This window comes from Arthrobacter sp. TRD_SC_6, assembly GCF_055361185.1.
Genome location: NZ_CM143953.1, coordinates 1 through 54,383 on the forward strand (window position 1 = coordinate 1; position 54,383 = coordinate 54,383).

Annotated in this window: 59 protein-coding genes (1 of these 59 running past the window's edge); 18 read left to right on the plus strand and 41 right to left on the minus strand. The window is 64.1% G+C overall.

Annotation, left to right across the window (positions count from 1 at the left end; all coding sequences use genetic code 11):
• Window positions 1-442: 442 nt before the first annotated feature.
• The 8 genes from ACWA1U_RS00005 to ACWA1U_RS00040 form a co-directional block, all read right to left on the minus strand.
• Window positions 443-1,222, minus strand: coding sequence for an enoyl-CoA hydratase/isomerase family protein (locus tag ACWA1U_RS00005; RefSeq protein WP_463723309.1), 780 nt, complete (start codon window positions 1,220-1,222; stop codon window positions 443-445).
• A 91-nt stretch (window positions 1,223-1,313) separates the two neighbouring features.
• A complete protein-coding gene (gene paaE, locus ACWA1U_RS00010) occupies window positions 1,314-2,489 on the minus strand; it encodes a 1,2-phenylacetyl-CoA epoxidase subunit PaaE (protein WP_463723310.1) in 1,176 nt (391 codons plus the stop codon).
• Window positions 2,489-2,989, minus strand: coding sequence for a 1,2-phenylacetyl-CoA epoxidase subunit PaaD (gene paaD / locus ACWA1U_RS00015; protein ID WP_463723311.1), 501 nt, complete (start codon window positions 2,987-2,989; stop codon window positions 2,489-2,491). The genes paaE and paaD overlap by 1 nt, the downstream gene beginning before the upstream one ends.
• 5 nt (window positions 2,990-2,994) lie before the next feature.
• Window positions 2,995-3,819: a 1,2-phenylacetyl-CoA epoxidase subunit PaaC gene (paaC, locus tag ACWA1U_RS00020; protein WP_463723312.1), complete on the minus strand. Its 825-nt coding sequence runs from the start codon at window positions 3,817-3,819 to the stop codon at window positions 2,995-2,997.
• The gene (gene paaB, locus ACWA1U_RS00025) at window positions 3,816-4,169 is read right to left on the minus strand and encodes a 1,2-phenylacetyl-CoA epoxidase subunit PaaB (protein WP_463723313.1); all 354 of its coding nucleotides are present in this window, start codon (window positions 4,167-4,169) and stop codon (window positions 3,816-3,818) included. The genes paaC and paaB overlap by 4 nt, the downstream gene beginning before the upstream one ends.
• Window positions 4,170-5,147: a 1,2-phenylacetyl-CoA epoxidase subunit PaaA gene (gene paaA / locus ACWA1U_RS00030; protein ID WP_463723314.1), complete on the minus strand. Its 978-nt coding sequence runs from the start codon at window positions 5,145-5,147 to the stop codon at window positions 4,170-4,172.
• A 127-nt stretch (window positions 5,148-5,274) separates the two neighbouring features.
• Complete coding sequence (locus ACWA1U_RS00035; protein ID WP_463723315.1) at window positions 5,275-6,963, minus strand: flavin monoamine oxidase family protein; 1,689 nt, start codon at window positions 6,961-6,963, stop codon at window positions 5,275-5,277.
• Between the two features lie 45 nt (window positions 6,964-7,008).
• Complete coding sequence (locus tag ACWA1U_RS00040; protein ID WP_463723316.1) at window positions 7,009-8,487, minus strand: amino acid permease; 1,479 nt, start codon at window positions 8,485-8,487, stop codon at window positions 7,009-7,011.
• Window positions 8,488-8,586: 99 nt separating this feature from the next.
• On the opposite strand from ACWA1U_RS00040, the gene ACWA1U_RS00045 reads away from it, so the two are divergent.
• Complete coding sequence (locus ACWA1U_RS00045; protein WP_463723317.1) at window positions 8,587-10,200, plus strand: PucR family transcriptional regulator ligand-binding domain-containing protein; 1,614 nt, start codon at window positions 8,587-8,589, stop codon at window positions 10,198-10,200.
• Here ACWA1U_RS00045 and ACWA1U_RS00050 read toward each other — a convergent pair.
• Together ACWA1U_RS00050 and ACWA1U_RS00055 are read right to left on the minus strand one after the other, a co-directional pair.
• The gene (locus tag ACWA1U_RS00050) at window positions 10,182-11,036 is read right to left on the minus strand and encodes a nitrilase-related carbon-nitrogen hydrolase (RefSeq protein WP_463723318.1); all 855 of its coding nucleotides are present in this window, start codon (window positions 11,034-11,036) and stop codon (window positions 10,182-10,184) included. The two genes, ACWA1U_RS00045 and ACWA1U_RS00050, sit on opposite strands and share 19 nt — an antisense overlap.
• A 39-nt stretch (window positions 11,037-11,075) precedes the next feature.
• On the minus strand, window positions 11,076-11,258 hold the full coding sequence (locus ACWA1U_RS00055) for a hypothetical protein (protein WP_463723319.1): 183 nt from the start codon (window positions 11,256-11,258) through the stop codon (window positions 11,076-11,078).
• Here ACWA1U_RS00055 and ACWA1U_RS00060 point away from each other — a divergent pair.
• Window positions 11,257-13,422, plus strand: a complete 2,166-nt coding sequence (locus ACWA1U_RS00060) for a S9 family peptidase (RefSeq protein ID WP_463723320.1) — start codon at window positions 11,257-11,259, stop codon at window positions 13,420-13,422. The two genes, ACWA1U_RS00055 and ACWA1U_RS00060, sit on opposite strands and share 2 nt — an antisense overlap.
• Here ACWA1U_RS00060 and ACWA1U_RS00065 read toward each other — a convergent pair.
• On the minus strand, window positions 13,402-14,829 hold the full coding sequence (locus tag ACWA1U_RS00065; RefSeq protein ID WP_463723321.1) for a GH1 family beta-glucosidase: 1,428 nt from the start codon (window positions 14,827-14,829) through the stop codon (window positions 13,402-13,404). The genes ACWA1U_RS00060 and ACWA1U_RS00065 overlap by 21 nt on opposite strands.
• Window positions 14,830-14,983: 154 nt before the next feature.
• Here ACWA1U_RS00065 and paaI point away from each other — a divergent pair, with 154 nt between their 5' ends.
• From paaI to ACWA1U_RS00080, 3 genes are read left to right on the plus strand one after another with little or no spacing between them, the layout of a single operon-like run.
• Window positions 14,984-15,460: a hydroxyphenylacetyl-CoA thioesterase PaaI gene (gene paaI, locus ACWA1U_RS00070; RefSeq protein WP_463723322.1), complete on the plus strand. Its 477-nt coding sequence runs from the start codon at window positions 14,984-14,986 to the stop codon at window positions 15,458-15,460.
• Window positions 15,457-16,788 (plus strand): phenylacetate--CoA ligase PaaK, encoded by a 1,332-nt coding sequence (paaK, locus tag ACWA1U_RS00075; protein WP_463723323.1) that lies wholly within the window; start codon window positions 15,457-15,459, stop codon window positions 16,786-16,788. Before paaI ends, paaK begins: the two co-directional genes overlap by 4 nt.
• Before the next feature lie 46 nt (window positions 16,789-16,834).
• The gene (locus tag ACWA1U_RS00080) at window positions 16,835-17,437 is read left to right on the plus strand and encodes a TetR/AcrR family transcriptional regulator (protein ID WP_463723324.1); all 603 of its coding nucleotides are present in this window, start codon (window positions 16,835-16,837) and stop codon (window positions 17,435-17,437) included.
• Between the two features lie 58 nt (window positions 17,438-17,495).
• On the opposite strand, the gene ACWA1U_RS00085 is transcribed toward ACWA1U_RS00080, so the two are convergent.
• From ACWA1U_RS00085 to ACWA1U_RS00095, 3 genes are read right to left on the minus strand one after another with little or no spacing between them, the layout of a single operon-like run.
• The gene (locus ACWA1U_RS00085) at window positions 17,496-18,467 is read right to left on the minus strand and encodes an NAD(P)-dependent alcohol dehydrogenase (RefSeq protein WP_463723325.1); all 972 of its coding nucleotides are present in this window, start codon (window positions 18,465-18,467) and stop codon (window positions 17,496-17,498) included.
• Entirely contained in the window at window positions 18,464-18,700 is a 237-nt protein-coding gene (locus ACWA1U_RS00090; protein WP_463723326.1) for a helix-turn-helix transcriptional regulator, read from the minus strand. Before ACWA1U_RS00090 ends, ACWA1U_RS00085 begins: the two co-directional genes overlap by 4 nt.
• Window positions 18,694-19,128 (minus strand): hypothetical protein, encoded by a 435-nt coding sequence (locus ACWA1U_RS00095; RefSeq protein WP_463723327.1) that lies wholly within the window; start codon window positions 19,126-19,128, stop codon window positions 18,694-18,696. The genes ACWA1U_RS00090 and ACWA1U_RS00095 overlap by 7 nt, the downstream gene beginning before the upstream one ends.
• 158 nt (window positions 19,129-19,286) lie before the next feature.
• On the opposite strand from ACWA1U_RS00095, the gene ACWA1U_RS00100 reads away from it, so the two are divergent.
• Entirely contained in the window at window positions 19,287-20,117 is an 831-nt protein-coding gene (locus ACWA1U_RS00100; protein ID WP_463723328.1) for a DUF427 domain-containing protein, read from the plus strand.
• A gap of 25 nt (window positions 20,118-20,142) precedes the next feature.
• Here ACWA1U_RS00100 and paaZ read toward each other — a convergent pair whose 3' ends face one another.
• Complete coding sequence (gene paaZ, locus ACWA1U_RS00105; protein WP_463723329.1) at window positions 20,143-22,227, minus strand: phenylacetic acid degradation bifunctional protein PaaZ; 2,085 nt, start codon at window positions 22,225-22,227, stop codon at window positions 20,143-20,145.
• A 166-nt stretch (window positions 22,228-22,393) separates the two neighbouring features.
• On the opposite strand from paaZ, the gene ACWA1U_RS00110 reads away from it, so the two are divergent.
• A complete protein-coding gene (locus ACWA1U_RS00110; protein WP_463725081.1) occupies window positions 22,394-22,744 on the plus strand; it encodes a PaaI family thioesterase in 351 nt (116 codons plus the stop codon).
• Between the two features lie 62 nt (window positions 22,745-22,806).
• Here ACWA1U_RS00110 and ACWA1U_RS00115 read toward each other — a convergent pair whose 3' ends face one another.
• Entirely contained in the window at window positions 22,807-23,403 is a 597-nt protein-coding gene (locus ACWA1U_RS00115) for a GNAT family N-acetyltransferase (RefSeq protein ID WP_463723330.1), read from the minus strand.
• Complete coding sequence (locus tag ACWA1U_RS00120) at window positions 23,400-24,140, minus strand: tyrosine-protein phosphatase (protein ID WP_463723331.1); 741 nt, start codon at window positions 24,138-24,140, stop codon at window positions 23,400-23,402. Before ACWA1U_RS00120 ends, ACWA1U_RS00115 begins: the two co-directional genes overlap by 4 nt.
• A gap of 60 nt (window positions 24,141-24,200) precedes the next feature.
• Between ACWA1U_RS00120 and ACWA1U_RS00125 the strand changes: the two genes are divergently transcribed.
• On the plus strand, window positions 24,201-25,025 hold the full coding sequence (locus ACWA1U_RS00125) for an SGNH/GDSL hydrolase family protein (protein WP_463723332.1): 825 nt from the start codon (window positions 24,201-24,203) through the stop codon (window positions 25,023-25,025).
• Here ACWA1U_RS00125 and ACWA1U_RS00130 read toward each other — a convergent pair.
• The 6 genes from ACWA1U_RS00130 to ACWA1U_RS00155 form a co-directional block, all read right to left on the minus strand.
• Window positions 25,022-25,858 carry an endonuclease/exonuclease/phosphatase family protein gene (locus ACWA1U_RS00130; RefSeq protein ID WP_463723333.1) on the minus strand — a complete coding sequence of 279 codons (837 nt, stop codon included), beginning with the start codon at window positions 25,856-25,858 and terminating at the stop codon, window positions 25,022-25,024. The genes ACWA1U_RS00125 and ACWA1U_RS00130 overlap by 4 nt on opposite strands.
• A gap of 36 nt (window positions 25,859-25,894) precedes the next feature.
• Complete coding sequence (locus tag ACWA1U_RS00135) at window positions 25,895-26,746, minus strand: 3-hydroxyacyl-CoA dehydrogenase family protein (protein WP_463723334.1); 852 nt, start codon at window positions 26,744-26,746, stop codon at window positions 25,895-25,897.
• Entirely contained in the window at window positions 26,743-27,495 is a 753-nt protein-coding gene (locus tag ACWA1U_RS00140; protein WP_463723335.1) for an enoyl-CoA hydratase/isomerase family protein, read from the minus strand. Before ACWA1U_RS00140 ends, ACWA1U_RS00135 begins: the two co-directional genes overlap by 4 nt.
• Window positions 27,495-28,691 (minus strand): thiolase family protein, encoded by a 1,197-nt coding sequence (locus tag ACWA1U_RS00145; RefSeq protein WP_463723336.1) that lies wholly within the window; start codon window positions 28,689-28,691, stop codon window positions 27,495-27,497. The genes ACWA1U_RS00140 and ACWA1U_RS00145 overlap by 1 nt, the downstream gene beginning before the upstream one ends.
• A 129-nt stretch (window positions 28,692-28,820) precedes the next feature.
• The gene (locus ACWA1U_RS00150; RefSeq protein WP_463723337.1) at window positions 28,821-30,446 is read right to left on the minus strand and encodes an ABC-F family ATP-binding cassette domain-containing protein; all 1,626 of its coding nucleotides are present in this window, start codon (window positions 30,444-30,446) and stop codon (window positions 28,821-28,823) included.
• A gap of 159 nt (window positions 30,447-30,605) precedes the next feature.
• Window positions 30,606-30,815, minus strand: a complete 210-nt coding sequence (locus ACWA1U_RS00155) for a dodecin (RefSeq protein ID WP_463723338.1) — start codon at window positions 30,813-30,815, stop codon at window positions 30,606-30,608.
• A 145-nt stretch (window positions 30,816-30,960) separates the two neighbouring features.
• Here ACWA1U_RS00155 and ACWA1U_RS00160 point away from each other — a divergent pair, with 145 nt between their 5' ends.
• The gene (locus ACWA1U_RS00160; RefSeq protein WP_463723339.1) at window positions 30,961-31,398 is read left to right on the plus strand and encodes a VOC family protein; all 438 of its coding nucleotides are present in this window, start codon (window positions 30,961-30,963) and stop codon (window positions 31,396-31,398) included.
• A gap of 21 nt (window positions 31,399-31,419) precedes the next feature.
• Here ACWA1U_RS00160 and ACWA1U_RS00165 read toward each other — a convergent pair whose 3' ends face one another.
• A complete protein-coding gene (locus ACWA1U_RS00165; protein WP_463723340.1) occupies window positions 31,420-31,782 on the minus strand; it encodes a DUF952 domain-containing protein in 363 nt (120 codons plus the stop codon).
• A 60-nt stretch (window positions 31,783-31,842) separates the two neighbouring features.
• Here ACWA1U_RS00165 and ACWA1U_RS00170 point away from each other — a divergent pair, with 60 nt between their 5' ends.
• Genes ACWA1U_RS00170 through ACWA1U_RS00180 form a run of 3 tightly spaced genes read left to right on the plus strand, consistent with a single transcriptional unit; the run spans window position 31,843 to window position 34,842 of the window.
• A complete protein-coding gene (locus ACWA1U_RS00170) occupies window positions 31,843-32,787 on the plus strand; it encodes a 1,4-dihydroxy-2-naphthoyl-CoA synthase (RefSeq protein ID WP_463723341.1) in 945 nt (314 codons plus the stop codon).
• 6 nt (window positions 32,788-32,793) lie between these two features.
• A complete protein-coding gene (locus ACWA1U_RS00175; RefSeq protein ID WP_463723342.1) occupies window positions 32,794-33,927 on the plus strand; it encodes an AMP-binding protein in 1,134 nt (377 codons plus the stop codon).
• Window positions 33,928-33,951: 24 nt separating this feature from the next.
• Entirely contained in the window at window positions 33,952-34,842 is an 891-nt protein-coding gene (locus ACWA1U_RS00180) for a 1,4-dihydroxy-2-naphthoate polyprenyltransferase (RefSeq protein ID WP_463723343.1), read from the plus strand.
• 3 nt (window positions 34,843-34,845) lie between these two features.
• Here ACWA1U_RS00180 and ACWA1U_RS00185 read toward each other — a convergent pair whose 3' ends face one another.
• Window positions 34,846-35,139: a DUF4229 domain-containing protein gene (locus ACWA1U_RS00185; RefSeq protein ID WP_463723344.1), complete on the minus strand. Its 294-nt coding sequence runs from the start codon at window positions 35,137-35,139 to the stop codon at window positions 34,846-34,848.
• Between the two features lie 30 nt (window positions 35,140-35,169).
• On the opposite strand from ACWA1U_RS00185, the gene ACWA1U_RS00190 reads away from it, so the two are divergent.
• The gene (locus ACWA1U_RS00190) at window positions 35,170-35,562 is read left to right on the plus strand and encodes a PLD nuclease N-terminal domain-containing protein (RefSeq protein WP_463723345.1); all 393 of its coding nucleotides are present in this window, start codon (window positions 35,170-35,172) and stop codon (window positions 35,560-35,562) included.
• 22 nt (window positions 35,563-35,584) lie between these two features.
• Here the strand turns inward: ACWA1U_RS00190 and ccsB are convergent, their stop codons facing one another.
• From ccsB to ACWA1U_RS00215, 5 genes are all read right to left on the minus strand, one after another.
• On the minus strand, window positions 35,585-36,622 hold the full coding sequence (ccsB, locus tag ACWA1U_RS00195) for a c-type cytochrome biogenesis protein CcsB (protein WP_463723346.1): 1,038 nt from the start codon (window positions 36,620-36,622) through the stop codon (window positions 35,585-35,587).
• Entirely contained in the window at window positions 36,622-38,346 is a 1,725-nt protein-coding gene (gene resB / locus ACWA1U_RS00200) for a cytochrome c biogenesis protein ResB (RefSeq protein ID WP_463725082.1), read from the minus strand. The genes ccsB and resB overlap by 1 nt, the downstream gene beginning before the upstream one ends.
• 47 nt (window positions 38,347-38,393) lie before the next feature.
• A complete protein-coding gene (locus ACWA1U_RS00205) occupies window positions 38,394-39,107 on the minus strand; it encodes a cytochrome c biogenesis CcdA family protein (RefSeq protein WP_463725083.1) in 714 nt (237 codons plus the stop codon).
• Between the two features lie 98 nt (window positions 39,108-39,205).
• Window positions 39,206-39,775, minus strand: a complete 570-nt coding sequence (locus ACWA1U_RS00210) for a TlpA family protein disulfide reductase (protein ID WP_463725084.1) — start codon at window positions 39,773-39,775, stop codon at window positions 39,206-39,208.
• Between the two features lie 92 nt (window positions 39,776-39,867).
• Window positions 39,868-40,533 carry a histidine phosphatase family protein gene (locus tag ACWA1U_RS00215; protein ID WP_463723347.1) on the minus strand — a complete coding sequence of 222 codons (666 nt, stop codon included), beginning with the start codon at window positions 40,531-40,533 and terminating at the stop codon, window positions 39,868-39,870.
• Window positions 40,534-40,718: 185 nt separating this feature from the next.
• On the opposite strand from ACWA1U_RS00215, the gene ACWA1U_RS00220 reads away from it, so the two are divergent.
• Together ACWA1U_RS00220 and ACWA1U_RS00225 are read left to right on the plus strand one after the other, a co-directional pair.
• Window positions 40,719-41,270, plus strand: coding sequence for a YceI family protein (locus ACWA1U_RS00220; RefSeq protein ID WP_463723348.1), 552 nt, complete (start codon window positions 40,719-40,721; stop codon window positions 41,268-41,270).
• Between the two features lie 114 nt (window positions 41,271-41,384).
• Window positions 41,385-42,008, plus strand: a complete 624-nt coding sequence (locus ACWA1U_RS00225; RefSeq protein WP_463723349.1) for a hypothetical protein — start codon at window positions 41,385-41,387, stop codon at window positions 42,006-42,008.
• Between the two features lie 14 nt (window positions 42,009-42,022).
• On the opposite strand, the gene ACWA1U_RS00230 is transcribed toward ACWA1U_RS00225, so the two are convergent.
• A complete protein-coding gene (locus tag ACWA1U_RS00230; protein ID WP_463725085.1) occupies window positions 42,023-42,733 on the minus strand; it encodes a redox-sensing transcriptional repressor Rex in 711 nt (236 codons plus the stop codon).
• A gap of 127 nt (window positions 42,734-42,860) precedes the next feature.
• Window positions 42,861-43,130 (minus strand): glutaredoxin family protein, encoded by a 270-nt coding sequence (locus tag ACWA1U_RS00235; RefSeq protein WP_463723350.1) that lies wholly within the window; start codon window positions 43,128-43,130, stop codon window positions 42,861-42,863.
• A 152-nt stretch (window positions 43,131-43,282) separates the two neighbouring features.
• Between ACWA1U_RS00235 and ACWA1U_RS00240 the strand changes: the two genes are divergently transcribed.
• Entirely contained in the window at window positions 43,283-44,125 is an 843-nt protein-coding gene (locus ACWA1U_RS00240) for an HAD family hydrolase (RefSeq protein ID WP_463723351.1), read from the plus strand.
• Window positions 44,126-44,128: 3 nt separating this feature from the next.
• On the opposite strand, the gene ACWA1U_RS00245 is transcribed toward ACWA1U_RS00240, so the two are convergent.
• The 6 genes from ACWA1U_RS00245 to ACWA1U_RS00270 form a co-directional block, all read right to left on the minus strand.
• On the minus strand, window positions 44,129-44,707 hold the full coding sequence (locus tag ACWA1U_RS00245) for a DinB family protein (RefSeq protein WP_463723352.1): 579 nt from the start codon (window positions 44,705-44,707) through the stop codon (window positions 44,129-44,131).
• A gap of 92 nt (window positions 44,708-44,799) precedes the next feature.
• Window positions 44,800-44,898 carry a 30S ribosomal protein bS22 gene (locus ACWA1U_RS00250; protein WP_003792170.1) on the minus strand — a complete coding sequence of 33 codons (99 nt, stop codon included), beginning with the start codon at window positions 44,896-44,898 and terminating at the stop codon, window positions 44,800-44,802.
• Between the two features lie 187 nt (window positions 44,899-45,085).
• Window positions 45,086-45,298 carry a helix-turn-helix domain-containing protein gene (locus ACWA1U_RS00255; protein ID WP_463723353.1) on the minus strand — a complete coding sequence of 71 codons (213 nt, stop codon included), beginning with the start codon at window positions 45,296-45,298 and terminating at the stop codon, window positions 45,086-45,088.
• A 132-nt stretch (window positions 45,299-45,430) separates the two neighbouring features.
• Window positions 45,431-46,531 (minus strand): 3-deoxy-7-phosphoheptulonate synthase, encoded by a 1,101-nt coding sequence (locus ACWA1U_RS00260; protein WP_463723354.1) that lies wholly within the window; start codon window positions 46,529-46,531, stop codon window positions 45,431-45,433.
• 249 nt (window positions 46,532-46,780) lie between these two features.
• On the minus strand, window positions 46,781-47,227 hold the full coding sequence (locus ACWA1U_RS00265) for an ArsR/SmtB family transcription factor (protein ID WP_463723355.1): 447 nt from the start codon (window positions 47,225-47,227) through the stop codon (window positions 46,781-46,783).
• A gap of 65 nt (window positions 47,228-47,292) precedes the next feature.
• Window positions 47,293-48,441, minus strand: a complete 1,149-nt coding sequence (locus ACWA1U_RS00270; RefSeq protein WP_463725086.1) for an acetoin utilization protein AcuC — start codon at window positions 48,439-48,441, stop codon at window positions 47,293-47,295.
• A 141-nt stretch (window positions 48,442-48,582) separates the two neighbouring features.
• On the opposite strand from ACWA1U_RS00270, the gene ACWA1U_RS00275 reads away from it, so the two are divergent.
• Both ACWA1U_RS00275 and ACWA1U_RS00280 read left to right on the plus strand, forming a co-directional pair.
• Window positions 48,583-50,025, plus strand: coding sequence for a TrkH family potassium uptake protein (locus ACWA1U_RS00275; protein WP_463725087.1), 1,443 nt, complete (start codon window positions 48,583-48,585; stop codon window positions 50,023-50,025).
• Window positions 50,026-50,047: 22 nt separating this feature from the next.
• The gene (locus ACWA1U_RS00280; protein ID WP_463725088.1) at window positions 50,048-50,686 is read left to right on the plus strand and encodes a potassium channel family protein; all 639 of its coding nucleotides are present in this window, start codon (window positions 50,048-50,050) and stop codon (window positions 50,684-50,686) included.
• 27 nt (window positions 50,687-50,713) lie between these two features.
• On the opposite strand, the gene proC is transcribed toward ACWA1U_RS00280, so the two are convergent.
• The 3 genes from proC to topA all read right to left on the minus strand — a co-directional run.
• On the minus strand, window positions 50,714-51,547 hold the full coding sequence (gene proC, locus ACWA1U_RS00285; RefSeq protein ID WP_463725089.1) for a pyrroline-5-carboxylate reductase: 834 nt from the start codon (window positions 51,545-51,547) through the stop codon (window positions 50,714-50,716).
• A 212-nt stretch (window positions 51,548-51,759) separates the two neighbouring features.
• Complete coding sequence (locus ACWA1U_RS00290; RefSeq protein WP_463723356.1) at window positions 51,760-52,746, minus strand: Ppx/GppA family phosphatase; 987 nt, start codon at window positions 52,744-52,746, stop codon at window positions 51,760-51,762.
• A gap of 58 nt (window positions 52,747-52,804) precedes the next feature.
• Window positions 52,805-54,383, minus strand: partial view of a type I DNA topoisomerase gene (topA, locus tag ACWA1U_RS00295; RefSeq protein ID WP_463723357.1) — the 3' portion only. 1,193 nt of this gene lie beyond the right edge of the window; the window shows 1,579 of its 2,772 coding nt (coding positions 1,194-2,772); its start codon lies off the right edge, out of view; its stop codon occupies window positions 52,805-52,807.

Sequence of the window (54,383 nt, forward strand, 5' to 3'; positions counted from 1 at the left end):
GGGTGACTGATTCTGCAAGCGGGCGGGGCGAACTCACGACCCTTGTAAATCAACTAGGTCTACAGGGCAGGCAGGCTCCTGGCACGGGAAGCTCAGGCGGGTGACCGAGGATCCCGTGCAGTGTTCCAGCTCCAGCCGCTACTGGGAGGGCTGCCCGGAAACTGGCTGTCCATGGCGCCGATAACTCTCCGCACTAGACTCGCACCGGGCAGAGGCGTGGCCGGAAGGTTCGTCATTTCCGGAGGTGACACCCCGTTCTGAACGTCACCATCCCCCATCAGGCCCCTAGACGAACCTCCCGGCCACAGGTTCCAGTAAATGCTACAAAAAGACTAACTGAAGCCAATTAGGCCAACCTAAGTGGAAATTGATTCCAAAATGTTGCAATATTCGTTGCCTCTGAGTATCATTTCGAGGCGGAATCGGGCGAAATCGGACTGGATCAGCCCTTGAAGACGGGTGCCCGTTTCTCCTGGAACGCCCTGAAGCCTTCCGCATAGTCGGCGCTTGCGCACAGCTCCCCCTGCGCGGTGTTTTCCTCGGCAACCGCGTCCCACAGCCCTAGCCGCCGGTCGCGAATTGACGCCACCAGGGCCTTCGACGCCGTGAACGCACCGGTCGCTCCGGTCGCAACGCGCTCGACCGTGGAACGGGTGGCGTCGAGCAGTTGCTCAGCGGGAAACGCCCTACTGAAGAGTCCGCTGTTAACTGCATCTGCACCCGACATCAGATCAGCCGTGTAAATAAGGTCAAGGGTCCGGTGCGCGCCGAGCCGCTCGGTGAACAGCCAGTGCCCTCCCGAGTCCAGCGTGGCTCCCAGCTTGGCGAATGGCGAGCCGATCTTCGCCGAATCGGCCACATAGACCACATCGGTGGCGATGAGCAGGCCGAGCCCGACGCCGAGACACGCGCCGTGCGCTGCGGCGAAGGTGGGTGCCGGGAAGTCCGCCATCTTCTTCAGCAGCGGGGTGACGAGCCCGCCAAGGTAGGCAACGGCGTCGTCGGTTTCAGGCGCGACGCCGGCAATGTCCCGTCCGGCGCAGAAGCCGCGTCCTTCTCCCCGCAGCAACAGCGCACGGACGGAGCCGTCAGCGGCGGCCGAGCCGGCGTCGTCGTACGCTGCGGACAGCTCTGTAAGCGCAGCTTCGTTGAGCGCGTTCAGCTTCTCCGGTGCGTTGAGCACGATCTCGGCGACATTGTTCTCGATGGTCAGGTCAATCATGGAAGCTCCTCTTCACTTCAATGAAGTTTTTGTCGCCTAGTTGCTCTCTAATGCCGCTGTGGGCAACAACTAGGCGACAAAAAGTTTGGGATCAGGCGTCGTAGTCCACAGACACTTCGGGGCTGGTGGGCCGGGACTGGCAGGTGAGCACGTAGCCGCCTGCCAGTTCGTCCGGCTCCAGCGCGTAGTTCTCCTCCATGTCCACCGTGCCGCTGACAACCTTCGCGCGGCAGGTTCCACACACACCGCCGGCGCAGGCGAACGGGACGTCAGGCCGGACGCGCAGGGCCGCGTTGAGGATCGATTCGCGGGCATGAGTGGGGCTGGCGACCGTGCCCTGGAGACCGTCGAGGTTGAACGTGATCGAGAAACTTTCGCCGGCGTCATCCTCCCGGACAGGCCGCCCGATCTGCCCTTCGGGGCGGGTGGGCTCGCCGGTGGTGAACAATTCGAACCGCACCTTCTCCGGCGGCACCCCACGCTCAGCGAGGGAGTCCCGGCACAGCTGGACGAGTTCGAACGGGCCGCACAGGAACCACTCGTCGACGTCGTCGGTGCGGATCACGCTGGTCAGCATGGACTGCAGTTTCGCGGCGTCGATCCGCCCGCTCAGCAGCGGCGAGATACGCTGCTCACGGGAGAGGACGTGGTGCAGGGCGAAGCGGGCAGGGTAGCGGTCCTTCAGGTCAGCCAGTTCCTCGAGGAACATCACGTCCATCGCGGCCTTGTTCGCGTAGATGAGGTCAAAGCGCACCGCCGGATCCGCGGCAAGCACGGACCGCGCAATAGCGATGACAGGAGTGATTCCCGAACCCGCAGCAACCGCCACGAACGAGTGCTCCGTATCGGTGTCGATAGAGTCCGGGTTGTTGAGCCCGGACATCGGGTGCTTCGAGATGAACTGGCCCATCGGGCTCATGACCTCAAGCTTGTCCCCGGCTGCGAGGTACTCATTTGCCCAGGTGGAGAAGACTCCGCCAAGGTCCTTCTTGATGGCGACCCGGATTTCGCTGCTGCCGTCCTCGAAGGCCCGCGGCTCGGCGCAGATCGAGTAGCTCCGGCGGAATTCCTTCGCTTCGCCGTCGACGTCGAGCATGGTGCGCAACGCCACGTACTGGCCCGGCACATAGTCGAAACGGCCGGTCAGCTCCTGCGGCACCGCGAAGGTCACCTCGATGGCGTCCTCGGTCAGGCGGCGCACCTCAGCCACGGTGAGCTCATGGAAAGCCGTGCGCCGTTTGTTCGACGGCGCGAGTTTCACTGCCATTACAGGACCTTGAAGTAGTCGAAGGGCTCCCGGCAGTCCTGGCACGCGTAGAGCGCCTTGCAGGACGTACTGCCGAAACGGGTCAGTTCCCGGGTGTTCAGGGACGAGCACTGCGGGCACTTCACGCTGAGCCCCACGCTTACGGCTCCTTGCTTCCGGCCCAGGGCTGCGGCCTTCCCGGTGGGCGGTGCGATCCCGTATTCCTCGAGCTTCGCCTTCCCGGCGTCACTCATCCAGTCGGTAGTCCACGCCGGCGAGAGCACCAGGTTTACGAGCACGCTGGTGTGACCATGCGCTGCGAGGGCGGCAACGACGTCGTCCCGGATTGCGTCCATGGCCGGGCAGCCTGAGTAGGTAGGTGTGATCGTCACGGTTATCCCGCCGTCGTCGTGCACGTCCACCGCGCGGAGGACGCCGAGGTCCTCGATGGTGAGCACGGGAACCTCGGGATCCGCCACCGTCGCTGCGATGTCCCACAGCGTCTCTTCAAGAGTCTGCATGGTCATCACCACGTGGCCCCCGGATGCTCACGTGCCAGCACCTGCATCTCGGCCAACAGATAGCCGAGGTGCTCGCTGTGCCTCCCGTGGCGTCCACCGCCGACGGCGGCAGGAACGTTGGGAACTTCGAGCTCGGCTTCAGCGAAAATCGCCTCAACTTCAGCGTCGAACGGAGCACGCAGCTGCGAAGGCCGCACTGCAACGCCGTCGAGCGCTTCAATCAGAGCGTCATCTTCGAACAACTCGCCCACGTAGGGCCAGGTGAGGGTGAGGCCCTGAATCATGCGCCGCCGGGATTCGTCGGTTCCAAGAGCCAGCCGTAGCACCCACTGGCGAGCGTGATCGCGGTGGTAATCCACTTCCTTCACGGCCTTGGCGGCGATGGCAGCCAGCGTGTGATCAGCGGAGTCCATCAGGCGTGAGTACAACTCGAATTGATAATTGGAGACCACCAGCTGCCGGGCGATGGTGCGGGCAAAATCACCGTTCGGCTGCTCGACGAGGTGCGAGGACTTGAAGCCTTCTTCTCCACGGAAGTACGCAAGGTCATCTTCGGTCTTGCCCCAGCCCCTGCCCGCGTAGGTCAGGAAGGACCGTGCGTGTCCCATCTGATCCAGCGCGATATTACCGAGAGCCACGTCTTCCTCGAGCTCCGGAGCACGCGAAATCCACCAGCCCAGGCGCTGGGCGAGGATCAGCGCATCGTCACCGAGCCGCATCGCGTACTCGGCAACCACCTCGCTGGGCGTTGCGCCGGACGCAGCGATGTCCTCCGGCCGGAGCGCGTTTCCCGGAGTGATGCGGGTGGCGCTCGCATTCGACTCACTCACAGGTGCTTCACTCCCTCACTCTTGGTGTAGTACGTGGCGTGGCGGTAGTCCTTGCCCTGCGGGGATTCGAAGAACTGCCCCTTGGCGTCAGGGTCGCTGGAGATAATCGACGACGCCGGCACCACCCAGAGGCTCACGCCCTCGTTGCGCCGGGTATAAAGGTCGCGGGCGTTGCGGACGGCCATCTCGGCGTCGGCTGCGTGCAGTGAACCGGCATGGACGTGGCTGAGCCCGCGCGAGGACCGCACGAACACTTCCCACAAGGGCCAAGGCTCGGCCTTCGGATGGTCCGGCTGCTCTGCGCTGGGGGCCTTGGAGCCGTCGTCGCCCGTTTGGGATCCGCTGACCATTTAGGCTGCTTCCTGTCGCGAGTTGCGCTTGGCTGCCTGCTTTGAGGCATAAGCCGCGGCCGCCTCGCGGACCCACGCGCCGTCGTCGTGCGCTTCCCGACGCCGCTCAAGGCGCTGGGCGTTGCAGGGGCCGCGCCCGGCGAGTACTTCCTTGAACTCGTTCCAGTCCAGCGGGCCGTGCTCCCATTTGCCTGTCGCCTCGTTGTACTGGATCTGGTCATCGGGCAAGGTGAGCCCCAGGGTTTTGACCTGCTCCACGATCATGCCGACGAAGCGCGAACGCAGCTCGTCATTGGAGAAGCGCTTGATGTTCCAGGCCATGGACTGCTGGGAATTCGGTGAATCCTCATCCGGCGGGCCGAACATCATGAGGCTCGGCGCGTACCAGCGGTCCACGGCGTCCTGGGCCATCTGCTTCTGGGCCTGCGTTCCGTTGGCAAGCTCGAGGAGAATCTCGAAGCCCTGGCGCTGGTGGAATGACTCTTCCTTGCAGATGCGGACCATGGCCCGGCCGTACGGTCCGTAGGAGGCACGGCACAGCGGCACCTGGTTGGCGATAGCGGCGCCGTCGACCAGCCAGCCGATGGCACCCATGTCGGCCCAGGTGCGGGCGGGGTAGTTGAAGATGCTCGAGTAGCGGGCCTTGCCGGCGATGAGGTCGGCCATCATCTGGTCGCGGCTAGTGCCGAGCGTTTCGGCTGCAGAGTAAAGGTAGAGCCCGTGGCCGGCTTCATCCTGCACCTTGGCCATGAGGATGGCCTTGCGCTTCAGGCTGGGGGCGCGGGTGATCCAGTTGGCTTCCGGTTGCATGCCGATGATCTCGGAATGCGCGTGCTGGGAGATCTGGCGCGTGAGGGTTTTACGGTAGGCCTCGGGCATCCAGTCGCGTGGTTCAATGCGGGAGTCCTCGGCAATCAGCCGGTCAAACTGCTCCTGCTCCGCTGACAGGTCCTGCGGGGTATCAGTAGCGGTTGTCATGATGGTCACCTCACTGTGCACGGCTGGCCGATTGCCAGCCCGAAATAATTACCGACCGTTCGTTCAGGATATCGGCGTGGCGCGCGGTGAGTCAAGACACAGGGAGTGCCGGAAGTACTCCCCTCAGTCAGTCGAGGGCGATAGGACCGATCGCTTCCAGCAGGTCGCCAGGACCGGCATTGCCCGGGTGGGACGCCCCGCCCAGGTGGTTCATCACACCCCAGACGGCGTTCAGCCCGGTTGTCACGGCACCCTCCGCCCAGCCGGCAGTGAATGAGATGTCATCACCGGCCAGGAAGATTCCGCGCTGCTCCTCCGGCAGTGCATCCTGCTTGAAATGCGTGAAGAGCCGCTGTTGGTACCGGTAGTGTCCGGGCAGGTTCGCCTTGAACGCCCCCATGAAATTGGGGTCAGCCTCCCAGGACACGGTGATGGGCTCCCCCACGATGTGCGAGGCGATGTCCACTCCGGGGTAGATCTGCGCAAGGGAATGCAGCATCAACCGCACGCGCTCGTCAGCATCGAGAGCCAGCCACTTCAGCGCGTCGTCGTTCCAGGTGTAGGAAAGCAGTATTACGGCGGGCTTGTCCGGACCGTCGTCCAGCAGATAGGTGGCCCGGTTCAGCCGGTCAGTGAGCGTCATGCTCAGGGTCTCCCGGCCCGTTGCCGGATCAATATCCTTCCAGAACGGCCTGTCCACCATGACGAACGTCTTCGAGGACTGCATGTAGTGCGAACGCTCAATCGCGGTCCACATGGGTGCCTCGAAAAGGCTTTCCTGGGTATCGATGCGGGTGGAAAGCAGCCACGACTGGCAGGTTACGACGACGGCGGGGTAGGCACGCTCCCGGCCCCACTTCTCAGTGATCACGACGGAGTTGTCTGCACCTCTGCGGATGCGGGCCACCCCGCCCCGGGGAGCGCCGTCGTGCAGTGTGGCCAGGGAGGTGCCAGCCGGCCAGTGAGCCATGCCCGACGGCGCGTGTTCCCACAGCGCCCTGGGCAGTTCCTGCGCGCCACCGGCGATGCTGCGGTGTCCGTCGTCGGCGTCGGTATACACGACGCGCAGAATCTCGAGGATCGAGTTGGGGAAGTCCGTGTCCCAGCCCCCGGTACCGAACCCGACCTGCCCGAATGCCTCGCGGTGTGCAAAACCGGCCTCCTTGAACGCCTTCGAACCGGCGATGAAGCCATAGAACGTCTGCTCATCCAGTTCAGGCAGGAGGGAGTTCCAAAGCTCCTTGATCCGTGTGGTGTCGCGCTCCCGGATTGCCCGCTGCATGTCGCTGAAGGCAGCGCCGTCGTTGACCGCCGATTTCCAGGCATCGGCGACCTCCTGAAAGAAGTCCGGCAGGTCGGACGTGGTCTCTGCGTAATACCGCTTGCCTCCGAGCTCGATTACCGTGCTTGAGGTCGCCTCCGCCAGGGGGTTGGGGAAGGCACGGGTTTCCAGGCCGAGTTCCTCGATGTAGTGGTAGAGGGCCTTTCCGCTGACTGGGAACCGCATACCCCCGAGATCAGCTGTGACACCCGGGGCGGACGGGAAGCACGCGGTCCGCAGCCGTCCGCCAATCTGGTCGGACTCATAAATGACCGGGCGGAGACCGAGCTTCATCAGTTCGTACGCAGTCACCAGCCCGGATAGGCCCGCTCCGACAACCGCCACCTCGGTCCCGTACATGCTCGACGGCACTGAACCGAGTCCGGCAGGATGTGCAAGGTAGTGGTCATAGCTGAACGGAAAGTCCGGGTTCAACATGGTGATCGGTTCGCTGCCTGCTGGAGTGGGAGCGTGGATTTCGGTGGCGATAGTCATTCGTCTTGCTTTCAGTGAAGTGCTTTTGAAGGCGGGGTGCTGAGGTTATTGGGCGCTGAGTCTTTCGTATTCATCCTGACTCAGCCGCGCAACGCGCGAGTTGCGCCTGCCATAGCCAAGGTAGGCGAGCGCCCCGACGGCCATCCAGGCCGCAAAGACCACCCAGGTGCTCGAGCCGAGGTTGATCATCAGGTAGATGCACATGATGGTGCCGAGGATTGGTGTCACGGGGAACAGCGGCGCCCGGAAGGTGCGTGGCAGGTCGGGGCGGCTGCGGCGCAGATAGATCACCGACAGGTTCACCAGCGCGAAGGCGCAGAGGGTGCCAATGCTCGTAGCGTCCGCAAGCTCTCCGAGCGGAACCAGTCCGGCCGTAAGCGCAACCACGGAGCCAACGATCAGCGTGCCGGCGGCCGGCGTGCCTGTGCGTGGAGACACGCGGCCGAAAATCTTCGGCACCAGGCCATCGCGTGACATCGACATGAGGATGCGGGTCTGTCCGTAGAGAACGGTCAGCACAATGCTTGCGATAGCCACAACAGCTCCAACCGAGAACACCAGCGCCATCCAGGGCTCACCGGTTACCTCCTGCAGAATCTGGACCAGCGCAGCTTCTGTTCCGTCAAACCACGTCCACTCACGCGCGCCAATTGCGGCGACAGCAACGAGGATGTAAATGCCGGTGATGACCACCATGGAAGCAATGATGGCGCGTGGGAGGTCCCGCTGCGGATTCTTTGCCTCCTCGCCCGCCGTGGAAGCGGCGTCGAAACCGATGTAGGAGAAGAAGAGGCGTGACGCTGCGGCCGACATTCCGGCCACACCCATCGGCAGCAGCGGTTCAAAGTTGCGGGCGGAGAACGCCGAGAACGCGACCACGCAGAACAGCAGTAGCACCGCGATCTTGATGACGACCATCACGGTGTTCACCCACGCGCTCTCCTTGGCGCCTCGGACAAGCAGGAACATGGCAAGCACGACGATGGCGATCGCCGGCAGGTTCAACATGCCTCCTTCCGCGCCGGGCGGGGCTGCGATGGCGTCGGGAAGCGCGAGTCCGAAGGTGGCGAGCATCTCGTTGACGTACTCGCCCGCGCCGACGGCGACGGCTGCGACCGAGACTGCATATTCGAGCACCAGGCACCAGCCGCAGATCCAGGCGATTCCCTCGCCCATGGTCGCGTAGCTGTAGGAATAGCTGGAGCCCGAAACCGGCACTGCGCCGGCCATCTCCGCATAGGAAATGGCAGAGAGCAGAGCAGCGAATCCCGCGATCAGGAAGGAGATCCAGATAGCCGGTCCCGCCAGGGGAACCGACGATCCCAGGATCACGAAGATGCCCGTGCCGAGGGTCGCTCCAATGCTGATCATGGTCAGCTGCCATACACCCAGGCTGCGGCGCAGTTTCGGTCCGCCGGAGCCGCTGCCGGCCTCATCGAGCATCTGGCCGATGGGCTTGCGGCGTAGCAGTTGGCTTCCGAGCTTCAGAGCTGACCTTTCAGGGGCCGATGTTGCCTGAGTCATCTTTGACTTCCGATCTGTCTGTCCAGCGATTGCACCTCTTCACGGTGCCATGTGACTCCAATTACAAGGCGGGACGAATCGACCTCTACCCTTGGGTGTGTGAGCCTATCTGCACAATCGCCCGGGCGGGAAGCACTGCCGGGGCTCGGGACCGTCCCCCTGCACCGATTCCTGCAGAAGCTCCCTCCGGAGTTACGCGTCCTCCATGACGCCCAGCCGCCCGGTGATGATGCGGCACCGCTCACTGTCCGCTGGGTGGAACCCAGTGAGTTGGAAGATCCGACGCCGTACCTGCTGGAGGGCGAATTCATCCTTACGGCGGGGTTGCCCTTCACTGGTCGCAAAGGCAGCGAACCGGAGGTGGACCGTTACGTCCAGCGCCTGGTCCAGGCGAACGTATGTGCGTTGGGGTTCGGCATCACTCCCTACTTCGACGACGTCCCTGTGGAACTGCTGGAAGCCTGCCGGCGGCACAATCTCACTCTGGTGGAGCTTCCGGCGTCGGTTCCTTTCGCCGCCGTCGGACTCGAATTCGCCCGCATGCTCGAGGCGGAAACCCTCCAGGCGTTGAGGACCCTGTCTGAGGTCAACCGACAGTTGATGCGATCAGTCCTCGCGGGCCGGCCGGAGCAGGAACTCCTGCAAACCCTGACCCGTTGGATACCGGCCTGGGCGCTGATTGTCGGCTCGGACGGCCGGGTCCGCGTCCGCGTCCGCGGTGGAAACACCGAACTCAGGGGCCAAATCCCCTCGGATGCCGAACTTCAGCCGCTCCTGCGGAAGCTGTTGGCGGGGCGGGGCCCGCGGATCGAGGTGGACAGTTTCGACTCCCCGGGCGCGCGCGCTGTGGTCGGCTATCCGCTGCGAAGCACTCGCGACGCCAACCTGGGTGCGCTTGTGGTTGGCTCCGAAGAGCGTCTGGGACCGCTCGACAGGAACATTGTGGAGGTGGCCGTCGGCTTGCTCGAAGCCCTGGTGCGGCAGCGTACAAGTGGAGCGCTTGCCCCGGGACAGCTCGCCACGGGGTTGCTTCTGCGCCCTTCTCCTGGATCCGCGCGGGAACAGGCGAACCTGGAGGAGCTGCTTGTGCACAGTACTTCCGGAACGCACCCCGAACCAGTGCGCGTTGTGCGGGGAGTCCCCCGCACAACGGGCCAGCACGACGACGACGTTCGCGGCCTGCTGCAGTGGCGCCGCCTCTTCGACACCAAACTGGTGGAAATTTCCGACGACGGGTTCGCGGCGATCACGCGCCTCGCCGCAAGCGATGCCCTCATCGCCGAAGTTGAACAGACCGGTTGGCTTCTGGCCGTGTCGGATCCCGTGGAACCTGCGGCCCTGCCCCACGCGTTCCGCCAGGCCACCTCGCTCCTGCGGCACGCCGTCCACTCCGGTCGCAGCGTGCGCGCGGAAACTGTCGCGTGGACAATCACCGGCCTCCTGGGTGACGAGGCGGGGAAGCAGCTTGCGTCGCGCATCTTCGCGCCGCTGAAGGGTGTTGAACCGGAAAGGTCAGCCCTGCTGTTGCAAGTCCTGAGCGCGTGGCTTCAGGAAAACGGCAACTGGGATGCGTCAGCGAGGGAACTGGGCCTTCACCGGAACAGCGTGCGCCGCCAGATCCGCTTACTGGGCGATCTGCTGGAACTGGATCTCGCTGATGCATCCACCCGCGCCGAGCTCCTGATCGCGCTGAATTACGTCGACGAACCGTGAGGCCGGGGCTGCCAGGACGTGTATAGGTCTGTGCGGCGGTCCCGAAGGTACGGCACGGCGGCGCGGGCGGCAGCGACGTCCGCTGGGCAGATGTCGGCAAGAATCAGCTCATCAGCGTCGTCCCCGTCAGCCGCGCTCCCCTCGGCCAGCACCTGTCCGCGCGGACCGACGATGATACTGCCGCCACCGAGCTGAACCGCGGTACCCGCTGCAGTGGGCGCTTTACCGGAATGGTTGACGTACGCGATGGCCAGTTGACTCTCCAGCGCACGGGCACGCAGCAGCACCTGCGGCACGTCACGGAAACCGGCCGCCAACGCCGTCGGGACCAGCGCCACATCGGAGCCTGCATCGGCCAGTGCGCGTGCGATCTCCGGGAACTCAACGTCGTAGCAGATGGCCAACCCCACGCGGAAGCCCCGGAACAGAACTGACTCTGGTGCACTCCCGCCTGGACGAAAAGCTGCTTGTTCCTCGGCTCCGAAGAGATGGACCTTGAAATAGCGCAACAGTTGTTCGCCGTTGCCGTCGAGCATCGTCGCGGAGATATGCCATCCTCCGCCTTCCGCTGGCACGGGGGCGCTGTACACGAGCGCGATACCGTGCCGCATTGCGATGTCCCGTGCGCCGTCGTCGATGGGCTGTAAGAGGCCTGCCCCGGATCGGGAAAGCGCGTCAGCCAGCCTTGCCGGCGCATATCCGCAGGGGAACAGTTCCGGGGTCACCAGGACGTCAGCGCCGGCGGCAGCGGCCTGGGCAGCCGCGCGGTCCATGACCGCCAGGTTCGCTTCGACGTCAAGTATTTTCGCGGCACCCTGCATTCCTGCGATCCGCATGCGTTCCTCCTGCCCCCGTGTGTCCGGCTCCCTGCCAGCTTAGGCTTTGCCGGGCACGTGGTTGCGGGCATTTGGACCCGCCTGGTCAGCCTTCAGGATGAAATGCACGACGACGGACAGAACCAGGGGCGCCGGGCCGCCTTCGTCGTCGTCCTGCTGTGCACGCACGCCCGGAGCGAACGTGCGCCCTCGTCGTTTCCGGCTCTGGCAGGATGGGCGCATGACTCTCACTCCTCCCCTTGCCAAGAAGGTTCCGACCGAGCGCACCCACCACGGCGACACCTTTATTGACGAGTATGAATGGCTCCGCGCCAAGGAAAACCCCGAGGTTGTGGAACACCTGAGCGCGGAGAACGCGTACACCGACGCCGTCACCTCCGGCCAGGAACAGCTGCGCAAAGACATGTTCAATGAGATCAAGAACCGTACCCAGGAGACCGACCTCTCCGTGCCGGCCCGCAAGAAGGGCTGGTGGTACTACTCGCGCACCGAAGAGGGCAAGCAGTACCCCATTTACTGCCGGGTCAAGGCGGAGGACTCGGGAGACATCGCGCAGGACTGGACGCCGCCGGCTGTGGTACCCGGGCATCCGGTCCAGGGTGAGGAAGTACTGCTAGACGGCAACGCTGAAGCTGAAGGCAAGCCGTTCTTCTCAATAGGCGGGCTCACCGTGAACGAGGACGGCAACCTCCTGGCGTTCAGCGTGGACAATGCGGGTGATGAGCGTTTCACCCTGCGCATCAAGGACCTGCGCTCCGGTGAACTGCTGGCGGATGAGATTCCCAACGTCTTCTACGGCCTGGCCTTCTCCCCCGACGGACGGCAGGTCTTCTACACCGTCGTCGACAGCAGCTGGCGCCCTTACCAGGTGAAATCCCACACCCTTGGCACTTCCACGGACGAAGACGTCCTGGTCTACCAGGAGGACGACGTCGCGATGTGGACCGGCTTCGACCTCTCCGCAGACCGCACGCAGCTGCTCATCGGCATCGGCTGCTCCGAGTACAGCGAATACCGGGTCCTGGACCTCCGCGACCAGGACGCCGGGCTCACCACGCTCATCCCCCGTTCCGAGCGGGTGTTGTACGAGGCTGAACCCCTGACCATCGACAGCCGGCTGCACTACCTGCTCACCCATGACCGCGGCGCGAAGAACTCGATGGTGAGCCTGGTCGGTGCCGAACAGTTTGAGCGCCCCCTGGCGGAACAGGAGTGGTCCACAGTGGTGGATCACGACGACGCCGTCCGCGTCCACGGCGCTACGGTCACCTCCACGCACGTCCTGGTCTCGGTACGCAAAGACACCACCATGCGCGTGCAGATCCTCCCCCGTGAGTACCTCGGCTCACCGGGCCAGCACGCACCGCTTGAACCGGCGTTCGATGAGGCGCTCTACACCTGCAATCTGGCGGGCGCTGAGTTCGAAGCGCCCGTGATCCGCCTCTCCTACGCGTCCTACTTCACCCCGCCGCGGGTCTACGACTACCTGCTCGACGGCGGTGAGCTGACCCTCCGCAAGGAGACCGAAGTGCGCGGCGGCTACCGTTCCGAGGAATACGTCGCGGAGCGCCAGTGGGCCACCGCGGCAGACGGCACGCAGATCCCGCTGTCAGTGCTGCGCCGCCGGGACCTCCAGCAGGACGGCTCCAACCCGGCCGTGATCTATGCCTACGGAAGCTACGAGATCAGCATGGATCCGGGTTTCTCGATCTCCCGGTTGTCCCTGCTGGACCGCGGCGTCATCTTTGTTGTGGCACACATCCGCGGCGGTGGGGAAATGGGGCGTTCCTGGTATGAGAACGGCAAGAAGCTTGCGAAGAAGAACACCTTCACGGACTTCGTCGACGCCACCACCCACATGGCCGGGACCGGCTGGGTGGACCCGGACCGGGTCGCGGCCATCGGTGGTTCCGCGGGCGGCCTGTTGATGGGCGCCGTCGTGAACCTCGCCCCCGAGAAATACCGTGCCATCGTGGCGCAGGTCCCGTTCGTGGACGCCCTCACCACCATCCTCGACCCGGAGCTGCCCCTTTCAGCCCTCGAATGGGAGGAATGGGGCAACCCGATCACCGATCCTTCGGTCTACCGCTACATGAAGGAGTACACGCCCTACGAGAACGTACGCGCCACCGCCTACCCGCGCATCGCAGCGGTCACGAGCTTCAATGACACCCGTGTGCTGTACGTCGAGCCGGCCAAGTGGGTTGCGAAGCTGCGCGAGGTGACCACCGGAGACGAGCCGATCGTGCTGAAGACCGAGATGGACGGCGGCCATGGAGGCGCGAGCGGCCGGTACGAGCAGTGGAAGGACGTGGCCTGGGACTATGCCTTTGCAGCTGACGCCCTGGGCGCCACGCGCATACTCTCAGGCGCCGCCAACGTCTAGGGAGACCAGTTGGTTACTGCGGGCTACCTCTCCGTACCACCGGCCGCTCGCCTTCGGAATGCGCTCCTGGGTCTCATAATCCACCCGGACTATCCCGAACCGCTTATGGTAACCCCATCCCCACTCGAAGTTGTCCATCAAGGACCACACGAGGTAGCCGCGGACGTCCGCGCCGTCGCTGATTGCCTGGCTGACCGCTTCGAGGTGCGCGGCGATGAAGGCCAACCGGTCTGTGTCGTTGACGTACCCCTGGTGGTCCGGGACGTCGTCGTACGCTGCCCCGTTTTCGGTGAGGTACATCGGTATCCCCTTGGGCCCGGTGTAGTCGCGTTGCAAGCGCAGCAGGAGCCGGTGCAGGCCCTCGGGCTGCACCTCCCAACCCATCGAGGTGACGGGGAGGCCGCGGGGCACGGAGGACACCCCCTCCGCCGCCACGTACGGTGAGGAGACGGTCCGTACGGGATTCGTGGCAGCCATTACCTCGGGCTGCGGCTGCGCGGTAACCGCCTCTCCGTGGTAGTAGTTCACGCCCAGGAAGTCGATCGGTTGGGCGATGATCTCCGTGTCTCCACACTGAATGTGTTCTTCGAAGCCGAGGTGACGGACGTCGTCGAGCACGTCCTGCGGGTAAGCACCCTTGACCACCGGGTCCAGGAAGATGCGGTTGAACTGGCCGTCGATCCGGCGGGCAGCGTCCTGGTCCGCTTCGCTGGACGGGTCCAGGGGATCCGGGACCGTGAAATTGAGCGTGATGCCGAGTTGCAGGTCCGGGTCCAGGCTGCGCAACCCGCGAACCGCCAGGCCATGAGCCAGCAGCAGATGATGCGCCGCGGCGAGTGCAGCCTTGGGCTCCTGCCTGCCGGGAGCGTGCTCCCCTGACGCGTAGCCGAGGAACGCTGCGCACCACGGTTCGTTCAGGGTGGCCCAGAAGCGCACCCTGTCCCCCAGCGCCGCGTGCATCACGGCGGCGTATTCGGCGAAACGGACGGCCGTTTCCCGGTTCGTCCAGCCGCCTTCGTCCTCCAGCGCCTGCGGCAGGTCCCAGTGGTACAGGGTGAGCCAGGGGGTGATTCCCGCGGCGAGCAACTTGTCGACCAGATCAGAGTAGAACTGGATGCCCGCCGGATTCGGTGTGCGGCCGTCCGGCATACAGCGCGCCCAGGAGGTGGAGAACCGGTACGCCTTCAACCCGAGGTCCTGCATCAGCTGCACATCGGCGAAGGATCGATGGTAGTGGTCACAGGCCACGTCACCGTTGTGGGCGTCCGCAACCGCCCCGGGGACGCGGGCGAAGACATCCCAGATCGAATCCTGCCGGCCATCTTCGTGGACGGCGCCTTCAATCTGGTAGGCGGCGGTGGCTGCACCCCATACGAAATGGTCGGGGAAAGACGGGCCTGAGGTCATCTTTTAGGTGCTCCTTGCCTGGGCGGTTCGGCCGGATCTGCTCGAAGTGCCGCGTCACACAACCTGAGGTGTCACAGTACCTCCAACTGCTTGACAGTGGTGGGTGTCGGGGTATTACCTAATGAACGATCGGTAAATAATTCGAGAGGCCCCCATGAAGGACACTGACGTCCGCCCAGCACACCCCATCCTGGCGAAGGATCACGCCTCCGCCTGGCTGGGAATCGATGTGGTCCAGCTCGAGGACGGACACGCCACCATATCCATGAGGTTGCGTGAGGAGATGCTCAACGGATTCGGCATAGCGCACGGAGGGATGGTGTTCGCGTTCGCGGATTCCGCGTTCGCCCTGGCGTGCAATCCGATGGGGGAAACCGACACCGTCACGGTTGCCTCCGGCGTCGACATCAACTTCATTTCCGCGGCGCTGCCGGGCGAACTGCTCACCGCCGTCGCGAACAAAAGAGCCTCCACCGGGCGCAGCGGCATTTACGACATCACCATTACTGCAGGGAACGACGACGGCGGTCGCCTCGTCGCCCTCTTCACGGGACGCTCGCGCACCATTCCCAACCGCTCACGTACGTCTGACCCGTCAAGAACGCACGCTCCCGGAGAAGGAGAAGCATGATCACCACAGCCATCAAGGCAAGCCCCGCGGAAACAGCCGAGCTGGACGCCGAGGAAACCTATGACCGCGGGCGCATTGAGGAACTGCAACTGGAGCGGCTGCAGTGGACGGTGAAGTACGCCTACGAGCGCGTGGAGCTGTACCGCCGCAAGTTCGACGACGCCGGCGTTCACCCCACCGACCTTCGGGAACTCTCCGATCTGGCCAAGTTTCCCTACACCACCAAGGAAGACCTTCGCCAGACGTATCCGTTCGGGATGTTCGCCGTGCCCCAGGAGCAGGTCGCCAGGGTCCACGCTTCTTCCGGAACCACAGGGCGGCCGACCGTTGTCGGCTACACCACAGGTGATCTTGACCGTTGGGCGTCACTCGTGGCCCGATCGCTGCGCGCAAGCGGGGTCAAGAAGGGCTACAAGGTCCACAACGCCTACGGTTATGGACTGTTTACCGGCGGCCTCGGGGCCCACTTCGGTGCCGAGAAGCTCGGCTGCACCGTCATCCCCATTTCTGGCGGGCAAACCGAACGCCAGGTGCAACTCATCAGGGACTTCGAGCCGGACGCAATCCTTGCCACACCGACCTACCTGCTGACCATCCTCGATGCCATGGTCGAGGCAGGCATCGACCCCAGGAGCACCTCCCTGAAGACGGCCGTTCTGGGCGCCGAACCCTGGACCTCGGAGATGCGGCACGAGCTTGAGCAGCGGATGGGCTTCGACGCCTGCGACATCTACGGGCTCTCAGAGGTCATGGGGCCCGGGGTTGCCGGTGAATGCGTGGAGACCAAGGACGGCTCGCACATCTGGGAGGACCATTTCCGCCCCGAGATCATCGATCCATTCACTGATGCAGCGCTCGACGACGGGCAGCCCGGCGAGCTTGTCTTCACTTCCCTCACCAAGGAAGCACTCCCGATCATCCGCTACCGGACACATGACCTGACCCGCCTCCTGCCCGGGACAGCCCGCCCGGGCATGCGGCGCATGGAGCGCATCACCGGCCGCAGCGATGACATGATCATTCTGCGCGGCGTGAATCTTTTCCCCACCCAGATTGAGGAGATCGCACTTCGCATCCCTGCGCTCAGCCCGCACTTCCAGCTGGAACTCACGCGGCCGGAGGGCCAGCGGATGGATCAGATGACCGTGCGCATAGAGCCCCGTGACGGCGTATCCAGTGATGACGCCGCTGCCGCCGCTTCTTTGCTGAGCGAGCAGATCAAGATCCACATCGGCTCGAGCTGCGCAGTATCGGTGGTCGAGGTAGGTTCACTTGCCCGATCGAGCGGAAAGTTGAAGCGGATCTACGACCTGCGGCCGAAGCCGTGAGTCCCCCTGCCTGATCCGACCGAACGTTCATGCGAAAATATCCCGTATGCCCAGCTCACAGGCCGCCACCCGCAGGGGCCGTCCCGGATACGACCAGCAGACCGTCCTCAACATTGCCGTTGACGTGTTCAACCGCCATGGCTACGAGGCAACCTCGATGGGCGTCCTTGCGGAGAACCTGGGGATCAGTAAGTCGGCGATCTACCACCACGTTCCGTCGAAAGGGGACCTGCTGCGGTTGGCACTCGACCACGCGCTCGGTGGCCTGGAAGCAGTGCTGACGGAGGCGGATGCAACCTCCGGGAAAGCTGACCAACGCCTCGAATACGTGTTGCGGGGCACCATCTCCGTGCTGATCGCACGTCTGCCGTTCGTGACGCTGCTACTTCGCCTGCGCGGCAATACGGAGGTTGAGCGCGAGGCCCTGGAGCGTCGTCGTGCCTTCGACCATCAGGTGGCCGCACTCGTGGAAGCCGCCCGCTCCGAGGGTTCAATCCGAAAGGATATCGACCCGCGCACCACCACCAGGCTGTTGTTCGGAACCATCAACTCGCTGGTCGAGTGGTACAAACCCGGTGGCCCCCTGACACCCGACCAACTGGCTGATGACGTGATCGCCATGGTTTTCGAGGGCCTTCACCACGCCTGATCCCAGGTGCGTCGAGCGTGCACGGCGGCAGATAACCTCCGCAGAGTCAGTGCAAGTGTCAGACGGTAATGGCGACCTTGCCACGCACGTTCCCCGCACGAAGGTAGCGGATGGCGTCCGGAGCCTCCTCGAGTTCGAAGGTGCGCTCCAGTGGCACGCGCAGCTGGCCTGCTTCGATGAACCCGGCGAGTGCAATGAGGTCGTCGCGGCGTGTTGTGGCCGTGAGACCCCGAAGTTTCTGACGGGTGATCAGCGCCAGAGCAGGTGCCCCGAGCATCGCCCGCTCGAAGCCCCCAAGCAGTCCTCGGCCGCCCTCCCCGCCGACGATGACGAGCGTCCCGCCGGGGGCGAGTGCCCGCCGCAACTTCCCCAGCGGGCGGTTGCCGCCGGTGTCGAGTATCAGGTCGAAGAGGCTTGCACCGTCCACCGGGTCCTGCTGCGTGTAATCCATCACCTCATCGGCACCGAGATCCCGGACGAAATCCAGCTTGCCCGTGCTTGCAACACCGGTGACGTGGGCGCCGAGCGCCTTTGCCAACTGCACGGCGAATGATCCGACGCCGCCCGAAGCGCCGAGCACAAGCACCCGCGAACCTGCCGTCACTCCACCCAGCCGAAGGCCCTGAAGCGCGGTGCAGCCGGAAACCGGGATGACCGCCGCTTCTGTGAAACTCAAGCCTGCTGGCTTATGCGCCAAGCCCTTCTCTGACGAGGCGAGCGCGAAGTCGGCATAGCTGCCGGATGCGACGCCGAAGACCTCGTCGCCCGGGACGAACCGGGTGACCTCGGGGCCGACCGCTTCGACAATGCCTGCGACATCCGCCCCTCGAGTGCGCTGCCGCGGCCTGCGTACGCCGAAGGCTGGCCGAAAGCCCACAGGCTGACCGGCCATAATGTGCCAGACGCTGGGGTCGACGCCAGCCGCCCGGACGCGGATGAGGACCTGCTTGCGTCCGGGCTCCGGCCGCGCAACCTCCTCAAGGCGCAGCACCTCCGCGTCTCCATATTCGTCCTGCACGATTGCCCTCATTGGGATGCTCCTTCATCGGTGTCCGGGTAGTGGAAGACGGCGTCCAGTCCGACGCCGAAGACTCGCGCGATCTGGAATGCGAGCTCGAGTGTTGGGGAGTAGCGGCCCTGCTCGATGGCGATCACAGTCTGGCGGGTGACGCCGATCCGGTCTGCGAGCTGTGCCTGGGTCATCTCCCCGTTCATGGCTCGCAAGGCACGGATCGAGTTGGTTACGCGGGTGGGCTTCACCATTCCGGCAGCCCCCGGCGGTAGCCGATGATCTTGGTGATGGACCCGAGGACCGCGGACAACACGAACCCCAGGTAAATCACATTCGCAATCCAGAAGGCGTCCGATTCGAGCATCGCGAGCGACAGTGCAACGACTGCACCGAGGATGACGAACGACTGACCGACCTGGTCACCGAACCGTGCAATCTGCCGGTCCCGCTGGTCGACCCGCCCGGCATCCCGCCGGAACATACCGGAGACAATACCGACGAGAATGTTGATGACGATACCGGCGACGATTCCGCCGACGATTGTCCAGACCATGATCGGCGCGTAGGGGCGCTCGGGAAGTGGGTCGGAGCCGCTGCTGAGTAGCAGTCCGAGGTAGACCGCATACCCAAGCACTGCGACCAACCCGAGAACCCAGGCGTTCTTTTCCTGCGCTGACATGACCACTCCCATGTAAAAAATTGTTGACATACACAAGCTACGCCCGCGACTGAGGCATGTCAACAATCTTTTACATCACTAGCCAGAGGGCCTCCATCACCCCTGAATTCCCAGGCGAAACCCTTGACTGTTCCGGGGCCGAAGTGGACCCTGAATTCATGACCGCAAAGCTGTCCGACACCCTTTTCGGCCTGCTCCCCGAGCTTCGCTACGAACCCACGCTAAAACGGATTCGCGGTGACCTCGACGGAGCCACGATTACAGACACCCGCCGAGCACTGCTTGTCTGGGAACCCAGGCGGGTCACACCGATCTTTGCGGTGCCGGAGGAGGATCTTCAGGCAGAACTGTCCCCCGCCGGTGTGGACCAGGGAGCCGGGGAGGAGTACCCGGTCGCGATTATGCTGGACGCCCCGCCTGTCCTCGATCCCCGCACAGGCTTCAGCCGGCACACCACCGCTGGTACCCCGTTGACTCTCACCGTCGGCGGTACCTCCCTGCCCGGAGCCGCCTTTCGCCCGGATGAGCCCGCACTTGCCGGGTATGTCCTTCTCGACTTCGATGCCCTGGAATGGCGGGAGGACGACGAGGTCATCATCGGGCACCCCCGAGACCCGTTCCACCGCATCGATGTCCGCGATTCATCCGAACGCATCAGGATTGAGATGGAAGGCGCAGTCCTCGCGGAGACGTCGCGCGCCGCACTGCTCTATGAGACTTTCCTGCCCCCGCGCCTATACATCCCACCGGACGACGTCCGGTTTGAGGTGTTGGAGCCGAGTGAAACCCGAACGGTGTGCCCCTACAAGGGCAAAGCGAGCTACATCTCCTACCCGAAGTCACCGAAGGGTAAGGACATCGCGTGGCAGTATGATTCACGCTTCCCTGACGCCACCCAGATTCACGACCGGGTGTGCTTCTTTAACGAGCGGGTCGATGTGCTGGTCGACGGGGCACAGCAGGAGAAGCCCGTTACGCCTTGGTCATAGGCTCAGCCTAAGACCGGCGGCGTGCCTACTTCTCCACGAGGGTGAGGACGTCGTAGGTTGCCACGATCTCGTCCTCCTGGTTCGTCAGCACCGCGTCCCAGGCGACTTCGCCGTACTCCTCGTCCTCGCGCGGAGTGATGCGCTTGGCCGTCAGGGTCACCCGGATCGAGTCGCCGGCGGCAACCGGCGTGATGAACCGCAGGTTTTCCAGTCCATAGTTCGCAAGTACCGGGCCCGGAGCAGGCTCCACGAACAGTCCAGCACCCCACGAAAGCAGCAAGTACCCGTGAGCAACGATGCCCGGAAAGAACGGGTTGGCGGCGGCCGCTTCCTCGTTCGTGTGGGCGTAGAACTTGTCACCGGTGGTATTCGCGAACGCCGTGATGTCCTCAAGGGTCACCTGCCGCAGCTCCGACCGCACAGCATCACCGACCCGCAGGGAAGCAAGGCTCTTACGGAACGGGTGCTCCTCATCGAAGTTCCGGTCCGCACCGGCATGCCAGACACCGGTCACCGCGGTGAGCATGTTCGGCGAACCCTGCAGGGCCGTGCGCTGCATATGATGCAGCACGGACCGGATGCCGCCGAGTTCCTCACCTCCACCGGCGCGGCCGGGGCCACCGTGCACCAGGTGCGGCACCGGCGATCCATGCCCGGTGGAAGAACGCGCGTCCTCACGGTTCAGCACCAGCACCCGCCCGTGGTGGGCAGCGATTCCCGTCACCAGTTCCCGCGCTACAGCGGGATCATTCGTGCACACCGTCGCTACGAGGGATCCCTCGCCCATGGCGGCCAGGCGAACGGCGTGGGCGACGTCGTCGTACCCTACTACCGACGCCACGGGACCGAAGGCCTCAACGGTGTGAAGTTCGACGGCGTCCGCATTTTCCCAGGTCAACAGCACGGGGGCCATGAACGCGCCGCCCTCGGCGACGTCGATCGTTCCGTCAGCGAGCGTTACCCGCGGCGAATCGAGCGTCCCGTAAGCCAACTCGCCGCCGGCGGCAATCATGGACTCGACGGCGGCTCGTACGTCCCGCAACTGGTCAAGCGATGCGAGCGCACCCATGGTGACACCCTCCGCTCGTGGGTCACCGAGCGTGACGCGCTGCTCGATGCGGTCACGGGCGGCAGCAACGACGTCGTTCACCAGCGCTTTGGGGACCAGCGTGCGGCGGATGCCGGTGCACTTCTGGCCGGCCTTGACCGTCATCTCGGTGACGAGGGATTTGATGAAGGCATCGAACTCGGGGGTGCCGGGCACCGCATCCTCACCCAGGATCGCGGCGTTCAGGGAGTCTGTCTCCGAAGTGAACCGGACGCCGCCGGTTGCCACGTTCCCGTGCGCCTTCAACTTGTTCGCAGTGGATGCGGAGCCCGTGAAGGACACCAGGTCCCGGTAGTCGAGGTGGTCAAGGATGTCCCGGGCTGGCCCTGAAATCAGTTGCAACGAACCAAGCGGCAGGATGTTGGATTCGATGATCAGCTTGACGACGGCAGCGGTCAGGTAGCCCGTGGGCGTGGCCGGCTTGACGATGGTCGGGACACCGGCCAGGAACGACGGCGCGAGCTTCTCCAGCATGCCCCAGACCGGGAAGTTGAACGCGTTGATCTGAACCACGACGCCCGGAATGCGGGTGTAGATGTGCTCACCGATGAAGGATCCGTCCTTCGACAACACCTCCACCGGCCCATCGATGACCACCTGCGAGTTCGGCAGTTCACGGCGGCCCTTGGAGCCGAAGGTGAAGAGCACGCCGATGCCGCCATCGATATCCACCATTGAGTCGATCTTCGTGGCGCCGGTGCGGGCGGACAGCTCGTAGAGGTGGTCGCGCTGCCCGTTCAGGAACTGCGCGAGGGCCTTGAGCATCAACGCACGCTGGTGGAACGTGAATTTCCCAAGCTCAGCCTGCCCCGTGGTGCGGGCGTAGTGGACGACGTCGGCAACGTCCAGGCCGCTGGTGCTCACCACCGCCAGGGGTTCGCCGGTGCTGGCGTCGCGTACCTCGGTGGAGTTGTCCGCGGAGAGGGTGTGCTGTTCCGGGGTCCACCACGCATCTCGGATGAAACTGGGAACAATGTCCACGCTGAGGGCGGTCGAAGTCATCGTTGACCTTTCGCATTGGGGAACTCGGGACGGTGCAGGGAACATTACTGAACGGACGTTCGGTAATATGTCCAGAGTACATGAACCCCTTTAGCCGCCCCACCCCTAGGAGCTTCACTTGACCGGCGAACCCTGGCAGATCACCCTCGGCGAACTTGACGAGAAAATGGGCGTGAAGATCCTCGAACAGTCGGTGGAGCGCGTGGTCGCGACCATGCCGGTGGAGGGTAATCGGCAGTCGTTCGGCCTTTTGCACGGTGGGGCTTCCCTCGCTGTCGGGGAGGCAGTCGGCTCCTGGGCGGCCGTCATCCACGCGAGCACCATCGGTAAAACGGCGGTTGGTGTGGACGTTTCCGCAACGCACCACAAGTCCGCCCGCGACGGTACCATCACCATCACCGCCACGCCCATTCACCTGGGCCGCACCCTCACCACCCATGAGGTGCTGATCACCAACGACGACGGCGGCCGTCTCTGCACCCTGCGCATCACCAACCTGCTGCTCGCCAAGCCCTGAAGTTTTTGTCGCCTAGTTGCTGGCTGAGAAGCTGTTGGGCAGCAAGTAGGCGACAAAAACTTCTATGAGCGGGGCTTAAAGAGCCGGTAGCGCAGATGGGAACGGACCATCGGCCATTCCGAGGCGATGATCGAGAACACCACAGTGTCCCTCACCGTCCCGTCCGGCATGCGGACGTCTCCCCGGAGGATGCCGTCCTGCTTCGCACCCAGGCGGGCAATTGCTTCACGCGACTGATGGTTCATCCAGTGCGTACGGAACTCGACGGCGGTGCACCCCAGCGTCTCGAAAGCATGCGTCAACAGGAGCAGCTTGCTCTCGGCGTTGGAGCCGGTGCGCTGCGTTGACGCGCGGTTCCACGTATACCCGATCTCGACTTTCGGCGTATCGGCGTTGATATTGCAGTAGGTGGTCATGCCAAGAACCTCACCCGTGTCGGTGCGGCGGGCAGTGAACGGCAGCATCGAACCGGACCGTTGTCTGGCTAGGCGCTGTTCAATTTCCTCAGCCATCCGCTCAGGCTTGGGGATGCGCGTGTACCAAAGATTCCAGAGCTCACCGTCACTCACGGCTTCAACCAGGCCGTCGTGATGGTCCATGGAGAGCGGCTCAAGCGTCACGCGTTGACCCTGCAGCGTGACGGGAGACAGTGCGCTCACGCGGTCAGCCGTTCCCGCACCGCGTCGATCTCGCGCTGTGATAGACCCGCATCAAGCAGGTAGTCCTCGGCATCGAAATCCGCCAGCAACTCCAACAGGTGGCCCTTCGTGTGCCCGATCCATTCACGCAGTTCCCCGGCCGTCTTCGGGATTTCGTGCGGCTGATCCTGCGCCAGGTGGTGCTCGTTGATTCCGTGCACGCCGAGCGCGTAGTCGTCAGCGATGACCTCGGCAGGAACCCCCGCGACCGAGAGCAGCACGGCCGTCACCATCCCTGTACGGTCCCGTCCAGCAGCGCAGTGCACGACGACGGCGCCATCCGCCTCCGCGACGGCGCGCACCACAGCGGCAATTTTCTCAGGCCAACGGCGCAGGTTCTCCCCGTAATACTCAGGCGAATTGAGATAGGGGCCGGCCAGCGCCATGAACTCCTTGTCGGACTGGTCTTCGGTGGGGCGATTCACCACGCGAAACCGCTCCAGCACGGCGTCGTTGAGCACAGGGTCCGTCTCCCGGCGTCCGCGCTCGTCGGGGTTCCGGAGGTCCACTACGGTACGGACGCCGTCGTCGTACGCCTGCTGCCAGCCCGCTTCGGTGATCCACTCGTGGCGGCCCATCCGGTACAGCCGGCCGGGTTTGACCGCGTCACTGACCCCGCCGAGGTCGCGGGCGTTCACGGCGCCCTCCCACAGAACGGTTCTGGCGCGGAGTGCATCATCAAAGTCAATCGAGGCCATGCTTCACCCTAACTGTCCGGCTCCCATATTCAGCGTGCCAAAAGAGGCGTACGGTGAGGCATGAAAATTTTCCGGGTGACGGCCTGCGCCCTCATGGCGTCGGGTCTGGTTATTGGTTCTGCAGTGTTGCCAGCGTCGGCGGCAAAGCTGGACACCATCAATTACGTGGCTCTTGGTGACTCTTACGCGGCGGGGTACGGGGCGGGCTCCTATGTGAACGCCTGCGGTCAGTCGCCGTTGGGTACCGCGGGGCTGCTGGATGAGCGCAAGCAGATCGAGCTGACGTTCAATGCGGCCTGCGCCGGTGCCCGTGCGGCCACGGATTCAGACGGTGTTCCGGACGTTCCCGAGCAGTTGGGCGGGCTTGTTGCGCTCGGCGCCATCGGCCCGCAGACGAAGTTGGTCACTCTCTCAGCTGGCGGGAATGATGTGGACTTCGGAACAGTCATCGGGGCTTGCACAGCCGGCCCTGTGGCTTGCCAGCAGGCAGTCGACGGCGCCACGGCTTACGCAAACACCTTCCTCGCCGCGGATCTGCAGAGGCTTTACGCGCAGATCAGAGCTGTGGCACCAAACGCGGAAGTCATAGTCACCGGGTACCCGCACCTGTTCTCCCCCGAGTTCGGCAACGAACCTCTCCTCAGCGTCGAAGCGCAGGAAATCTTCAACGCGGGAACCGATGCGCTCAACCAGGTCATCCGGGCGCAGGCAGAGGCTGCCGGCTTCGAGTATGTGGACGTGACAAAGCGCTTCGACAAGCACGGGATCGGCTCACCGCAGCCGTGGATCACTTTCACTAACTTCACCGCGAGGGATGATCTCCACCCGAACGCCAAGGGCTACAAGTCCGGCTACCTTCCCGAGGTGCGCAAGGCCATCGATTAATTGACCCTGATGATCGCCTGCACCGGCGTGTGGTCCGAGGGCCACGCGCCGTTGTAGCGGGCGGTGTTGATACCGGTCTCCACCACCGTGACCGCCGAGTTGACCATCACCCAATCAATCCGCTTGTGTCCCTGCTTTGGTGCGCGGTAGTGCGGGAAAGTACCCCACAGTTCAGTCAGGCGTTCCTCCGCCGCATCCCACGCATCCGTGAGCACCTTGCCACTGGTCAGTGCTACGTAGGGCTGCGACGCCGCCCCTGTGTTGAAGTCCCCAAGAACGACGACGGCGCCCTCAGTCCGCGCGACCAGGGACCGGATTGCCTCAGCAGAGAGTTGCCGGGACTTACGCGACATGTGATCCAGATGCGTATTGATTGCGGTGAGTTCCTTGCCGGTTTCACGGTCGCGGAAGCGGGCGGTCACAATGATGCGGGGAATGAGGTTCCCCCAGCTGTTGGAGCCCGGCGTATCCGGCGTATTGGAGAGCGCATCCTGGTCCCATTCGAGCAACTCAAGCCGGTCCGAGTCGAAGACCAGCGGGCACTGCTCGCCGCCTCCGTCTGCATTCCTTCCCCGCCCCACGCTGCTGTACCGCGCGCCCAGCCCCTCGAGGATTGCCGGAAGTTGGTCCGGCATGGCTTCCTGCACGCCGAGGATGGTGGGCTGCTCGGCAGCCAGCAGCCTGCGCAGCAGCGGCTCGCGGCGCGACCAGTGATCGTGGCTCCAGAGGTTCACGTGAGCGACCCTACGGCGGATGTTGTACGTCATCACATGCAGTTCCGGCGCCTCGACACGTCCGATTAACGGTTGATCCGTCAGGGTCCGCTCGCTCATGAAGAAAACACTAGTCCTTTTGGCGCGCCGACCGGACTACCCGTCCCAGGTGAAGAAGCCCTGGCCCGACTTCCGGCCCAGTTCACCCCGGGCTACCTTGTCGCGGAGGAGCTGCGGCGGCGCGAACCGCTCCCCCAGCGTCGACTCCAGGTACTCAGCGATTCCCAGCCGCACGTCCAGCCCGACAATGTCAGTGGTCCGCAGCGGCCCGACGGGATGCTTGTAGCCCAGCACCATCGCCGTGTCGATGTCCTCAGCCGATGCGACACCTTCCTCGACCATGCGCATCGCTTCCAGGGCGATCGCCACGCCAAGCCGGGAGCTGGCAAATCCGGGGGCATCCTTCACAACCACCGGTGTCTTGCCCAATGCCCCGGTCCAGTCACGGGCAAGGCCCTCCAGTTCAGCTGACGTCGACGGCGCGAGAACCACCTCGATGAGCGTGGACGCCGGTACCGGGTTGAAGAAGTGCAGCCCGCAGAAACGCTCGGGCCGCTTCAGCACGCCTGACAGCTCCGTTACCGAGAGCGACGAAGTATTGGTCGCCAGCCAGGCGCCGTCGTCGAGCTTGTCCTCCACCGCCGCCAAAGCGGCGGACTTGAGCGCCAAGTCCTCCGGCACGGCCTCGATCACGAGACCGCAGGGCGTGAACGCTGCGTAGTCCGTCGCCACGCTCACACGGCCCGCGAGCGCGTCGAGGCTCTCCGGCGTCGTTCCCTTGGCGATGCTCCGGTCCAGCGCTGCAGTGATGCGTGCGTGTGCGGCTTCCGCGGCGGCGTCGTCCCGTTCGACGACGACGACGGCGGCGCCCGCCACGCAGAAGGCATGCGCGATTCCGGCGCCCATCCGCCCTCCCCCGAGCACACCCACTATGCCAGGTACAGTCATGGTTTCTTCTTCCGGTCTGTGTTCTTCCTGTCGAGGAATGCCTGCATGCGCTCGAACTTCGCGTCGGATTCGAACAGGATGGCCTGCGCCAGCTGATCGATCATCGGGTGCGCCTCACGCGGGGCATGGAAAACGCTCTTGGTCAGGCGTGTGGCCAGGGGATCCTGTCGGGAGATGCGGTCAGCGAGTGCATTCGCTGCCTGCAACAGGTCCTCGGCTGGGTGGATTTCCGTAATGAGCCGGGCGGCGAGCGCCTCGTCCGCGTTCAGCACGCGGCCGGCGAGGAGGATTTCCTTGGCGAGTGGTTCGCCCACCAGTTCCCGTAGGCGCCAGGTGGCGCCCGCCGCGGGAAGGATGCCAAGGCCGGTCTCGGGGTTGCCGATCTTGAGGCTGGGCGTCCCGATCCGGAAATCCGCCGCGAAGGCCAGCTCCGCGCCGCCCCCGAGGGCATATCCGTCCAGTGCTGCGATGACGGGCATGGGCAGTTCGGCGATGCGTGAGAACAGGGTGGAGTTGATGCCGGCAAGGGCGTCGTCCCGCCGTCGTTCCTTCAACTCGGCGATGTCAGCGCCGGAAGCAAATACGCCGCTGGTCCCGGAAACTATGAGGATCCGCGGATTGCGTTCCAGGTCCGCGCACACCTGGTGGAGTTCGTCGACCATCTGCTGGTCGATTGCGTTGCGCACCTCCGGGCGGTGCAGCTCGACACTTAGGCGGTCACCGTCGTCGTCAGTTTTGAGCGTCTCCATCACACACGCTCCAGCAGCATCGCGGTCCCCTGGCCAACGCCCACGCACATGGTCGCCAGTCCGAGCCGTCCGCCCTCGCGTTCCATGCGGCCCATCAGGGTGATGGCAATGCGCGAGCCGGAGGATCCAAGCGGGTGCCCAAGCGCGATTGCTCCGCCGTCCCGGTTGACGATCTCCTCATCCAGTCCCAACCTACGGATGCACGCCAGTGATTGCGTGGCGAAGGCTTCGTTGAGTTCGACGGCGTCAAGGTCGGCGATGCTCCGGCCGGACAGTTCGAGGACCCTGTGGGTCGCCGGCACCGGCCCGATGCCCATCACCTCCGGCGATACCCCCGCAGACGCACCCGTCACGATGCGGGCCCGCGGAGTCAGGCCCAGCCTGCTCAACGCTGCTTCCGAAGCAACGACGACGGCGGACGCTCCGTCATTGAGTGAACTCGAGTTACCAGCAGTCACGACGCCGCCCTTGGCCACCACGGGCCTGAGCCCTGCGAGCACCTCGAGCGTGGTGTCAGCGCGCGGGCCTTCGTCGGTGTCGATCGTGACGTTCTTCTTGCGGCTGACCGTGTTCACGGGGACGATCTCGTCCTTGAAGTAGCCGGCCTCGATGGCCTTGAGCGCGCGCTGGTGGGAGCGGAGGGCGAAAGCGTCGGCGTCGTCGCGGGTAATGCCGTCAACGCGGGCGACCTCCTCCGCGGTCTCGGGCATCGAGAATGTGGTCTTCTCCTGCGCCGCGAAAGTGGGGTTGGTGAAGCGCCAGCCAATCGAAGTGTCGAACACCGCGCCCGGCTTGGCGAACGCCGTCGTCGGCTTCTCCATCACCCAGGGTGCGCGGCTCATGGACTCGACGCCGCCGGCGATGACGACGTCGGCCGCGCCCGCCTTGATCATGTGCGAGGCCATGATGATCGCCGAGAGGCCGGACGCGCAGAGCCGGTTGACGGTGATTCCGGGGATGGAGTCCGGAAGGTCCGCGAGGAGGGTCGCCATGCGGGCGACGTTCCGGTTTTCTTCACCGGCTCCGTTGGCGTTGCCGAGGATCACTTCCTCGATGGCTTCCGGATCCAGGCCCGTGCGGTAGACGAGTTCCCGCAGCGTCAGCGCAGCAAGGTCATCCGGACGGACTGCGGAGAGCGCTCCGCCGTAACGTCCCACCGGGGTCCGCACCCCACCCACCAGAAAAGCCTCGGCCATGCCAGCCTCCGTCATCGTCGTCGTTCAGCGAGTTACGTCGAGGGCCGCAGAATTACCGACCGTTCGTTCTATAAAGAATCGCACGGGGTGCCGGAGGGGTCAACCGCGCGGGAAATGTTGGATCAACGGTCAGGCAGCCCGCTCCCCGGCCACCCGCCCTGCCTCCAGCCGCAGCTCGGATCCGTCCAGGCCCGCAAACCACCGGCGTAACTCACGGTCGTGACTGACCACCAGCAGCGTTCCGGCAAATCCGGCGAGCGCTTCCTCCAGTTCGCCCACCAGTACCGGCGAGAGATGATTGGTCGGTTCGTCGAAGAGCAGGATGTCGTAGCTACCCACGAGCAGCCGGGCGAGGGCCAACCGGCGGTACTGGCCCGCCGAGAGACCGCCAACCGGCACCAATAAGTCCGAGGAACGGAACAGGCCCAGGTTCAGCAGGCGCTCCGCGTGCCCGTCGATGTCACCGCGCAGGCCAGCGGCGAACGCCGGGAGCAACCGCTGCGAAGGATGCTTCGGCGGAGCGAGTTCCTGCGGAAGGTAGCCGAGTCTTCCGCGCCGGCGGACGGCGCCGCCGCCGTCACTACCAGCGCCCGCGATCGCGTTGAGGAGCGTGGTCTTGCCTGCACCCTTCGGCCCGGTGATCAAAAGCCTCTCCCCCGCGGCAATCCTGAGCGACGGCACCGACAACCGGTTTCCGACCCTAAGTCCCGACGCGGTGATCACGTCACCGTGCAGGTTTCGCCCTCCGAAGCGTGCCGACAACGCAAGCGGCAGCGGCGGACGCTCCACCGGTTTCTCCTGCAGCCTCCGCAGCCGCTCGAGGGCGTTCCGCTTTTGGCTGGACATAGCCTCCTGGACGGTGCCCTGCTTGAAGTCGAACCCCATCTTGTCGCCGTCGCGCACGCGCCCGTAACCCATGCGTTGTCCGACCGTCGCTGCCTTACGGCGTTCGGTCTCCTGTGCGTCAAGCCACTGCTGGTACTCCTGCTCCCACCGGCGCCGTTCAGCGGCTTTCCCAGCCAAGTACCCCTCGTAACCGTTGCCGTACCGCACCAGGTGCTTCCGGTCGCCGTCGAGCTCGACGATGACCGTGGCGAACGTCCGCAGGAACGCACGGTCATGTGAGACCGCCAGCACAGCACCGCGGTGTGATGCGAGCCGGCGCTCGAGCCAGGCAACGGCGTCGTCGTCGAGGTGGTTGGTGGGTTCGTCGAGCAGGAGGATAGCCGCCGGGTCAGCCAGCAGACAGGCGAGCGCCAACCGCTCCTGCTCTCCACCGGACAAGGAGGACAACTCACGCTCCCGACCGATGCCAGCGAGCCCGAGGTGCTCCATGGCCGAATCCACCCGGGCATCGACCTCATACCCGCCATGCAGGGCGAATCGGGTCTGCAGGTCGCCGTAGTGGGAAAGGGCGGCGTGGTCGGCAGTTGCGAGGTCCGCCTCCAAACCGCGCAGTTCGGCTTCCACCAGCCGGATAAAGGACAGTGCTGAGTCAATAACATCGCCGACAGAATCCGACGCCGGGTGATCGAGTGTCTGCGCCAGGTAGCCGACGGTCGCGGCAGTGTTCACGGTACCGGCGTCGGGAGTTTCGAGTCCGGATAGCAGCCGGAGGATTGTTGATTTTCCGGCACCGTTTTCGCCGACCAGTGCAACGCGCTCACCCCGGCTGATGAGCAGGTCAACATTATTGAGAAGTAGTTTGTCGCCGTAGCCATGGGACACGCCGGAGAGGGAAAGGTATTGGGTCAAGGGAACCTCGCATGAATCGAAAGGACGCCGGCGGAGCTGCCCCGGAACTGTGCATCGGGGCCAGCTCAACGCCGGCGAGAATATCCGAAAATCTGCAGGTTACATCCACATAGGCTCTAGAGTGCCCGGGTTGTCAGGATTCGTCAACGGGTTGCGGTCCTAAGGCTCCAACCGGAACCCGAGCTTCACCGTAACCTGCCAGTCGGCGACGGCGCCGTCCACCAAATGCCCGCGGACCTCCTTTACCTCGAACCAGTCGAGATTGCGCAGTGTCTTGGCTGCCTGGGTCACGGCGTTGGTCACCGCCGCATCAATCCCGTCCGGTGAGGTTCCGACAACTTCCGAAATGCTGTAGGTGTGGTTGGCCATGCTTCCTCCTTGAAGTGGTCCCGCTGACGCGGCGTGTGGGTGCCACGCTAGTCCCCTGCCGGCCAGTGGTCCAGACCTCCATTCAGGACCGTGGTTGTCCTGGAGGGGCTGTCCGGGCAATCCTTCGCCTCGTAGGCTCGGCTGCATGACGTACAACATCCAGGTAGCCATCGATTGCACCGATCCCTACTCGCAGGCCGACTGGTGGGCCGAAACCCTGGGCTGGGTGGTCGAGCCAAGCAATCAGGACTTCATCGACGAGATGCTCGCCAAAGGCCATGCAAGTCCGGAAGACCTCACAGAGCACAAGGGAGTGCGTATCTGGAAGGACGGCGTTGCGGTCTGCCGCCCTGAGGAGGTGGGTAGGAAGGGCAGGCAGCGGCTGCTATTCCAGACGGTGCCGGAGCCCAAGACCGTGAAGGACCGAATCCACCTGGACATCAACCTGGACGGCGAAGACAAGGATGCGCTGCGCGCGGCGCTGGAGAGCCGTGGCGCTACGTTCCTCTATCAGGCAAATCAGGGGCCGCACGTCTGGTACACCATGGTCGATCCGGAGGGCAACGAGTTCTGCTTAGGTTGAGACTGACATACCAGTCCCGGCTCACACCCCGAGCCGGAACTGCCCGCCGTCGTCGAACCCTGCCGGAAGGACGTCGTTGACGTATTCCGGCTTGATGGGCCCGTAGATGTGTGGGTAGAGCGTGCCGTCACCGCCGTCCTCCCATTTCACTGAAACGCCGTCCGCTTCGATGGCGTCGCTCTCCATGTCGAGGACAAGCAGTTCGTCCTCCTGCGCGTCTTCGCGGTAGAGAAACTCGGCGATCTGCGCAAGCTGGTCGGGCTCGGAGCAGTGGATGAAACCTACGTCGTCCAGCGTGGCGCCCCCGGTTGAGACCAGATATGGGTCGCCCGCCTGCGCTGCGCGGTTCCAGTCGGAGGCGTAGGCAAGGTGAAGTATCCGCATGTGCTGAATCGTAGCCCACCGCTTTGAAGTTCCCTTAGGTCTCAAAGCTAGACTCGACTGGTGACCACAGACCTCCCAATCCAGGTATCCGACACCTTCGACCCGACCCGCTGGCGGCTCGTGGAGGGATTTGAGGATCTCGAAGACATCACGTACCACCGCGAGGTAGAACGCAGTTCCGCCCAGCGCGACCTACCCACCGTCCGCATCGCGTTCAACCGCCCCGAGGTACGCAATGCGTTCCGCCCCGGCACTGTGGATGAGCTCTACCGCACCATGGATCATGCCCGCATGACCCCAGACGTAGCCACCGTGCTCCTCACAGGAAACGGCCCGTCCCCCAAGGACGGCGGTCATTCGTTCTGCTCCGGCGGGGACCAGCGGATCCGCGGGAGGGACGGTTACCGGTACGCCGAAGGGGACACCAGGGAGACCATCGACCCCGCCCGTGCCGGCAGGCTCCACATCCTCGAAGTCCAGCGGCTCATGCGCACCATGCCCAAGGTGGTCATCGCCGTCGTCAACGGTTGGGCAGCCGGCGGCGGGCACAGCCTGCACGTCGTGGCGGACCTGACCATCGCCTCACGTCAGCACGGGAAGTTCAAGCAGACCGACGCAACAGTGGGAAGTTTCGACGCCGGCTACGGGTCTGCGCTGCTTGCCCGCCAAATCGGGCAGAAGCGTGCCCGCGAGATTTTCTTCCTCGCCCGGGAGTACTCGGCAGATGACATGGTGGCGATGGGCGCGGTCAACGAGGCCGTGGAGCATGAGCGGCTGGAAGAGGTGGCGCTGGAGTACGCGGCGGACATCGCCCGGCAGAGTCCACAGGCCATCCGCATGCTCAAATTCGCCTTCAACCTGGCCGATGACGGCCTGGCCGGCCAACAGGTGTTCGCCGGGGAAGCCACCCGCATGGCCTACATGACCGACGAAGCCGTCGAGGGCAAGGAAGCCTTCCTCGAAAAACGCAGCCCCGACTGGTCCGCCTTCCCCTACTACTTCTAGGCGCTGATGGAACTCCTTCCCCAACACACTCCCCCCGGCTCCGATCCACACGCGTTGCTCAAGCCGCTGGCAGCCGCCCTCGCCGGTGAGGGCCCCGCTGTCGCGCCGCACGCTGATGAACACCAGAGCTTCAACGGTGAACTCCCCAACGACGAGATCGCCGCGGTGCTCAGCACCTCCGGGTCAACCGGCACGCCGAAGCAGACCCTTCTCAGCGTCGACGCACTCGCTGCATCGGCGATGGGCACTGCCTACGCCCTTCGGGCCGAGGGTCAATGGCTGCTCACCCTCCCGGTGCACTACGTCGCCGGTTTCCAGGTTCTGGTCCGCTCCCTTTACGCGGGCACCCGGCCCTGGGCGATGGACCTCGACCGGACGTTCAGCGCCGAGGCGTTCACCCAAGCCGCCGGTGAACTCACCGACAAGGTCCGTTTCACCTCGCTGGTCCCCACCCAGCTACACCGGCTCCTCCAGGATCCGTCACCGGAGACCATCAAAGCCCTCAAACGGTTCAATGCCATCCTGCTCGGCGGTGCCGCTGTCTCGGACCCGCTCCGCGAAGAAGCACGCAAGCACGGACTCAAGATTGTCCGTACCTATGGCATGAGCGAAACCTGCGGCGGCTGCGTGTACGACGGCGTCCCCCTGGAAGGCGTGGAGCTCACTGAGGAGGCTGGCCGGCTCTGGATCAGCGGCCCCGTCCTCGCTGACGGCTACCTTGGAGAGCCCGAACTGACCCGTGAGAAGTTCCCTTTCAATTCCGGCCAACGCTGGTTCCGGACCGACGACGCCGGTTCCCTCGACGACGGCGTCCTGACGGTTCACGGCCGGATGGACGACGTCATCGTCACCGGTGGCGTCAAGGTTTCCGCGGCCGCCCTGGCAAGCGTCCTTGAGGGCATGGCGGAAATCCGGGAGGCACTCGTTCTCGGCGTCCCGCACGCCGAGTGGGGCTCCCAAGTGGCTGCCGCCGTCGTCGGCTCCGTAAATCCCGACGCCGTCAGGGAACGCGCGCGGGAACAACTCGGACCGCACGCGGCACCGAAAATCGTGCTGACGCTTGACGCCCTCCCATTGCTGCCCAACGGGAAGCCGGACCGGCAAGCGGTACGTGCGCTCTTCGAACAGTCAGCCCTCTAACCACAACACCTTCGGAGAAGTACTTTGCCAACTGCAACACCTGCGCAGTGGATCGAGGGGGCACGCCCCCGGACGCTACCCATGGCGGTGGCGCCCATCATCATTGGGAGCGCTGCGGCCTACGACCTCGGTGCGTTCAAACCCGTCAATGCACTCCTGGCCGCCCTCGTTGCTGTCCTGCTGCAGATCGGCGTGAACTACGCCAACGACTACTCGGACGGCATCCGCGGAACCGACAACGACCGCGTTGGTCCGCTCCGGCTTACCGGGTCCGGCCTCGCGAAGCCTTGGCAGGTGAAGTGGGCCGCTTTCGGGTGCTTCGCCCTGGCAATGCTGGCGGGTGTCGCGCTGATCGTCCTGTCCCAGACGTGGTTCCTGCTCCTGGTCGGAGTGGGCTGCGTAGCTGCCGCATGGGGTTACACCGGCGGTCGCAATCCGTACGGGTATATGGGCCTGGGCGACGTCTTCGTCTTTGTGTTTTTCGGGCTGGTCGCGACGCTCGGAACCACCTACACGCAGGCTAACCAGGTCAGCGGACCGGCGTGGATCGGTGCGATCGGCACAGGAATCATTGCGATGGCGCTCCTGATGGCCAACAACGTGCGGGACATCCCGACGGACCGCGAGGCGGGGAAGCTCACCCTGGCCGTACGGCTGGGCGACTCCGCCGCCCGCATCAGCTACGTGATGATGTTGGCCGTAGCAATCCTGCTGCCGCTGTTCCTGGTGTATGACCACCCGTGGGTGCTTCTGGTCCTGCTGCTCATCCCGCTCTGCCTGATGCCGAGCTGGCTCATGCTCAACGGGAAAAAACGCCGCAGCCTCATTCCCGTATTGAAGCAGACCAGCATCATCAACCTTGGATTCAGCGTGCTGTTCGGCGCAGGTGTGGTGCTCTCGAGCGTTCTCGCCTAGGAACTACTTCCGGCGGCGGTCAGAGTTGACAGGTGTGTTCGGGTCGAGTGAATCTTCAGCATCAGCGTCCACTAGCTCGCGTTCCGTGCGGACCGGCGGGGCGCCATCGCGGAACCGGCGCTGCAGCGTCGCCGCCGCCTGGTTCCGCAGGTCTCGGAAGAACAGATAGGTGACGCACCACGCCATGATGGCCCCGGCTATCACCGAGAAGATTGCTCCCAGCCCCAGCAGGTAGCAGACGTAGGCGAACACCACGACGAGGCCAAGGCGGAGGGCGGTGAATTTGAGGAAGGGCACACTCCAAGTTTACTCGCCTACAATTGATGCATGCCCCGACTGCTGCTGTTCCTCGTGATCCTGGGGATCGCCGTCATCGTCTACGCGCTCTTCGACTGCATCATGAGCCGGGGCAACACCGTACGCAGCATCTCCAAACCGGCCTGGATCCTCACGATCCTGCTGGTGCCCCTCCTCGGAGCGGGTCTCTGGTTCCTGTTTGGGCGTCCCCGGCGCGGAGGCAGCGCTGCTCCCCGGCAGACCCCGCGCCGCCCAACCGCCCCGGACGATGATCCCCAGTTCCTCCGCAACCTCGAAATAAAGCGGCGCCAGCAAGCACGAGAGGCCGAGTTACGGCGTCGTGAAGCAGAGCTCCGCGCGAAGGAAGACAAGAAGAACGACGGCGGCACGGCCCCCGGCGCCTCCGACGGCCAGCCCGCTTAGCCCAAACGCAGGTTGAACGGGGTTATTGGACCCCTGCGTAGCTGTGCAGACCTGAGAAGTAGATGTTCACGATCGTGAAGTTGAAGACGATGCACAGGTAGCCCACAATCGACAGCCAGGCTGCCCGGGTTCCGGTCCAGCCGCGGGTGGCCCGTGCGTGCAGGTAGCCCGCGTAGACCACCCAGATCACAAACGTCCATACCTCTTTGGTGTCCCAGCCCCAATACCGGCCCCAGGCCTTCTCAGCCCAGATGGCACCAGCCATGAGGGTGAAGGTCCAGAGCACGAAGGCGATCGCGTTGATCCGGTAGGAGAGGTTCTCAAGGCTCAGCGCGGACGGGACCAACCGCATGAACGGCATCCGGTCATCGCCGCCGGCCGCGAGGCGTGCAACCCGCTGGGACTGCAGCAGCTGCAGCACGGACATCGCGAAGGTCAGGGTGAACAGCGCCGACGCCGCCACCGCTACCGACACGTGGATAATGAGCCAGTAGCTCTGGAGGGCGGGCACCAGGTTGGCCACCGGCGTCGGGAATCCGATCGTGGCAGCGCACAGCATGACCACCACCAGCCCGATGACAAACGTCCCGAGGAACCGCAGGTCCTTCCGCGTGAGAACCGCAAGGAACACCAGGGCCACGACAAGGCCACCGGTGGTGCAGAACTCGTACATGTTCCCCCACGGCACACGACCGGCCGCAACTCCGCGGGAGACGACGGCGACCGCATGGACTGCCGCGGCAACCACGGTCAACGCGACGGCGATGCGTGCGGCGGAGCGCTTCTCGCCCTTGTAATCCATGGCGTCGTCAGCGGTGCTGCCAGCCGGGGCTGCGCTGCCTGTCGCAGCCTTGCCGCGCTTCCCACCAGCCACGGCTCCGGCCAGCACCAGTTCGCGTTCCTCAACGGACTCGGCCAGGCCTGCCTCGACCTCGCGGATTTTCCGGCTACTCTTCACCAGGTCCCAGGTGAAGGCAAGGAAGCCGGCCGTGTAGGCGAGCGCCGCGAGCAGCATGAACAGCTCGCTGTACTGCCCGAGGGTCTGGTTAATGTTCTGCATCAGTTGTCCTTACCGCTGGTCCGCGCCGATGCCCCAGCATGCGCTGTTTCATTCTCGTCTTCTTCGGTGCGGGCCGCCAGCCAGCGATCCCGCAGTAGCTTCTCGATTGCGGCGCCCTCTCCAACCAGGCGGTGGTCTTCCCCACGCGCCAGGAGCCCGTACTCGACAAGGATGCGGCCGTCGTCGTGCGCTTCCGTCCGCACCCACACCCGCCGCCTGCCAACAAACAGGGAGGCGCTCAACCCCGCCAGAGCAAGGGAGGAAAACACGAGTGCCCCCAACTCGGCTGGATCATGGGTGATGTCCAACGCGGCGTAGCGGCGGATCCCGTCGAAGGTGACTGAGCCCTTGCCGTCGGGCAGCTCAAACGTCTCCCCCGGGTCGAGCACAATGCCGCCAGCTGCACTGCTCCGGCTGTTCAACTCGGTCAGCGTCTGCGTATCGAGGACGTACACGTTCTGGGGCTGGCCGTCGTCGAGCCCGAGATCACCGTAGTAGGAGTTGAGATTCAGCTGCGGAAGGAACGGGTCAGGGTCTCGTGAGAAGGAGACTCCGTTCTCGTCGATCGCAGCGGTCGGGAGGAAAAAGCCCACGAACCCAAGCTGGTCGGGCTGCGCATCCGGTACTTTCAGCACCAGGAGCGAGGTGAAGAGCCCGTCCTGGGGGATCGACACCACCGGCCCCTGATGGGCGACATTCCCATCCCCGTCCCGCACGGTCACAACCGGAGCGTAGCCATTGCCCACCAGGTACACGCTGGTGCCGCCGATGGTCAGGGGTTCGTTGACCTTGAGGATCTTTTCCTCCGGCTCGGCCCCCGGCGATGGAATCGCCGTCATGGTTGCCGTGAAGTCGATGGGCTGCCCGTAATGGGTAATTTGACGGTCAAACCGGACGTCGAAATTTTCCAGCGTAATGGAGTACGGGTCCAGGTTGTCCTCGGAGAAATTTGTGCCGGGGGTGAAGGAATCGTAGCCCACCAGGGTGTTGACGAAAGTGTCGCCCTCCACAAGGATCTTCTGCCCGCGGTAGCCGAACAGCCCGCCGACCGCCACTGACACCAGGACGCCGATCAGGGAAACGTGGAACACCAGGTTCCCCAACTCCTTGAGGAAGCCCCGCTCAGCCCCGACGGAGGGCCGCGGGCCGTCGTCGTCGCGCACGTCCACGCGGTAGCCGCGCTTCCTGAGCACCTCCGCGGCGTCGACGACGGCGGCACTGGCCGACGCCGGACGCTCACCGACACCCGCACCCGCACCCGCACCCGCGTCAACTCCAGCAGGCAGCGAGAACGTGCCGTGAACCGGCATGCGTGAGAGCCTGCTCGGTGTGCGCGGCGGCTTTGAGCGCCAGGCTTTCCAGTAGACGATCGCGCGCGGCACCACGCAGCCGATGAGCGAAATGAACAGCAGCAGGTAAATGGCGGAGAACCACACCGAGGAGTAGACGTCGAACAGCTGGAACCAGTCCAGGATGGGCCCGGAGTCTGGATTCTGGCGGATGTATTCGGTGACGACGGCCGGGTTCGCGGGGCGCTGCGGAAAGAGAGAACCCGGTACTGCCGCGACAGCAAGCAGCAGGAGAAGGAAGAGGGCCGTGCGCATGCTCGTTAGCTGGGTCCAGGCCCATCTCAGGGTGCCAAAAAACCCGAGAGCCGGTAGCGCCACGGTATTCGCGTCAGCCTCACCGCCTCCCAGCGGGTCCTTGCGATCCTTCGGTGTCATTGCGCTTTCCTTCGACGTGCCTTCGAACTGCTCATCAGAATGTGCCATCAGATGGGTAGTGTCACCCCGCCAATCCACTGCTGAAGCTCATTGATCCAGAGATTCCAGGCACCGGTCGCCATCAGGATGCCGACCAGAATGAGCATGCCCCCGCCGAACCGCTGAAGCAGCAGCCGGTGCTTACGGAAGAAGGCCATCGCTCCCATCCCGCGGCGGAGGCCGAGCGCTATGAGCAGGAACGGCAGTCCCAGGCCGAGGCAGTAAACAAAGGTCAGCAGCGCGCCCTTCGATGCACTGGCGCCGTCGTTTGAGAAAGCCAGCAGCTGGACGGCTGAGAGCGTAGGCCCAATGCAGGGTGCCCAGCCGAGGCCGAAGGTCAGGCCGAGAAGCGGCGCTCCCCACAGGCCGCTCGGCACCCTGGCGTGAAGCTTCCGGTCCTGCTGGAACCACGAGAGGCCGCCCATGAACACGATGCCGAGAAGGATCACAACGACACCGAAAATGCGGATCAGCCACTCCTGGGAGCCGGCCATCCATGCGCCAAGTTGTCCGAATATGGCACCGTAGGCCATGAAAACCACAGAGAAACCCAGCACGAACAGGCCGATGCCAGCGACCATACGCCCGCGCTTCTGCTCCTGCAGGTCAACCCCGGTGAGGCCGCTGACGTACCCCAGGTACCCGGGCACCAACGGCAGCACACACGGCGACACGAAGGACACCAGGCCAGCCAGGAGGGCCACCGGGAGCGCCAGCAGCATGGACCCGTTGAGGACGGTGTCGGCAAAGGCGTTCCCTGCGGGTGCCAGCACGACGACGGCGCCCAGCGTGGGTGTGGAGATCACGGCTGATACTTCACTTACGACTCAGCCAGGGCAGTTTCAATGAGTGCGTTCAGGGTGCCCTTGTCGGCGAGGCCGAGGATGCGGGCCGAGACACGACCCTGCCTGTCGACCACGATGGTGGTCGGAACAGCCTGCGGCGGAACGTAACCGGTCATCGAGAGGAGGACTCCGCCGTCGGAATCGTTGAAGCTGGGGTACGGGATGCTGAAGTTGCGCTCGAATGCCTCGGCGTTGGCCTTGCTATCACGGATATTCACTCCGTAAAACTGCACGTCCTGGGGTGCGAATTCCTCATGCAGCGCCACCAGGTCGGGGGCTTCCTCCCGGCAGGGCGCGCAGGCGGCGTACCAGAAATTGAGGACGGTGACCTGGCCCTGCCAGTCGGCGGCAGACACAGTCTCCTCGCTGTACAGCGTTCCCTCGAGGTCGAGCGGTGCACCACGCTCTGCCGGCGCGTACTCGGTCACCGAGCCGTCCCCGGCGATGTAGTTCTTGTTGGTCCCTTCGCGCGCTTCAAGCGCCAGCGGATCGTCGGCTGCACACCCGGAGAGCACGACGACGGCCGCCACCAGGGGGGCGGCCATTCTCAGGAGCCTGCCGAGGGTGCGGCGGCGGGGTGCTGCATCAGTTAATGTCACGACGTCTTCCACGATTTCTACAACGTGTAGTAATGCTATTACGCTCCCGGGATATTAGCTGCACCGGGAAGCAAATCAGCGCACGGCTCCTCGTAGCGGACGCCGGTGAGGTTCTCGCCGTCGAAATACAGCGAAGTCACCGAACTGAGCGTGCACCGGCGCTGGCGTGGGTCGTGCCAGAGGCGCTTCTTCTCGGCCGCAAGGCGCGCAACCCAGATGGGGAGCTGGTGGCTCACCATGATTGCCTCTGCTTCCTCACCTCCGGATGCAGCAAGCGCCTGGCGCCGCGCATCCTGCACAGCGTCCATAACCCGGGTTACCTGCGCCTGGTAGGGCTCACCCCAGGAAGGCTTGAACGGGTTGTGCAGCGACCTCCAGTGCCGTGGGTGGCGCAACTGCTGCGCGACCTGCGCCATGCCCTCGAACTTGTTCTCGGCTTCGATGATGCGCTCGTCGGTCACTATCTCGAGCCCCAGGGCGCGCGCAGTTGGGGCCGCGGTTTCCTGCGCCCGGGTCAGTGGCGACGCAACGAGATGGACTATGCGGGCGCCGTCGTTCCTTCGCTCGGTGAAGTGCCCGGCCACCCGCTCGGCCATCTCCTGGCCAAGCTTCGACAGGTGGAACTCGGGCAGCCTGCCGTACAGGATGCCGTCGGGGTTATGGACTTCGCCATGGCGCACGAGGTGAACGGTGGCTTTGGGCATGCCTTAAGTTTCGCACCCCTTGCGCCGGGTGGCTAAATCGCACGGGTCTGCACTGCCCCGCCTAATATTTGAACCTTTAACCAATCTGCGGAATAAAAGATGCAAACGCATGTTTATATGAGGTACACCGACTGTGGAGCCATCCGGCGAGACAGTAGAAAAGCACCTCAGATCAGGAGACAATCATGGCTATTCCCACAGGACTCACCGAAGGCACCTGGAGCTTCGACGGCTCGCACAGCGAAGTAGGCTTCACCGTCCGTCACGCTGGCATCAGCAAGGTGCGCGGCAACTTCGACACTGTTGACGCATCCTTGCAGGTGGGCTCATCCTTTGATGATTCGAAGGTGACTGCCACCATCAAGACGGAGTCATTCAACTCGGGTGACGCAAACCGCGACGGCCACGTCAAGGGCGAAGACTTCTTCGACGTCGAGCAGTTCCCGGAAATGACCTTTGAGTCCAATCGCGTGGAAGGCAGCGGCGAGACCTACCGGCTCATCGGAGACCTCACCATCCGGGGCATCACCAAGGAAGTTGTCATCGACACCGAATTCAACGGCGTTGCAGTGGACCCCTTCGGCGCCACCCGCGCCGGGTTCTCGGGCCAGACCGTCATTTCCCGCAAGGAGTTCGGCCTCACCTGGAACGCAGCCCTTGAGGCCGGCGGAGTGCTGGTGGGAGACAAGGTAACCATCAACCTCGACGCAGCCTTCGTGGCACCTTCCGCCAACTAGTTTCCACATGCTTCGTGTGGCGTGCCGACCCGTTCCGGCACGCCACACGAATGTTTACCTCCAGTTCCTTCCTGGATCCCACGCTGAGGCCTTTCCCGGCGGTACGCTGGGCGCATGAGCACGCCATCCCACAATCCGCAGCCCTCCGATCGCGACCCCAACCAGCCGGCCTCCGGGCACAACGGCCAACAGTCCTCCTCGCCATACGGCTACCAGGCTGCCCAACCGTCGGGATACGCCTACCCCACCGCAGCTAGCATGCCGAATGCCGAGCGCCCGCCCATGCCCAAGGAAGTGAATCTCGCTTTCTGGCTGATCATCGCCGCGGGCGCCCTTACCCTTCTCTCCTCGATCATCGCTCCGGGCACCAGCGGCATGACCGGCGGTATGGCTGCCATGGGCAATGCCGTGGTCATAGTCGTTTCCCTCTTCATCACCGCGATCTACGTGCTCCTCGCCGTCTTCATCCGCAAAGGGCACAACTGGGCAAGGATCACTGCCACCGTGCTGGCTGCGATCTCGATCATTGGTCTGATTATTGGCTGGATATCCAACGCCATGCTTCAGAGCAACCCTGAACTGATGGAACAGATCGAGGCTCAGGGCCAGCAGGTTCAGCAGAGCGGCCTGTCAACGGCGCTCGGCATTATCGTGACGCTTCTCGGCGTCGTGGCCGTTGTACTGCTCTACAGGAAGCCGTCCAACCACTACTTCAAGCCTCAGCAGCCCACTTACTGAGCTATCGCAGAACCTTACTGAGCCGCACGGGCGTGGGCTTCGGATTCCAGATCCGGATCCTGCGCCCTTTGCGCGTGGTAGGCAAGAATCTGGAGCTCCGTGGCCATGTCCACCTTGCGGAGTTGCACACGGTCCGGGATCTGGAGGACCACGGGAGCGAAGCTCAGGATGCTGGTGATTCCAGCGGCTACCAGTTCATCGCAAAGGGACTGCGCGACGCCGGCTGGAACCGCGAGTACCGCCATGTTTGCGCGGGTGCGGCGCAGCACTGTTGAGAGCTCCTCGATGGGGCTGACACGCAGCCAGCCCACCTCCGTGCCGACAATCAGCTGGTCGGCGTCAAACAGGGCCACCACTTCGAACCCACGCGATTGAAACCCTGAGTACCCCGCAAGGGCCCTGCCGAGGTTACCTGCCCCAACAATGGCTACGCGCCAGTCCTGGGTCAATCCAAGGGCGGTGGAAATCTGGCTATTCAGGTACTGGACCTCATAACCGACGCCCCTGGTGCCGTACGAACCGAGGTAGGAGAGGTCCTTACGCAGCATTGGTGAGTTCACGCCCGCGGCGTCGGCCAGTTCTTCGGAAGATACCCGCTCAGTGCCTTCCGCAAGCATCGAATTCAGCGCGCGAAGGTAGATTGTCAGGCGCGCCAGGGAGGCTGGCGGGATCTGCCTGCCCTGTTGGTCGGCGGCTGCTGATCGCAGCCCGGGTAACTCCGGCATTGTCACTGGTCATCTCTCCATCACTGTGCTTGGCTGCTTAGGGCAGCTTCACCCGCCCGGAGGATGATGGCGGGAGTAGGTCCACTCTAGGTGGCGTTGATGAGCACTCAAAGTCGAGTCCCCAGCACTACGCGAGCAGTCTGCGGAGCCGGTTCTCATCGATACTCCAGAAGTCCCGCTGGGTGCCGTCGAGCATCAGCACAGGGACTTCCTCCGAAAAGCGCTCGAGCAGCGCGGGGTGATCCTCAATTGCAATGTCGAGCCAAGGGACGCCGTGCTCCCCCGCGACGCGGCTCACCACTGCACGGGCTTCGGCGCAGAGGTGGCAGTCTGCGCGCGTCACCAGGACCAGTCCCGACGACCAGGGCGCGGGAACAGGTTGCTGCGAGGGCTTCACGGTATCTGAGTCTACCGATCCCCTTCACAGCGCGCGCTCGGCGATACAGCGCTGCCAGAGGGCTGAGGGGGCAGTTGAGCCGGCGGGATGAAGCGGAGCGTGAAAGCGGCGGGTTGAAGCGGCCGGGCCGTCCCAATGATTAGACTCGTGCTATGTCCGCAGCCAACCTCCAGCCCGCCGTTGAACCTGGAGCTCCATTGGCTGACGTGGCTCTGGAAGCCGCGCCGATCGGCGGACCGACCGGGGAAGCAGCATTTTTCGACGTCGACAACACCATGATGCGCGGCGCCAGCCTCTTCCACGTGGCCCGCAAGATGTACCAGAGGCGCGCATTCACCGTACGGTTCGCGGCGGGGCTCGCCTGGAAGCAGCTGCGGTTCGTGATGCGTGGCGAGAACATGACCGACATCCACGCGGTCAGGGACGCTGCTCTCGCCTTCGCCATAGGCATTGCACACGAGGATGTGCTCGCACTCGGCGAGGAGGTCTATGACGAGATGATCGCCTCGAAGATCTGGCCTGGTGCGCGGGCCCTGGCTGAACAGCACCTGCGGAACGGCCGCCGCGTGTGGCTGGTAACGGGTACGCCAGTTGAAGTGGCCAGTGTCATCGCCAATCGGCTGGGCCTCACCGGGGCTCTCGGAACGGTGGGCGAAGTCTCAGAGGGCTTCTACACGGGAAAGCTCGTGGGTGAGTTCCTGCATGGTCCTGCCAAGGCCGTTGCCGTGCAGGCTCTCGCAGACAAGGAAGGCCTGGACCTCGCGCGCTGCTGGGGATACAGCGATTCCTATAACGACATCCCGCTGCTCACCATTGTTGGCCATCCGGTAGCCATCAATCCGGACCACCGCCTCCGCAAACATGCGAGGGACCATAACTGGCCTGTCTATGATTTCCGCAGCGGCCGACGCGCTGCCACCCTCGGCCTGAAGGCGGCTACCGGCGCGGGCGTGGTGTACGGCCTGTGGCGGGGCTTCTCCCGTATGAGGGGCTAGTCCCTAAAGTTTCGACGCTTTGCTGGCTGCGGCTTCCACCATCGCGCGGTGAGTTTCCCAATCGGCTTCCTCGGCTGTGCTGAGCGGTAACACGCTGGCTCCTGCAGCCCCATCCAGGGTTTCACGGAGGATGTCCGCGTGGCCCAGATGCTGCGACGTCTCCACGAGCATATGCACCAGCACATTGAAGAGGGTGACGTCTGCACGCCACCAGGACACATGTCCGGTCGCGTCAATGGGAAGCAACTCGACCGTGCCGTCGGCATGCTGGCATGCCCGCTGGTAGGCCGACACCACGTCGACACGGCTTTCATCGGCTGTCACCCACATGAAGTCCCGATTGCGGAACGTTCCGTCAAGGGCAGGAATGGGTTGCTCCGGAAATGGGCGGCCAAATGCATGTCCGAAATAGGCTGCCTCATAGAGCGACAGATGCTTGACCAAGCCGAGGAGATTGGTGCCCGTGCGGCTCATTGGTCGGCGGACATCATATTCGCTCAAACCTTCGAGCTTCCCGATGAACTGTTCACGCGCATGCTGGAGCCGCTCGTGCAGCTGGGATTTTACGGCGTCGTCGATCATGGTCCGAAGTTTACGTCGCGCCCGGCCGTCCGAACGGAATGACCTGAACAAAAGCAAAACCGGCCCGCCTGGTAGGCGGACCGGATGCGATGCTACTTTTTGTTGCGGCGCTGGTGGCGGGTTTTGCGAAGCAGTTTGCGGTGCTTCTTCTTTGCCATCCGCTTGCGGCGCTTCTTGATTACTGAACCCATAGAGTCCTCACAATTTGTTCATTCCGGTTCCGGACAACCCTCTACCCGAATGAACAGGCAGGGACGTTCGAATCTGACATTGACGTACATCCGGCGGACGCTGCCCCTTCTGGGGAAACGCGGCCGCCTACGCAAAACGCTTCTTAATAGAGTACCCGCTCCAGCCGGTGCTTCCCGACCGGAACCTTCAGCCTGTGCCCGACTCACCCTCGACGGAGGCGGAGCGCAAGTATTGCTGCACGGCAGACTCGGGGACACGGTAGGAACGCCCAAATTGGACAGCCGGCATCTCGCCGGAGTGAACCAGGCGGTAGACGGTCATCTTGGATACCCGCATGACCTCTGCGACCTCCGCGACCGTCAGGAAGCGCACGTCTGAGAAGTTGCTCCCGCTAGTCATCTCACCACTGTCCTTTTCTCTGGAACCTCACCCTGAGATGGCGCCCATCCAAATGAATGGGACGCCGGACGGCGTGTCGCCTTGAGACCTGAGGATTATCCGTCTAGGGAGATACTCTAGTGGTTGATGTGACTAAAGTGAAAGCTCGCTTCGGTCACGATCCGCAACACCCCGGCGACGCCTGGAACCGCGTGCCAGATCGCCCAGCACCGCAGCCGTAGTCCCCCATGACATGCAGGCATCGGTGACGCTCTGACCGTAGACCAACTCACCCCGAGCGGTCACATCCAATTTCTGCGCTCCCTCAACAAGGAAACTCTCCAGCATGACGCCGGCGATCACCGGGGACACTTCGATGGCGTCAGCAAGCTCCCGCGCGACCTCCGCCTGACGCCGGTGGTCCTTCCCGCTGTTGGCATGGCTCGCATCGACAACGATCCGCCCATTCAGGCCGGCTGCCGCAAGGCGCTCCGAAGCCGCCGCGACGTGGCTGGGCCCGTAGTTCGGGCCGCCGGTTCCACCGCGGAGGATCAAATGGGTATCCGGATTGCCGGAGGTGGAGACCAGCGCGGCGCGGCCGTCGTCATCCACTCCGAGGAAGGCCTGGGGCGAACTGGCGGCAGCGCAGGCATCGATCGCCACGCTGATCCCGCCGTCGGTGCCGTTCTTGAAACCGATGGGCATCGAAAGGCCGGACGCGAGCTGGCGATGTATCTGGCTCTCGGTAGTGCGGGCACCTATTGCACCCCAGCTCACCAGATCCGCCACGTATTGCGGACTGATCGGCTCAAGGAACTCGGTTCCCACCGGCAGGCCGAGTTCACCGACGTCGTGCAGGAACCCGCGGGCTGCGCGAAGGCCTGCCGCAATGTCGTGGGTGCCGTCAAGGTGGGGGTCGTTGATCAGGCCCTTCCAGCCGACGGTTGTGCGCGGCTTCTCGAAGTAGGCGCGCATCACGATGAGCAAATCCTCCCGGTGCTGTGCTGCCGCACCGGCAAGAAGGTTCGCGTACTCAAGGCCCGCAGCGGTGTCGTGAATGGAGCACGGCCCGACGACGACGAGCAGCCGGTCATCCACGCCGTTCAGTACCGCGCGGACTTCTTCGCGGGAGCGGCGGATGTGTGCGGCGAGGGAATCATCGCCAGGGAGCTCGGAGAGCAGTGTTGACGGCGAGGGTAGCGCTTCAATTCGGCGAACGTTGAGATTCGACGAACCTGCGGAGAGGGTTTGCATTGTCCCGGCTTTCTGGAAAGTTTCCGGCGGGACTCAAATCAGAACCCGCCGTGGAAACGACGAAGGGCAGGAAGTGATTCCTGCCCTGTTGGCTCTGAAGGTGTTGGTCGGCGTATTGGACGTCAGTCCTGACGAGGCTCCTCCAGAGCCAACGAAAAATACGCATACCAACGGGTTGTCATGTTTCGAAGCGTAGCGCTCCTGAAGAGCTTCCGCCAAGTCGGTTACGCACGGGCGGGAGGGCGCGCGCTATTCCTTGCGGCGGCGGAGCTTGGGGAACTGCGAGAGGAGGTCGGCGGCGCGTTCTGCCGCCCGGCCCACCGTGCGACCGAACGGCTGCGCTGCGTCGGACTGCTCGAGGGCCGCCGCGACCGTGTCCAAAGCGTCAGGATCAAGTTCGACGACGGCGGGAGCCAGCCCCTGTGTCTGCGGCTCCGGGAGCACGAAATCGCTCAACCATTCCGCGATCCCCTCAAGGGGAGCCACCTCCAGCGAGTAGAAGCGCTTTTGGCCCTGGGCGCGCATGGAGACAAGGCCTGCTTCACGCAGTACTTTCAAGTGTTTGGAGACGGTCGGTTGACTGACCATCAGTTCCTCCACCAACTCGCCGACCGCCTTGTCGCCGTCCCGCAGCGATGCCAGGATCTGGCGGCGGGTGGCTTCAGCGATGACGGTAAACACATCGTCAATGACCATCCCATCACCCTAACCGCATATACCGCCGGGGGCATAGCTCCGCAGACGGGTGAGTCCGGGGCAGGTCAGTCGAACCAGGGGTCCAGCCCGTGCAGAGGGAACACGGCCTTCCTGGTGGCCATGATCGAACGGTCGAGTTCCTCGTTCGGATCGAATCCTGCTTCCCATGACTGCCACCAGAGGTCCGCGCCGTCGCCGAGTACCTCGGGTGTCCGCGTCCCGTAGTGCTCGGCGACGTAGGCGCGCCACTGTGCGGGCACCGGCGTCGTGCACGTAAGGTCGGCGCCGGCCGCTACTGCGGTGAGCAGCGTCCAGGACCGCGGCACCACTGACGTTATGTTGTAGCCGCCACCGCCGGTCGCGATCCATCGTCCTTCGCAGTAGCGGGTCGCGAGGTCGCGGATGCTGAGCGCCGCAGCATGCTGGGCGTCGACCGAGATACGGAGGTTGGTGAGCGGATCCTCCACATGGCTGTCGCAACCGTGCTGGCTGACTATCACCTCAGGCTTGAATACGTCGACCAGTTGCGGCACCACGGCGTGGAACGCGCGCAGCCAGGCGGCGTCAGCGGTGGTGGTCGGCAAAGCCACATTGACCGCATAGCCAGGGGCAGCAGGACCCCCTGTCTCATTCGAGAAACCGGTACCGGGGAACAGGCTCATGCCGGTCTCGTGGAGGGAAACCGTCATGACCCGCGGGTCATCCCAGAAAATCTCCTGGGTACCATCTCCGTGGTGTGCATCGACGTCCAGGTATAGAACGCGCTGGACGCCGCCGTCGAGCAGTCGCTGCACAGCCGCCGCGGCGTCGTTATAGATGCAGAATCCGCTAGCACGGGCCCTGCCTGCATGGTGAAGGCCGCCGCCGAAGTTGACCGCATGCTGGGCCGCTCCCGACAGCACCGCGTCCGCCGCTGCGAGTGAGCCCCCCACCATGCGGGCGCTGGCCGAGTGCATCCCGGCGAAGGCGGGGGTGTCCGTAGTGCCGAAGCCAGCGGACCCGTCGGCGGCCTCGGGGTCTGCGTCGGCTGCCTTCACCGCGGCGACGTAACCGGCGTCGTGCACTGTCAGCAACTCGGCGTCGTCCGCTACTTCCGGAGCTTCGATACTCACCTGCGGCAGGTCCAAAAGTCCGACGGCGCGGGCAAGGCGTGCGGTCAGGTCCAGACGGCGCGGGTCCATGGGATGCCCGCCCCCGAAGTTGTACGCGAGCATGGACTCGTCCCACACCACGCGGGTGGCGAACGCCGGAACAGGGCTATTGGACACTTCAGAAGGCTACGCGATCAGTGACCGTCCTGCCCACGCCGGGCGGGTGGAGGTGATTTACTACTCGGAGGACTTCAGCACCCAGGCATTACGAGGAATCGGAGCGTATCAGCAAGGATGGCAAGCCAACACCCCTCGTGGTTGGGAGGGGAAGACCAGGTCCACCTGCGGCTGCTAAGCAGAGCGCGCGATTTCCTCGACGGCGTTATCAACAGCTCACCGGCACGGGTTGCCCTGCTGATTTTCGCCCTGGTGGTTGTCATCTTCACGGCCCTGCTCAGCATGCCTGTCTCAAGTGCTTCCGGAGAACCCACTCCCCTGCCGGATGCCCTGTTCACCGCAGTGTCAGCCGTCTGCGTGGTCGGTCTTACGGTAGTCTCAACCGCCGCATACTGGTCCTTCTTCGGGCAACTGGTAATACTCATCGGTATCTTTGTGGGCGGCCTGGGTACCCTCACTCTCGCATCGCTGCTTGCCCTGGTGGTGAGCAAACGCCTTGGCGTCCGTGGAAAGCTGCTGGCCCAGTCCGCGCTGAACAACGCCAGCAGGCTCGGGGAGGTCGGTACCCTCCTGCGGATTGTCATCACTACTTCGGTGCTGGTGGAGATCACCCTGGCGCTGGCACTGATCCCGCGTTTCATGGTCCTGGGAGAACCGTTCTGGCTCGCGGTGTGGCATGGCGTCTTCTACTCCATCTCCGCCTTCAACAATGCCGGCTTCACGCCACATTCCGATGGCCTGGTTCCTTACGAGACGGACCTGTGGATCCTGGTCCCACTCATGGTCGGGGTCTTCATTGGCAGCCTGGGATTCCCTGCGATCCTGGTCATGGTCCAATTCCGGCACCAGATCCGGAAGTGGACCCTGCACACCAAGCTCACCGTCAACGTCTCCCTCATTCTGCTGGTGGCGGGAGCCGCGCTGTGGGCTGCGATGGAATGGTCCAACAGCCGCACGGTTGCCGACCTGAGCGTCGGCGACAAGATCATCCACTCCATTTTCGCTTCGGTGATGACGCGGTCGGGTGGATTCAACCTGGTTGACCAGGGGCAGATGGAACCCACCACCATGCTGCTGACCGACGCACTGATGTTTGCGGGCGGCGGGTCCGCCTCCACTGCGGGCGGCATCAAGGTGACCACCATCGCGGTGATGTTCCTGGCCATCCTTGCCGAGGCGCGCGGCGATTCCGACGTCAGCGTGTATGGGCGGAAAATCCCGCAGGGTGCCATGCGGGTGGCCATCTCGGTGATTTTCATGGGCGCAACGCTCGTCCTAGTGGGCACGGGACTGATCCTCTGGATCTCCGGTGAGGAACTGAACCGCGTGCTCTTCGAGGTGATCTCGGCGTTTGCAACCTGCGGATTGAGTACCAACCTCAGCGCGGAGCTACCGCCGGAGGGAAAGTACGTGTTGTCCGCGCTCATGTTCGCTGGCCGCCTCGGAACAATTACGCTGGCTTCTGCCCTGGCCCTCCGTCAGCGCAGCACGCTGTACCACTACCCGGAAGAGAGGCCAATCATTGGCTGACAGACCAGCACATAACGCACCGGTGCTCGTGATCGGCCTGGGCCGGTTTGGCGCCGCGACCGCCGAGCAACTGGTGAAGCAGGGACGCGAAGTCCTCGCGATCGAGAAGGACCAGCAGCTGGTCCAGCGGTGGTCAGCGACGCTCACACATGTGGTGGAGGCCGACGCAACGAATATCGACGCCCTCCGCCAGCTCGGCGCGCAGGAGTTCACGGCCGCCGTCGTCGGCGTTGGAACCTCCATTGAAGCGAGCGTGCTCATCACCGCGAACCTCGTTGACCTCAACATTGACAACCTGTGGGTCAAGGCGATCACCCCGTCCCACGGGAAAATCCTGAAGCGCATCGGCGCCAACCACGTGATCTATCCCGAGGCCGATGCCGGCCAGCGCGCCGCGCACCTGGTGGGCGGGCGGATGCTTGACTTCATCGAGTTCGACGACGGATTCGCGATCGTCAAAATGTACCCGCCCAAGGAAACGCAGGGGTTCACGCTCGGGGAATCGGCTGTGCGGTCGAAGTACGGCGTCACGGTGGTCGGCGTGAAATCGCCCGGCGAGGACTTCACCTATGCCCGTCCGGAAACCAAGGTCACGAGCCGCGACATGCTCATTGTTTCCGGGCATGTGGACCTGCTGGAGCGGTTCGCCGCGCGGCCCTAGCGGTACGAGCGCTGAGCCTCTGCGGGGTCAGCCGCCCAGTTCATGGGTGATGACGGCCGCCCGCTCGGCTGCCGCCCTGGCGCCTTCCGCAATGATGTCCGGCAGGCCCATCTCGTCGAAGGTCGCGATTGCGCGCTCGGTTGTTCCGTTGGGGCTGGTGACGGCCTTGCGGAGGGCTGCGGCATCGGCACCTTCCTCGGCGAGCATGAACCCTGCCCCGGCAACGGTTTCGTTCGCCAGCAGCCTCGCGAGGTCTTGATCGAGCCCCAGCTTCACTCCGGCCGCGGCCATCGCTTCGGCAAGGTAGAACGCGTAGGCGGGCCCGGACCCGCTCACAGCAGAGAGCGCATCGACTTGGTCTTCGGGGATCTCCACGACCGTCCCGGCGGCGCTGAGGACAGCGCGGGCCTGATCCATCAGCTCTGGTGTGGCATGTGTTCCTGCCGAGATGGACAACACCCCACGGCCGAGGCTGGACGGCGTGTTCGGCATGCAGCGGATCACCGGCTGCCCCTCGGGCAAAGCTGATTCAAGCATGTTGATTGAAACAGCCGCTGCAACGCTGATCACGACGGTGCCTGGCTTCAGCGCCGGTGATATCTCCCTGGCCAAGTCAATGATTCCCACCGGCTTGACCCCGAGGAGTACGACGTCGGCCGCCCCGGCCGCCTGTTGGTTGGCACCGGAGTCGGTGGTCGAGGACAACACGGCGACACCGTGGCGCGCGGCAAGGGCCTCAGCCTTCCGGGGATCCCGGACCGTTGCGGTGACCTGGACTGGCGGCAGGCCTGCGGCCAGCAGCCCGGTCAGGATGGACCCGTTCATGGAGCCGCATCCGAGGAACGAGACGTGCGCGGAGATGGTGTTAGTCATCAAGCCATCGTGTCATGGGGAACCGATTCACAGCATCCTCCCAGCCCGTTCAAGGCGAGGGTCCAAGAATGGCCAGTACATTCGTTATTACCTCATAAAGGTGCGAGTGATGAGGCCGGATTTTCCCTGATCCGGCCGGTGCCGGTGAGCTACGGATGCGTTCCCCCAAACCATTCCGAACAGCTCACCGGCACATTTCTTTAACCACCGCCGAACTGCACCTGGCCTACGCCCACGGAGGCCATCGGCTCGTTCGCCTCGAACATCAAGGTGTCAAAGCGCCTAAGGATGAGGCCCTCGCGCAGTGCCCACGGGCAGATCTCCATCGTCCGCACCCCGAAGACCTCAAGCGCGGCCTCGGCCACCAATGCACCCGCCAACACCTGCTGCGCCCGGAGGTCCGAGACGCCGTCCAGGCTGATTCGGTCGCTCACAGGCATGGCTTCGAGGCGCTTCGCCCAGAGCCGGAGATCATCCAGCCGCAAGATCCTCCGTACAAAGGGGCCGTCGCCGGAGGGCGCAGCTCCAGCCATGCGTGCCAGCGAGCGGAAGGTCTTGGAAGTCCCTGCCACCAGGTGGGGTTGACCCAACCTGTCGAACTCCGTGGCGGAGTCCTTGAGAGTCTTGCGGATATAGCGCCGCAGCTCCTTGACACGCTTCGGTGCAGGCGGGTCGCCCGGCAGCCAGTCGCGGGTGAGGCGTCCGGCGCCCAGTGGAACGGACAGGGCAACCTCCGGGAGCTCGTCATGTCCCATGGCCATTTCGAAGGATCCGCCGCCGATGTCAAGGTTCAGGATTGAGCCCGCACCCCAGCCGTACCAGCGCCGTACCGCCTGGAAGGTCATCGCCGCTTCCTGGTCGCCGCTCAATTCCTGGAGCATCACTGAAGTTTCGGCGTCCACACGGCGCAGGACATCCTCGCCGTTGGCCGCTTCCCGGATAGCCGAGGTACAGAAGGCGAGGAAGTCCTCCGCCCGATGCACATTGGCGAATTCACGCGCCTGCCGGATGAAGCCGATCAGTTCGCGTTGACCCTCATCGGTGATGGCACCATCCGCGTCGAGGTAGGAAACCAGCTGCAGGGGCCGCTTGTGGGATGCATACGGCACGGGCCGTGCCCCTGGGTGGGCGTCAACCAACAGGAGGTGCACCGTGTTGGACCCAATGTCGAGAACGCCTAGCCGCATGGTCTCATTATGTCCCGCAGGCGCGCGCAGCCCTCAATCGTTGCAGTGCAGGCACACATTACTTCCGGGCAGCTGTCTTCCGTTTGGCCGGAGCCCTGCCCCCGGTCTTCCGCGGCGCTGGACCCTTCTCGCGTTTCTCCGCAAGAAGCGCAACCGCTGTCTCGCGGGTGAGCTCCTCGATAGCCGTCGAACGCGGGACCGTGATGTTTGTGACGCCGTCGGTGATGTACGGTCCGAAGCGGCCGTCCTTGACCACGATCGGCTTCTCCGACACAGGGTCATCACCGAACTCCGCCAGCGGCGGCGTTGCCGTGCGCCCACCACGCTGCTTGGGCTGGGCATAAATCTCGAGTGCCTGCTCCAGTGAGATGGTGAAAATCTCTTCTTCCGACCCAATGGAGCGGGAATCAGAACCCTTCTTGAGATATGGCCCGAACCGCCCGTTCTGGACCGTGATCTCCTTGCCCTCGGCATCCACACCGAGCACGCGCGGAAGGTTCATGAGCTTGAGTGCCTCATCCAGCGTGACCGTTTCGATCGACATGGACTTGAACAGCGACCCGGTGCGCGGTTTGACCTTCACGGGCTTCTTTGGCGGCTTGGGCTTGCCGTTCTTGAAGTACTCGACCGGCTGGTTGGCCAGATCCTCCTCCGTTGGCTCGGGCACGAGTTCAATGACGTAGGGACCGTAGCGGCCGTCACGGGCAACGATGGTGCGGCCAGTCTCCGGATCAGTGCCGAGCGCCTGTTCCTCAGCCGCCGGGTTGTTCATGAGCTCGATTGCCTTCTCGGCTGTCAGCTCATCCGGTGCAAGATCCTCGGGAACGTTGGCGCGCTGTGGCTCGGTGCCTTCCGGGGCATCCGGTGGCAGCGGCGTCTCAAGGTACGGCCCGAACTTGCCTACCCGCAGAACGATCCCTTCGGCGATTTCGACGGAGTTGATGCGCCGGGCATCAATTTCGCCGAGGTCGTTGACGATGGTGCTGAGCCCGGTTTCCTTGCGGTCGCCATAGTAGAAGCGGTTAAGCCACTCAACCCGGCCCGCCTCGCCCCGCGCAATGCGGTCGAGGTCCTCCTCGAGTTCGGCTGTGAAATCGTAATCGACGTAGTCATGGAAGTGCTCTTCGAGAAGCTTTACCACCGAGAACGCGATCCAGCTGGGCACCAGTGCCTGGCCGCGGGTGCGGACGTAGCCGCGGTCCATGATGGTGGAGATCGTTGCGGCATAGGTGGACGGACGGCCGATGCCCCGCTCTTCGAGGACCTTCACCAGGGAGGCCTCCGTATAGCGCGGCGGCGGAGACGTTTCGTGTCCGACGGCGTTGATGGCTTCGGCTCCGAGGGCGTCGCCCTTCGCAAGGTTGGGCAGGCGTGCGCCCTGACCGGACTGGTCGGCGTCATCGGCAGATTCTTCCTGATGGCGCGAAGCGTCGCGGCCTTCCTCATAGGCTGCGAGGAAGCCGCGGAAGGTGATGACCGTTCCTGACGCGGAGAACTCGGCGTCCTGCGTCTTCCCGTCGGTGCCCGTTGCCAGGGCACCCAGGCGGAGTGTCGCCGTCGAACCCTTTGCATCAGCCATCTGGGAGGCGACAGTGCGCTTCCAGATCAGCTCGTAGAGCCGGAACTCGTCGCCGCGC

What these genes read in the sequence shown, in the direction of transcription:
- ACWA1U_RS00065 (WP_463723321.1), bottom strand. Translation starts at nt 14,829, where the DNA reads ATGACCTCAGGCCCGTCTTTCCCCGACCATTTCGTATGGGGTGCAGCC.
- ACWA1U_RS00110 (WP_463725081.1), top strand. Translation starts at nt 22,394, where the DNA reads ATGGGCGTGAAGATCCTCGAACAGTCGGTGGAGCGCGTGGTCGCGACC.
- ACWA1U_RS00260 (WP_463723354.1), bottom strand. Translation starts at nt 46,531, where the DNA reads ATGCAAACCCTCTCCGCAGGTTCGTCGAATCTCAACGTTCGCCGAATT.
- ACWA1U_RS00230 (WP_463725085.1), bottom strand. Translation starts at nt 42,733, where the DNA reads ATGCCGGAGTTACCCGGGCTGCGATCAGCAGCCGCCGACCAACAGGGC.
- paaI (WP_463723322.1), top strand. Translation starts at nt 14,984, where the DNA reads ATGAAGGACACTGACGTCCGCCCAGCACACCCCATCCTGGCGAAGGAT.
- ACWA1U_RS00055 (WP_463723319.1), bottom strand. Translation starts at nt 11,258, where the DNA reads ATGCGCCCATCCTGCCAGAGCCGGAAACGACGAGGGCGCACGTTCGCT.
- ACWA1U_RS00210 (WP_463725084.1), bottom strand. Translation starts at nt 39,775, where the DNA reads ATGGCCGCCCCCCTGGTGGCGGCCGTCGTCGTGCTCTCCGGGTGTGCA.
- ACWA1U_RS00155 (WP_463723338.1), bottom strand. Translation starts at nt 30,815, where the DNA reads ATGGCCAACCACACCTACAGCATTTCGGAAGTTGTCGGAACCTCACCG.
- ACWA1U_RS00240 (WP_463723351.1), top strand. Translation starts at nt 43,283, where the DNA reads ATGTCCGCAGCCAACCTCCAGCCCGCCGTTGAACCTGGAGCTCCATTG.
- paaD (WP_463723311.1), bottom strand. Translation starts at nt 2,989, where the DNA reads ATGCAGACTCTTGAAGAGACGCTGTGGGACATCGCAGCGACGGTGGCG.
- ACWA1U_RS00220 (WP_463723348.1), top strand. Translation starts at nt 40,719, where the DNA reads ATGGCTATTCCCACAGGACTCACCGAAGGCACCTGGAGCTTCGACGGC.
- ACWA1U_RS00290 (WP_463723356.1), bottom strand. Translation starts at nt 52,746, where the DNA reads ATGCGGCTAGGCGTTCTCGACATTGGGTCCAACACGGTGCACCTCCTG.
- ACWA1U_RS00100 (WP_463723328.1), top strand. Translation starts at nt 19,287, where the DNA reads ATGACCGCAAAGCTGTCCGACACCCTTTTCGGCCTGCTCCCCGAGCTT.
- ACWA1U_RS00225 (WP_463723349.1), top strand. Translation starts at nt 41,385, where the DNA reads ATGAGCACGCCATCCCACAATCCGCAGCCCTCCGATCGCGACCCCAAC.
- ACWA1U_RS00090 (WP_463723326.1), bottom strand. Translation starts at nt 18,700, where the DNA reads ATGGTGAAGCCCACCCGCGTAACCAACTCGATCCGTGCCTTGCGAGCC.
- ACWA1U_RS00250 (WP_003792170.1), bottom strand. Translation starts at nt 44,898, where the DNA reads ATGGGTTCAGTAATCAAGAAGCGCCGCAAGCGGATGGCAAAGAAGAAG.
- ACWA1U_RS00050 (WP_463723318.1), bottom strand. Translation starts at nt 11,036, where the DNA reads ATGCGGATCGCAGGAATGCAGGGTGCCGCGAAAATACTTGACGTCGAA.
- ACWA1U_RS00125 (WP_463723332.1), top strand. Translation starts at nt 24,201, where the DNA reads ATGAAAATTTTCCGGGTGACGGCCTGCGCCCTCATGGCGTCGGGTCTG.
- ACWA1U_RS00140 (WP_463723335.1), bottom strand. Translation starts at nt 27,495, where the DNA reads ATGGAGACGCTCAAAACTGACGACGACGGTGACCGCCTAAGTGTCGAG.
- ACWA1U_RS00265 (WP_463723355.1), bottom strand. Translation starts at nt 47,227, where the DNA reads ATGGTCATTGACGATGTGTTTACCGTCATCGCTGAAGCCACCCGCCGC.
- ACWA1U_RS00175 (WP_463723342.1), top strand. Translation starts at nt 32,794, where the DNA reads ATGGAACTCCTTCCCCAACACACTCCCCCCGGCTCCGATCCACACGCG.
- ACWA1U_RS00005 (WP_463723309.1), bottom strand. Translation starts at nt 1,222, where the DNA reads ATGATTGACCTGACCATCGAGAACAATGTCGCCGAGATCGTGCTCAAC.
- ACWA1U_RS00085 (WP_463723325.1), bottom strand. Translation starts at nt 18,467, where the DNA reads ATGAGGGCAATCGTGCAGGACGAATATGGAGACGCGGAGGTGCTGCGC.
- ACWA1U_RS00255 (WP_463723353.1), bottom strand. Translation starts at nt 45,298, where the DNA reads ATGACTAGCGGGAGCAACTTCTCAGACGTGCGCTTCCTGACGGTCGCG.
- ACWA1U_RS00130 (WP_463723333.1), bottom strand. Translation starts at nt 25,858, where the DNA reads ATGAGCGAGCGGACCCTGACGGATCAACCGTTAATCGGACGTGTCGAG.
- ACWA1U_RS00080 (WP_463723324.1), top strand. Translation starts at nt 16,835, where the DNA reads ATGCCCAGCTCACAGGCCGCCACCCGCAGGGGCCGTCCCGGATACGAC.
- ACWA1U_RS00160 (WP_463723339.1), top strand. Translation starts at nt 30,961, where the DNA reads ATGACGTACAACATCCAGGTAGCCATCGATTGCACCGATCCCTACTCG.
- ACWA1U_RS00190 (WP_463723345.1), top strand. Translation starts at nt 35,170, where the DNA reads ATGCCCCGACTGCTGCTGTTCCTCGTGATCCTGGGGATCGCCGTCATC.
- ACWA1U_RS00205 (WP_463725083.1), bottom strand. Translation starts at nt 39,107, where the DNA reads ATGCTGCTGGCGCTCCCGGTGGCCCTCCTGGCTGGCCTGGTGTCCTTC.
- ACWA1U_RS00040 (WP_463723316.1), bottom strand. Translation starts at nt 8,487, where the DNA reads ATGACTCAGGCAACATCGGCCCCTGAAAGGTCAGCTCTGAAGCTCGGA.
- ccsB (WP_463723346.1), bottom strand. Translation starts at nt 36,622, where the DNA reads ATGCAGAACATTAACCAGACCCTCGGGCAGTACAGCGAGCTGTTCATG.
- paaA (WP_463723314.1), bottom strand. Translation starts at nt 5,147, where the DNA reads ATGACAACCGCTACTGATACCCCGCAGGACCTGTCAGCGGAGCAGGAG.
- resB (WP_463725082.1), bottom strand. Translation starts at nt 38,346, where the DNA reads ATGACACCGAAGGATCGCAAGGACCCGCTGGGAGGCGGTGAGGCTGAC.
- ACWA1U_RS00270 (WP_463725086.1), bottom strand. Translation starts at nt 48,441, where the DNA reads ATGCTCGCGTACAACTTCGGGGGCGGGCATCCCATGGACCCGCGCCGT.
- ACWA1U_RS00215 (WP_463723347.1), bottom strand. Translation starts at nt 40,533, where the DNA reads ATGCCCAAAGCCACCGTTCACCTCGTGCGCCATGGCGAAGTCCATAAC.
- paaZ (WP_463723329.1), bottom strand. Translation starts at nt 22,227, where the DNA reads ATGACTTCGACCGCCCTCAGCGTGGACATTGTTCCCAGTTTCATCCGA.
- ACWA1U_RS00060 (WP_463723320.1), top strand. Translation starts at nt 11,257, where the DNA reads ATGACTCTCACTCCTCCCCTTGCCAAGAAGGTTCCGACCGAGCGCACC.
- paaB (WP_463723313.1), bottom strand. Translation starts at nt 4,169, where the DNA reads ATGGTCAGCGGATCCCAAACGGGCGACGACGGCTCCAAGGCCCCCAGC.
- paaE (WP_463723310.1), bottom strand. Translation starts at nt 2,489, where the DNA reads ATGGCAGTGAAACTCGCGCCGTCGAACAAACGGCGCACGGCTTTCCAT.
- ACWA1U_RS00035 (WP_463723315.1), bottom strand. Translation starts at nt 6,963, where the DNA reads ATGACTATCGCCACCGAAATCCACGCTCCCACTCCAGCAGGCAGCGAA.
- ACWA1U_RS00165 (WP_463723340.1), bottom strand. Translation starts at nt 31,782, where the DNA reads ATGCGGATACTTCACCTTGCCTACGCCTCCGACTGGAACCGCGCAGCG.
- ACWA1U_RS00145 (WP_463723336.1), bottom strand. Translation starts at nt 28,691, where the DNA reads ATGGCCGAGGCTTTTCTGGTGGGTGGGGTGCGGACCCCGGTGGGACGT.
- paaK (WP_463723323.1), top strand. Translation starts at nt 15,457, where the DNA reads ATGATCACCACAGCCATCAAGGCAAGCCCCGCGGAAACAGCCGAGCTG.
- ACWA1U_RS00120 (WP_463723331.1), bottom strand. Translation starts at nt 24,140, where the DNA reads ATGGCCTCGATTGACTTTGATGATGCACTCCGCGCCAGAACCGTTCTG.
- ACWA1U_RS00135 (WP_463723334.1), bottom strand. Translation starts at nt 26,746, where the DNA reads ATGACTGTACCTGGCATAGTGGGTGTGCTCGGGGGAGGGCGGATGGGC.
- ACWA1U_RS00245 (WP_463723352.1), bottom strand. Translation starts at nt 44,707, where the DNA reads ATGATCGACGACGCCGTAAAATCCCAGCTGCACGAGCGGCTCCAGCAT.
- ACWA1U_RS00095 (WP_463723327.1), bottom strand. Translation starts at nt 19,128, where the DNA reads ATGTCAGCGCAGGAAAAGAACGCCTGGGTTCTCGGGTTGGTCGCAGTG.